At 74.5% G+C, this 56,787-nt stretch carries 48 protein-coding genes and 2 pseudogenes (2 of these 50 running past the window's edge); 20 read left to right on the forward strand and 30 right to left on the reverse strand.

What is annotated here, in order from left to right:
- Positions 1-351, reverse strand: the start of a protein-coding gene (locus tag ACZ7LB_RS16140; protein WP_471468686.1) for an SAM-dependent methyltransferase. 462 nt of this gene lie to the left of the window's left edge; only the first 351 of its 813 coding nucleotides appear in the window; the start codon lies at positions 349-351; its stop codon lies off the left edge, out of view.
- Between the two features lie 1,326 nt (positions 352-1,677).
- Between ACZ7LB_RS16140 and ACZ7LB_RS16145 the strand changes: the two genes are divergently transcribed.
- The 3 genes from ACZ7LB_RS16145 (at position 1,678) to ACZ7LB_RS16155 (ending at position 3,446) form a co-directional block, all read left to right on the forward strand.
- Complete coding sequence (locus ACZ7LB_RS16145; RefSeq protein ID WP_471468688.1) at positions 1,678-1,812, forward strand: hypothetical protein; 135 nt, start codon at positions 1,678-1,680, stop codon at positions 1,810-1,812.
- Between the two features lie 16 nt (positions 1,813-1,828).
- Entirely contained in the window at positions 1,829-2,593 is a 765-nt protein-coding gene (locus tag ACZ7LB_RS16150) for a bestrophin-like domain (RefSeq protein WP_471468690.1), read from the forward strand.
- A 331-nt stretch (positions 2,594-2,924) separates the two neighbouring features.
- On the forward strand, positions 2,925-3,446 hold the full coding sequence (locus ACZ7LB_RS16155) for a hypothetical protein (protein WP_471468691.1): 522 nt from the start codon (positions 2,925-2,927) through the stop codon (positions 3,444-3,446).
- A 378-nt stretch (positions 3,447-3,824) separates the two neighbouring features.
- Here ACZ7LB_RS16155 and ACZ7LB_RS16160 read toward each other — a convergent pair whose 3' ends face one another.
- A complete protein-coding gene (locus tag ACZ7LB_RS16160) occupies positions 3,825-4,319 on the reverse strand; it encodes a hypothetical protein (protein WP_471468693.1) in 495 nt (164 codons plus the stop codon).
- Positions 4,320-4,654: 335 nt separating this feature from the next.
- Here ACZ7LB_RS16160 and ACZ7LB_RS16165 point away from each other — a divergent pair, with 335 nt between their 5' ends.
- Positions 4,655-5,320, forward strand: a complete 666-nt coding sequence (locus ACZ7LB_RS16165; RefSeq protein ID WP_471468695.1) for a class F sortase — start codon at positions 4,655-4,657, stop codon at positions 5,318-5,320.
- Between the two features lie 33 nt (positions 5,321-5,353).
- Here the strand turns inward: ACZ7LB_RS16165 and ACZ7LB_RS16170 are convergent, their stop codons facing one another.
- On the reverse strand, positions 5,354-6,190 hold the full coding sequence (locus ACZ7LB_RS16170; protein WP_471468696.1) for a polysaccharide deacetylase family protein: 837 nt from the start codon (positions 6,188-6,190) through the stop codon (positions 5,354-5,356).
- 363 nt (positions 6,191-6,553) lie between these two features.
- Here ACZ7LB_RS16170 and ACZ7LB_RS16175 point away from each other — a divergent pair, with 363 nt between their 5' ends.
- Positions 6,554-7,966: an amino acid permease gene (locus ACZ7LB_RS16175; protein ID WP_471468698.1), complete on the forward strand. Its 1,413-nt coding sequence runs from the start codon at positions 6,554-6,556 to the stop codon at positions 7,964-7,966.
- An 82-nt stretch (positions 7,967-8,048) separates the two neighbouring features.
- Here the strand turns inward: ACZ7LB_RS16175 and ACZ7LB_RS16180 are convergent, their stop codons facing one another.
- Positions 8,049-8,864 carry an alpha/beta fold hydrolase gene (locus ACZ7LB_RS16180; protein ID WP_471468700.1) on the reverse strand — a complete coding sequence of 272 codons (816 nt, stop codon included), beginning with the start codon at positions 8,862-8,864 and terminating at the stop codon, positions 8,049-8,051.
- Positions 8,865-8,922: 58 nt separating this feature from the next.
- On the opposite strand from ACZ7LB_RS16180, the gene ACZ7LB_RS16185 reads away from it, so the two are divergent.
- A complete protein-coding gene (locus tag ACZ7LB_RS16185; RefSeq protein ID WP_471468702.1) occupies positions 8,923-9,396 on the forward strand; it encodes a MarR family winged helix-turn-helix transcriptional regulator in 474 nt (157 codons plus the stop codon).
- A gap of 244 nt (positions 9,397-9,640) precedes the next feature.
- Here the strand turns inward: ACZ7LB_RS16185 and ACZ7LB_RS16190 are convergent, their stop codons facing one another.
- Positions 9,641-10,789, reverse strand: coding sequence for a CapA family protein (locus ACZ7LB_RS16190; RefSeq protein ID WP_471468704.1), 1,149 nt, complete (start codon positions 10,787-10,789; stop codon positions 9,641-9,643).
- A 568-nt stretch (positions 10,790-11,357) separates the two neighbouring features.
- Between ACZ7LB_RS16190 and ACZ7LB_RS16195 the strand changes: the two genes are divergently transcribed.
- Together ACZ7LB_RS16195 and ACZ7LB_RS16200 are read left to right on the forward strand one after the other, a co-directional pair.
- On the forward strand, positions 11,358-11,906 hold the full coding sequence (locus ACZ7LB_RS16195; protein WP_161228947.1) for a sigma-70 family RNA polymerase sigma factor: 549 nt from the start codon (positions 11,358-11,360) through the stop codon (positions 11,904-11,906).
- Positions 11,907-12,043: 137 nt separating this feature from the next.
- Complete coding sequence (locus tag ACZ7LB_RS16200) at positions 12,044-12,553, forward strand: hypothetical protein (protein WP_471468706.1); 510 nt, start codon at positions 12,044-12,046, stop codon at positions 12,551-12,553.
- 7 nt (positions 12,554-12,560) lie between these two features.
- Here ACZ7LB_RS16200 and ACZ7LB_RS16205 read toward each other — a convergent pair whose 3' ends face one another.
- Together ACZ7LB_RS16205 and ACZ7LB_RS16210 are read right to left on the reverse strand one after the other, a co-directional pair.
- Complete coding sequence (locus ACZ7LB_RS16205) at positions 12,561-13,424, reverse strand: Fpg/Nei family DNA glycosylase (RefSeq protein ID WP_471468707.1); 864 nt, start codon at positions 13,422-13,424, stop codon at positions 12,561-12,563.
- Between the two features lie 34 nt (positions 13,425-13,458).
- Positions 13,459-15,618 carry a SpoIIE family protein phosphatase gene (locus ACZ7LB_RS16210; RefSeq protein WP_471468708.1) on the reverse strand — a complete coding sequence of 720 codons (2,160 nt, stop codon included), beginning with the start codon at positions 15,616-15,618 and terminating at the stop codon, positions 13,459-13,461.
- A 131-nt stretch (positions 15,619-15,749) separates the two neighbouring features.
- Between ACZ7LB_RS16210 and ACZ7LB_RS16215 the strand changes: the two are divergent.
- Positions 15,750-17,169, forward strand: a pseudogene (locus ACZ7LB_RS16215) (lipase maturation factor family protein).
- A gap of 328 nt (positions 17,170-17,497) precedes the next feature.
- Positions 17,498-18,841: an amidase gene (locus ACZ7LB_RS16220; protein WP_471468709.1), complete on the forward strand. Its 1,344-nt coding sequence runs from the start codon at positions 17,498-17,500 to the stop codon at positions 18,839-18,841.
- A 24-nt stretch (positions 18,842-18,865) separates the two neighbouring features.
- On the opposite strand, the pseudogene ACZ7LB_RS16225 reads toward ACZ7LB_RS16220, so the two are convergent.
- Positions 18,866-19,353 (reverse strand): annotated as a pseudogene (locus ACZ7LB_RS16225) (GNAT family N-acetyltransferase).
- 60 nt (positions 19,354-19,413) lie between these two features.
- Positions 19,414-19,590, reverse strand: a complete 177-nt coding sequence (locus ACZ7LB_RS16230) for a hypothetical protein (RefSeq protein ID WP_202551848.1) — start codon at positions 19,588-19,590, stop codon at positions 19,414-19,416.
- A 476-nt stretch (positions 19,591-20,066) separates the two neighbouring features.
- On the opposite strand from ACZ7LB_RS16230, the gene ACZ7LB_RS16235 reads away from it, so the two are divergent.
- Positions 20,067-20,516, forward strand: a complete 450-nt coding sequence (locus ACZ7LB_RS16235) for a hypothetical protein (RefSeq protein WP_471468710.1) — start codon at positions 20,067-20,069, stop codon at positions 20,514-20,516.
- Positions 20,517-20,614: 98 nt separating this feature from the next.
- Here the strand turns inward: ACZ7LB_RS16235 and ACZ7LB_RS16240 are convergent, their stop codons facing one another.
- The 3 genes from ACZ7LB_RS16240 to ACZ7LB_RS16250 form a co-directional block, all read right to left on the reverse strand.
- Entirely contained in the window at positions 20,615-22,117 is a 1,503-nt protein-coding gene (locus ACZ7LB_RS16240) for an SDR family NAD(P)-dependent oxidoreductase (protein ID WP_471468711.1), read from the reverse strand.
- A 103-nt stretch (positions 22,118-22,220) separates the two neighbouring features.
- Positions 22,221-23,579 (reverse strand): wax ester/triacylglycerol synthase family O-acyltransferase, encoded by a 1,359-nt coding sequence (locus ACZ7LB_RS16245; protein ID WP_471468712.1) that lies wholly within the window; start codon positions 23,577-23,579, stop codon positions 22,221-22,223.
- Between the two features lie 382 nt (positions 23,580-23,961).
- Positions 23,962-24,765 carry a (2Fe-2S)-binding protein gene (locus tag ACZ7LB_RS16250; RefSeq protein WP_471468713.1) on the reverse strand — a complete coding sequence of 268 codons (804 nt, stop codon included), beginning with the start codon at positions 24,763-24,765 and terminating at the stop codon, positions 23,962-23,964.
- Positions 24,766-25,004: 239 nt separating this feature from the next.
- Between ACZ7LB_RS16250 and ACZ7LB_RS16255 the strand changes: the two genes are divergently transcribed.
- A complete protein-coding gene (locus ACZ7LB_RS16255) occupies positions 25,005-26,321 on the forward strand; it encodes a DMT family transporter (protein ID WP_471468715.1) in 1,317 nt (438 codons plus the stop codon).
- Here the strand turns inward: ACZ7LB_RS16255 and ACZ7LB_RS16260 are convergent.
- On the reverse strand, positions 26,311-27,516 hold the full coding sequence (locus ACZ7LB_RS16260; RefSeq protein WP_471468717.1) for a transglycosylase family protein: 1,206 nt from the start codon (positions 27,514-27,516) through the stop codon (positions 26,311-26,313). The two genes, ACZ7LB_RS16255 and ACZ7LB_RS16260, sit on opposite strands and share 11 nt — an antisense overlap.
- 296 nt (positions 27,517-27,812) lie before the next feature.
- Between ACZ7LB_RS16260 and gndA the strand changes: the two genes are divergently transcribed.
- A complete protein-coding gene (gene gndA, locus ACZ7LB_RS16265) occupies positions 27,813-29,252 on the forward strand; it encodes an NADP-dependent phosphogluconate dehydrogenase (RefSeq protein ID WP_471468718.1) in 1,440 nt (479 codons plus the stop codon).
- 1,019 nt (positions 29,253-30,271) lie between these two features.
- Here gndA and ACZ7LB_RS16270 read toward each other — a convergent pair.
- The 16 genes from ACZ7LB_RS16270 to ACZ7LB_RS16345 all read right to left on the reverse strand — a co-directional run bounded on the left by ACZ7LB_RS16270 (position 30,272) and on the right by ACZ7LB_RS16345 (position 48,621).
- Positions 30,272-30,616: a GNAT family N-acetyltransferase gene (locus ACZ7LB_RS16270; RefSeq protein ID WP_471468720.1), complete on the reverse strand. Its 345-nt coding sequence runs from the start codon at positions 30,614-30,616 to the stop codon at positions 30,272-30,274.
- A gap of 32 nt (positions 30,617-30,648) precedes the next feature.
- Positions 30,649-31,068 (reverse strand): aspartate 1-decarboxylase, encoded by a 420-nt coding sequence (gene panD / locus ACZ7LB_RS16275; protein ID WP_265292378.1) that lies wholly within the window; start codon positions 31,066-31,068, stop codon positions 30,649-30,651.
- 707 nt (positions 31,069-31,775) lie between these two features.
- Entirely contained in the window at positions 31,776-32,735 is a 960-nt protein-coding gene (locus ACZ7LB_RS16280; protein ID WP_471468722.1) for a PDR/VanB family oxidoreductase, read from the reverse strand.
- Positions 32,732-33,007 carry a hypothetical protein gene (locus ACZ7LB_RS16285; RefSeq protein WP_471468723.1) on the reverse strand — a complete coding sequence of 92 codons (276 nt, stop codon included), beginning with the start codon at positions 33,005-33,007 and terminating at the stop codon, positions 32,732-32,734. The genes ACZ7LB_RS16280 and ACZ7LB_RS16285 overlap by 4 nt, the downstream gene beginning before the upstream one ends.
- On the reverse strand, positions 33,004-34,071 hold the full coding sequence (locus ACZ7LB_RS16290) for a Rieske 2Fe-2S domain-containing protein (protein ID WP_471468725.1): 1,068 nt from the start codon (positions 34,069-34,071) through the stop codon (positions 33,004-33,006). Before ACZ7LB_RS16290 ends, ACZ7LB_RS16285 begins: the two co-directional genes overlap by 4 nt.
- A gap of 326 nt (positions 34,072-34,397) precedes the next feature.
- Positions 34,398-35,210 (reverse strand): IclR family transcriptional regulator, encoded by an 813-nt coding sequence (locus ACZ7LB_RS16295; protein ID WP_471468727.1) that lies wholly within the window; start codon positions 35,208-35,210, stop codon positions 34,398-34,400.
- 298 nt (positions 35,211-35,508) lie between these two features.
- Positions 35,509-35,976 (reverse strand): aconitase X swivel domain-containing protein, encoded by a 468-nt coding sequence (locus tag ACZ7LB_RS16300; RefSeq protein WP_471468729.1) that lies wholly within the window; start codon positions 35,974-35,976, stop codon positions 35,509-35,511.
- A complete protein-coding gene (locus ACZ7LB_RS16305) occupies positions 35,973-37,274 on the reverse strand; it encodes an aconitase X (RefSeq protein WP_471468731.1) in 1,302 nt (433 codons plus the stop codon). The genes ACZ7LB_RS16300 and ACZ7LB_RS16305 overlap by 4 nt, the downstream gene beginning before the upstream one ends.
- Before the next feature lie 34 nt (positions 37,275-37,308).
- Positions 37,309-38,598: an FAD-dependent oxidoreductase gene (locus tag ACZ7LB_RS16310; protein ID WP_471468732.1), complete on the reverse strand. Its 1,290-nt coding sequence runs from the start codon at positions 38,596-38,598 to the stop codon at positions 37,309-37,311.
- A gap of 29 nt (positions 38,599-38,627) precedes the next feature.
- A complete protein-coding gene (locus ACZ7LB_RS16315; RefSeq protein WP_471468733.1) occupies positions 38,628-40,322 on the reverse strand; it encodes a dihydroxy-acid dehydratase domain-containing protein in 1,695 nt (564 codons plus the stop codon).
- An 80-nt stretch (positions 40,323-40,402) separates the two neighbouring features.
- A complete protein-coding gene (locus ACZ7LB_RS16320; protein WP_471468735.1) occupies positions 40,403-41,410 on the reverse strand; it encodes a LysR family transcriptional regulator in 1,008 nt (335 codons plus the stop codon).
- A 109-nt stretch (positions 41,411-41,519) separates the two neighbouring features.
- On the reverse strand, positions 41,520-42,995 hold the full coding sequence (locus ACZ7LB_RS16325) for an aldehyde dehydrogenase family protein (protein WP_471468736.1): 1,476 nt from the start codon (positions 42,993-42,995) through the stop codon (positions 41,520-41,522).
- Between the two features lie 33 nt (positions 42,996-43,028).
- Positions 43,029-44,579: an ABC transporter substrate-binding protein gene (locus ACZ7LB_RS16330; protein WP_471468737.1), complete on the reverse strand. Its 1,551-nt coding sequence runs from the start codon at positions 44,577-44,579 to the stop codon at positions 43,029-43,031.
- A gap of 108 nt (positions 44,580-44,687) precedes the next feature.
- Positions 44,688-45,635 (reverse strand): ABC transporter permease, encoded by a 948-nt coding sequence (locus ACZ7LB_RS16335; protein WP_471468739.1) that lies wholly within the window; start codon positions 45,633-45,635, stop codon positions 44,688-44,690.
- A complete protein-coding gene (locus tag ACZ7LB_RS16340; RefSeq protein ID WP_471468740.1) occupies positions 45,632-46,567 on the reverse strand; it encodes an ABC transporter permease in 936 nt (311 codons plus the stop codon). The genes ACZ7LB_RS16335 and ACZ7LB_RS16340 overlap by 4 nt, the downstream gene beginning before the upstream one ends.
- Positions 46,564-48,621 carry a dipeptide ABC transporter ATP-binding protein gene (locus ACZ7LB_RS16345; protein WP_471468742.1) on the reverse strand — a complete coding sequence of 686 codons (2,058 nt, stop codon included), beginning with the start codon at positions 48,619-48,621 and terminating at the stop codon, positions 46,564-46,566. Before ACZ7LB_RS16345 ends, ACZ7LB_RS16340 begins: the two co-directional genes overlap by 4 nt.
- A gap of 324 nt (positions 48,622-48,945) precedes the next feature.
- Here ACZ7LB_RS16345 and ACZ7LB_RS16350 point away from each other — a divergent pair, with 324 nt between their 5' ends.
- The 5 genes from ACZ7LB_RS16350 (at position 48,946) to ACZ7LB_RS16370 (ending at position 54,104) form a co-directional block, all read left to right on the forward strand.
- Positions 48,946-49,740: an HpcH/HpaI aldolase family protein gene (locus ACZ7LB_RS16350; protein WP_471468744.1), complete on the forward strand. Its 795-nt coding sequence runs from the start codon at positions 48,946-48,948 to the stop codon at positions 49,738-49,740.
- Between the two features lie 84 nt (positions 49,741-49,824).
- Complete coding sequence (locus tag ACZ7LB_RS16355) at positions 49,825-51,126, forward strand: 3-isopropylmalate dehydratase large subunit (RefSeq protein ID WP_471468746.1); 1,302 nt, start codon at positions 49,825-49,827, stop codon at positions 51,124-51,126.
- The gene (locus ACZ7LB_RS16360; protein WP_471468748.1) at positions 51,119-51,679 is read left to right on the forward strand and encodes a LeuD/DmdB family oxidoreductase small subunit; all 561 of its coding nucleotides are present in this window, start codon (positions 51,119-51,121) and stop codon (positions 51,677-51,679) included. Before ACZ7LB_RS16355 ends, ACZ7LB_RS16360 begins: the two co-directional genes overlap by 8 nt.
- A gap of 197 nt (positions 51,680-51,876) precedes the next feature.
- Complete coding sequence (locus tag ACZ7LB_RS16365; protein ID WP_471468750.1) at positions 51,877-52,242, forward strand: peptidoglycan-binding domain-containing protein; 366 nt, start codon at positions 51,877-51,879, stop codon at positions 52,240-52,242.
- Positions 52,243-52,523: 281 nt separating this feature from the next.
- A complete protein-coding gene (locus ACZ7LB_RS16370) occupies positions 52,524-54,104 on the forward strand; it encodes a multicopper oxidase family protein (protein ID WP_471468752.1) in 1,581 nt (526 codons plus the stop codon).
- A 251-nt stretch (positions 54,105-54,355) separates the two neighbouring features.
- Here ACZ7LB_RS16370 and ACZ7LB_RS16375 read toward each other — a convergent pair whose 3' ends face one another.
- Positions 54,356-55,144, reverse strand: coding sequence for an IclR family transcriptional regulator domain-containing protein (locus tag ACZ7LB_RS16375; RefSeq protein ID WP_471468754.1), 789 nt, complete (start codon positions 55,142-55,144; stop codon positions 54,356-54,358).
- Between the two features lie 211 nt (positions 55,145-55,355).
- Between ACZ7LB_RS16375 and ACZ7LB_RS16380 the strand changes: the two genes are divergently transcribed.
- Both ACZ7LB_RS16380 and ACZ7LB_RS16385 read left to right on the forward strand, forming a co-directional pair.
- Entirely contained in the window at positions 55,356-56,342 is a 987-nt protein-coding gene (locus ACZ7LB_RS16380; protein WP_471468756.1) for an ABC transporter substrate-binding protein, read from the forward strand.
- Position 56,343: 1 nt separating this feature from the next.
- Positions 56,344-56,787: the beginning of a dihydroxy-acid dehydratase domain-containing protein gene (locus tag ACZ7LB_RS16385; protein ID WP_471468757.1), read on the forward strand. Its footprint extends 1,404 nt past the window's final position; only the first 444 of its 1,848 coding nucleotides appear in the window; it begins with the start codon at positions 56,344-56,346; its stop codon lies off the right edge, out of view.

A 56,787-nucleotide genomic window follows, 5' to 3' on the forward strand; every position in this document is an offset into this window, starting at 1 on the left:
CACCGCCTGGCTGTGCGCGACCGCCACCGGGTCGTGGTCGACGTACAGCACGCGCGCCCCGGGCCGGACGCCCTGGGCCACCTCGTGGACGTTGCCGAAGGTCGGGATGCCCGACCCGATGTCGATGAACTGGTCGATGCCCTCGTCCATCGCGTGGCGCACGGCGCGCCGCATGAACGCCCGGTTCGCCTGCATGATCTTCGGCAGCCCCGGTATGTACTCCATGGCGCTGCGCGCGGCCTCCCTGTCGACCTCGAAGTTGTGCGATCCGCCCAGGTAGAAGTCGTAGATGCGGGACACGCTCGGCACCGAGATGTCGATGTTCCGTGGTGCCCAGGCGGGACGCTCCATCTATCTCTCCATGGCTGGGGGCGATCCGGTGTTCGAGCGAAGGCTACTGACCGGCCGCCAAAGGAGCGAGCCCAAACGGAAATTGACCATCCGTTCCCGGTCACTGCCCGGGGCACGTGCCAATTCACAGGGCACGCCAAAGCACGAGAAATGGGACCGCTCCCGCTCCGGGAAAACGGGGCGCGGAGGGACGCTTTCCGGCCACCCCGGAGCGGAGGGACCGCGGGCGGGGGCCGGAGGGCGCCGCGCGGACCGGAACGGCGGCGCGGGGAGCGGCGGTACGGCGCGGCGGAGGGCGGAGGACCGGCCGGGACCGCTGACGCGGCGGGGGCGGCGGGGGCGGCGGGCACGGAACGGGGAGCGGCACGGGGCGGCGGGGAGCGGCACGGCAGGGGCCCGGAGCAGCGGTACGGGAGGGACGGCGTGCGGTTGACGCTCCCGCGGCGTCGGGTACCGCGGTGCCGGGCCCGCCGCCGACCGGCTCGCGATCGGCATGGACATGGGGAGCGGACCGGGGTGTTCGGCCCCATTCGTGAACAACTCGCCCATAGGTGTTCATCGATGACGGACCGCCGGTCCGCCGTGCCTGGGCGCGCGGCGGACCGCGTCCATGGCGGGCGGCGCGACGGACGCGCACTGACCGGCCAGAGCCAGATCACCGCCCACATGTCAACTCGCCATTCCGTCATGTACTTCGTTCGAGGCAATTCTCGGGCGCCCGGACGTGACCTGTGCGCAGGACACTTCATGATCTGCGTCGTGCATGCACCCGAACCGACCCGATCCGCTTGTGCCGGAAGGGTGTTGGCCCTTCTGACACTGACGTTCGCGCTCGCCGCGGCTCCCTCGGCCCCCGCGCGGGCCGACTCCTGCGCACACGCGTCGACGGGGCCGGGCGGCATCGAAGCCGTGGCGGTCGCGGGCCACCACCCGCCGCCCCACCACCACTGCCCGACCCCGACCCCCACGCCGACTCCGACTCCGACCCCCACGCCCACGCCCACGCCCACGCCCACGCCGACCCCGACGCCCACACCGCCCACGCCCACACCGACTCCGACTCCGACGCCCACACCACCCACGCCGACCCCGACGCCCGCACCCTCCCCCACGCCCACGCCCGCACCCACGACGCCGCCCCCGCCCTCGCCGGAACCCCCGGCACCGCCGCCCGGCACCCCGTCCGCGCCCGCGGCGCCCGTGCCGCCGCCCGCGACCGGCCCGGCCCCGGCACCGCCACCCGGCACCGCCGCGCCGGCACCGGCGGCACCCCCGCCGCCCGCTCCTCCGGCGGCCACGCCCCTGCCGCAGGTCTCGCCGTCGCCGGTGCGCTACCCGCGCTATCGCACCGCGGCCCGGCCCTCCACGGGGTCCCGCGGCGGGGCCACGTCGCCCATCGTCTTCGTCCTGCTCATCACGGTGCCCGCGGTGGTCGCCGTCGCCGCGCTGCGCGCGCGCTGATCCCTGGAGGCTCCCCTTGCCGGAATGGCTTGTTCTCACCCTCGCGGTGGCGGCCGCCTGCGCCGTCGTGCTCGCGATCACCCTCATCCGGGACCGCACGGCGTCCAAGGACGAGGACATCACCGAGACACCGGACGTCATCGAGTACATGACGATGTGGATCGGTGTGGTGTACGCCATCGTGCTGGGCCTGGCCATCGCGGGCGTCTGGGAGGCCCGCAGCGCCGCCGAGGACCACGTCCAGGCCGAGGCCGTCGCGCTGCACGAGATCTCCGAGCGGGTCCGCGTCTACCCGCCCGAGGTCCGCGACCGCATCCGGAACGATGTCAACGCCTATGTCGGACACGTGGTGACCACCGAGTGGAAGTCCATGGCCGACGAGGAGCAGGTCACCGAGCGCGGCACCGAACTCTTCGCGCGCGTGCGCGCCGACGTCACCGACTACGAGCCGAGGACGGACTTCGAGGCCCAGGCCTATCAGCCGCTCCTGGACCAGGTGGCCGCCGCCGACCAGGCCCGGGCCTCCCGCGCCGACTCGACCGGACCGACCATGCCGGGGATCGTCTGGGTGGGGCTGATCGCCGGGGCCGCCATCACCATCGGCATGGTCTTCGCCCTCCAGATCCGGCGCACCACCCGGGAGATGGTCCTCGCCGGGCTGTTCTCGGCGCTGATCGCCTTCCTGCTCTTCCTGATCTGGGACTTCGACGCGCCCTACAGCCGGGGGCTGGCGGCCTCGACCGAGCCGTTCCTCACCTTCTTCCCGGACGCCGGGCGCTGACGGGGGCGGGCGACCGGCGGGCCCGCCCACGACGGCGGGCCCACACGGCGGGCCCGCCCGGGGCACAGCTCCCGGCCATGCGGGCCGCACGTGCGGGCCGCATGGCCGGCCCGTGCGCGAGCGGCACCCGCCGGTAGTCCGTGACGGCCCGCCCGGGCGGCGGCGGCCGGGCCCCGCCCGCCGTCGCCCGTGCGGCGCACCCGTCTGCCCCGTTCGGGCGACAGCGATCGCGCCGCGCCGCGCGCCTTCCTAGCGTTTCGGTCATCGGGGTGCATTCCAGGCGCGAGCGGAACAGGTCCGCCGCCGCACCCCGGGTCCCGGAGGATTCACCATGCGCGCGATACCCGTCGCTTCGGCCGCACTGCTGGGTGCCGGCGTCCTCACCGCCTGCGCCCCCGCCGGAGCGGTCGTCGGCGGCATCACGCCGTTCGGCTTCAGCGTCCAGCCCTCCACCGTCGCCCCGGGCGGCACGGTCACCCTGCGGGTCGACCGCGAGGACGGCCGCTGCGAGAGCCGGGTCACCGTCTCCTCGCCGGTCTTCGACACGGTCACCATCCCCCGCCGGCAGTCCACGGCGACGGCGGTGGTGGACCGCGAGGCCGAGCCCGGCGCGGTCTACCAGGTCGCGTTCACCTGCGACGGGCGCACCGGCACCACGCGCCTGACCATCGCGGGCGGCGGCCACCACACCCGTCACCCCGGCCCGGTGCACGCGGGCGAGGGCGGCAGCGTCGGCGGCTTCGACCTCCAGCGGATCGGGATCGGCGCGGCGCTGATCGCGGGGGCGGTCGGCACGGCGTACCACTTCGCCCGCCGCCGCTCCGCCGACGACGGGGGCGGACGGCACGGCTGACGCCCTCACGCGCGGCCGCCCGGCAGACGTCCCCCGCGCTCCCGCGACGCCTCGACCCGCCCCGCCCCGCCCCACCCCAGCAGCGGACCCGCCCCGGGGCCTTCCAGCCCAAGTCCCCCCTTCCCCGCGCGCCCGCGCCCGGCGGTCCCCCGCCCCATCGCCCTCCGCCCCGGAGCCCTCGGCCGGTTCCGGGGCGGAGCCCTGTCCGTGTCCGGCCGCCCGCGCGCCGCGGCGAACGGGGACCGGGGAACGGGCGGGCGGGCCCGGGAGCGGGGAAGGACGGGACGCGGGGGCGGGGTGCCGGAGTCGGGCGGGAGGCGGGCACGACGACGGGCCCGCCTCACCGGAGGCGGGCCCCGCGCACCGGCGGCGGCCGGGTCAGATCCGCCGCTCGGCCCGGCGGCGCATCCAGAACAGACCGCCCCCGGCCAGGGCCGCGGCCACGAGCCCGCCGCCGATGGCCATGTCGGTCGGCGTCGCCCCGGTGCTGCTGCCGCCGCCGAGGCCGCCGCGCACCCCGCCGATGACGGTGAAGGCGGCCGGCCGGGTCAGGGTGCGGCCCGAGCAGTTGACCGTGATGTCGTACGACCCCGGCCGGGCGTCGTCGTCGATGGTCGCGGTGCCCTTGGACGTCTCGTTGGCGCCCCGGACCGGGGTCAGATGGGTCGTCCGGAAGGCGTCCGAGGTCATCGTGCCGCCCTGGGGGCAGCCGTCGACCGTGACGGTCATCTGGCCGCCGCGGGCGATCACGCTGGGCATGGCGACGATGTTGCTCGGCGCGTTGTGGTCGCCGCCGGCGGTGGCCGCCGGGGCCCCCAGTCCGAGTACGGCGACGGCGGCTCCGGCCGCCGCCAGGGCACGAGACTTTCGCATGTCATCCTCCGCGGAAGACGCCCCGGGGCCCGTTTCCCCGGTCGATCGGCGAGAAAGCGCCTCCCGGAAAGACCCTCAGTTGCCGCGCGCCGGGACGCATTTCGGCGCTGGTCCGTCCTGGTGAGCGGCATTCCGGGAACCGCACCGCGGCGCCGTATATCACCGCAGGTCACGGAGTGTCAGGCATTTCCCGTCCGGGAATTCCGCAGGACGCGCCGCAGGGTGATCGCGCCACCCGTTCGCCGCCGCCCCGTCGCCGGTGGACCGCACCGCCCTTAGCGTTCTCGTATGCGCGGAAACGACCGGGCGACGGCCGGGTCGAGAGGGGAAGGCGAATGTCTGCGTCCGAATGGGCCGAAGCGGAGGAGCGGCGGCGGAAGCGCGCTCCCTGGGGCGTGATAGCGCTGGTCCTGCTGACCGGACTCGCGCTCATCCGCAACGGTTCGGGGGAGTTCGACGTGGGCCCGCCGCAGCCCGCCTCGGCCGCCGCCGCGGACACCCGCGCCACTCCGGGCGACCCCGCGGCCAAGGGGCCCGCGCCGCTGCCCTACGCGGTGCCGAACCAGGTCAGGATCCCCGCGATCCAGGTCGACGCCCCCGTCATGCCGGTGGGTCTGGACGCGGACGGCTGGGTCGGCGCGCCGCCCCCCGAGGACCCCAATCTGGCGGGCTGGTTCACCGGCGCGGTGGCTCCCGGGGAGAAGGGCACGGCGGTCGTCGTCGGCCATGTCGACAACCAGCGGGGGCCGGCCGTCTTCTACGGTCTGGGCGCGCTCAAGAAGGGGAACCGGGTCGAGATCGGCCGGCAGGACGGGAAGACCGCGGTGTTCGAGATCTACGGCATCGAGGTGTTCGAGAAGGACGACTTCCCCGGCGACCGGGTCTACGCCTCCAAGGGCGCGCCCGAACTGCGGGTGATCACCTGCGGTGGCGGTTTCACCAAGCAGAACGGCTACGAGGGGAACGTCGTCGCCTTCGCCCGCCTGGCCGAGGTCCGCTGAACCGGCCCCGGCCGGGCGGACGCCCGGTTCCGGTCAGACCCACTGCCGCCGGGGGACGGTGAGCTGGTAGCCGGAGTCCAGCAGTGCGGGCAGATAGGTGCGCAGGGCGTGGACGCTCTGCGAGCGGTCGCCCCCGGCGTCGTGCGAGAGCACCACGACGCCGGGGGCGGCGCCGTCCGCGACGCGGCCGACGATGGTGCCGGTGCCGGGGGCGGTCCAGTCCAGGGTGTCGACGGTCCAGGCGAGCGGTTCCATGCCGAGGTCGGCGCCGATCCGGAAGACGGTGCGGTTCCAGGCCCCGTAGGGGGCGCGGAACCAGCGGGGCGGTTCGCCGTAGGCCTTCTCCACGATCTCGCTGGTGCGCTCCATCTCGCTCTGGACGCGGCGCCGGGTGAGGCCGGTGAGCAGGGGATGGGACCAGGTGTGGTTGCCCACCACATGGCCCTCGTCGGCCATCCGGGCCAGCAGGTCCCGGTTCCACTCGGCCATCTCCCCGCACACGAAGAAGGTGGCCCGCACCCGGTGCTCGGCCAGGGTGTCGAGGATCTCGGGGGTGTAGCGGGGGTCGGGGCCGTCGTCGAAGGTGAGCATCATGGTGCGCCCCCGGCCCGTGACCCGAAGGATCGGCTCGCTGCGCACGGCGGTCCGCCCGGGCTCCGCGCGGGGGGCGCCGTAGCCGGTGGAGGGCGCCAGGCGGAAGGCGGAGGGGTTGAGCGGGCGGGTGGCCGGGGCCCCGGGCGCGGCGACGGGCGGCGGGGGCGGGGCGTCCCCGAGTCCGGCCGCGAGGGCCGCGACGGTGCCCGCCGCGGTGGCCGACGCGGCACCGGCGAGCAGGACGCGGCGCCGGGTGAACAACTGATCCTTCGTCATGACTCATCAGTCGCCCGGCCGTGCGCCGCGGCAGCCCCGCACCACCGGACCGGCGGCGCACAACCACCCGCCCGGCCCATCCCGCCGGACGCGCGCCGGCGACCGGCGGGTCCGGAGGAGCCGGAACACCGGGCCGGGCACCTGCGGGCGGCAGGGCTCCCAGGGAGGTCCCGGAGTCGCGGCCGGCAGCGGATGCGGTGGGGAATCCGGGGCAGCCGCAGGGGGGTGGCCGGACCGCCGACAGCGGAGGCGGGGCACCGGTGATCCCCGGTGGGGAGTGTGCGTCGCGCCGTCCCTCCGGGGCACGCGTAGGTCATCATGATCCACCGTCAGCCGTTTGCCGATCACGAAGAGGTGGGGCGCATGGCCCGATTCCGCATGGGGGAGGGCGTTCTCCGCCGCAAACCCATCGAGCACATCGAGGACACGGAGGCCGGTGCGGGCGCCGGTCTGCAACGGTCCCTCGGGTTGTGGCAGCTCACCGCGATCGGCGTCGGCGGCATCATCGGCGCCGGCATCTTCACCCTGGCCGGGACGGTCGCCAACGGCACCGCGGGGCCGGCGGTGCTCGTCTCCTTCCTCATCGCGGGACTGGCCAGCGCGGCGGCGGCGCTGTCGTACGCCGAGTTCGCGGGGCTGATCCCCAAGGCGGGCTCGGCCTACACCTACGGGTACGCGGTGCTCGGCGAGATCACGGGCTGGTTCATCGGCTGGGACCTGCTGCTGGAGTACACCGCGATCGTGGCGGTGGTCGCCATCGGCATCTCCGGCTACTTCAGCTTCCTGGTCGGGGAGATGGGGGCGGACCTGCCCCGCTGGATGCTGGGCGCCCCGGGGACCGGGGACGGGCACCGGGTCGACCTGTTCGCGGCCGTGCTGTGCCTGCTCATCGCGTATCTGCTGACGCTCGGCATCAGGAACGCGGCCCGCTTCGAGATGGTCGTGGTGGTGCTGAAGGTGCTGGTGGTCCTGATGGTGATCGGGGTCGGCTTCTTCCACATCACCACGTCGAACTACCATCCGTTCTTCCCCTACGGGGTGGGCGGGGCGTTCACCGGCGCGGCGACGGTGTTCTTCGCGGTCTTCGGCTACGACGCGATGTCGACGGCGGCCGAGGAGTCCAAGGACGCGCAGCGGCACATGCCGAAGGCCATCATCTACTCGCTGGTCATCTCGATGGTGCTGTACGTGCTGGCCTGCCTGGTGCTGACGGGCATGCAGGACTACAAGGACATCGACCGGGAGAGCGGCTTCTCGACGGCGTTCAAGTCGGTGGGGCTGAGCGGGCTGGCGGACGTCATCGCGGTGGGCGCCATCATCGGCATCCTCACGGTGATGTTCACCTTCATGCTGGGCGTCACCCGCGTCTGGTTCAGCATGAGCCGGGACGGGCTGCTGCCCAAGTGGTTCGCGAAGACCCATCCGACCCGGCACGTGCCGACGCGGGTCACCTGGATCGTCGGCGCCGCGTCGGCGGTGATCGCCGGTTTCCTGCCGATCGGCGAGGCCGCCGAGCTGACCAACATCGGGATCCTGCTGGCGTTCGTGGTGGTGTGCACGGCGGTGATCGTGCTGCGCTACCGGCAGCCCGATCTGCCGCGCACCTTCCGGACGCCGTTCATGCCGTTCGTCCCGGCGCTGGGCATCGCCTTCTCCCTCTGGCTGATCACCTTCCTGCAGTGGCAGACCTGGGTGCGGTTCGCGGTCTGGTTCGTGGTGGGCCTCGGGGTCTACTTCGGGTACTCCTACCGGCGTTCGGAGCTGGCCCGGCGCTGACCGGGAACGCCCCGGTCCGCCCCGGCGGCGGGCGTGGGACGCCGGGGCGGACCGGGGCGCCGGGGCGCGGCGCGGGGGCGGGTCAGAGGGCGCGCAGAAAGTCGAGGACGATCCCGTTGAAGACCTCGGGGCGCTCCATGTTCGGGTAGTGCGCGGCGCCGTCGACGCGCGCGGAGCGGCCGCCGGGGACCGTACGGGCGAGCCGCTCCGCCTCCGCGATCAGGTCGGGGGCGTCGAGGGCACCGTGGACGGCGAGGAACGGGACGGCGATCCCGGGCACGCGCTCCCAGGTGCCGGTGAGCGGGACGTGGTGGTTCTCCTCGTCCGGGGAGTGCTTGGCGAGGGTGCCGAGGGCCATGGCGCGCAGCCGGTCCGTGATCGCCGGGTCGAGGTCCCCGGGGGCGCGGTGCTCGCCGGGCACGAACCGCAGGAAGGCGTCCAGCCAGCCGGCCACGTCACCGGCGCCCAGGGCCCGGGCCTGCCGGGCCTGGATCCCCCGGACCCAGGGGTCGGTGTACCGGAACTCACTGGTCGCCGAGGAGCAGGCGACCACCGCGCGGACCAGTCCCGGGTGTTCGAGCACCGTGTCGACGGCGATGCCCCCGCCCATCGAGACGCCGACCAGGACGGCGGGTCCGGCGTCGAGGTGGCGCAGCAGCGCGGCCAGGTCGTCGGCCCAGCGGAACGGGCGGGTGGCGTTGGCCGAGGCGCCGTGGCCCCGGACGTCGGGGGCGATCACCCGGTGCCGGGCGGCCAGGGCCGGTATCTGGTCCTCGAAGACCCGGTGGTCGGCGAAGCCGGAGTGCAGCAGGACGACCGGGTCGCCGCTGCCGGTGTCGCGATAGGCGAGGTCGCCGTCGGCGGTGGGGAGGAGACGGAGATCGGTGGCGGTCTTCATGACAACCAGGGTGTCATTCATCACCTCGATATGGCAACCGAGGTGTCATGATGGCGGGGTGAACCCCATCGACGCCCCTCTCCCTCCCGACGAACTGGCCCACCGCCTCACCGAGGTGTACGACCTGGTCGGCCCCCTCTACCGGCGGGCGCAGCGCAGCGTCGAACAGGGCCTCGCCGGTGACGACCTCGCCGTCGGGGTCCGCGCCGTGCTGACCCTGCTGCACCGCAACGGCCCGATGACCGTGCCGCAGATGGGCCGGGCGCAGGCGATCAGCCGCCAGTTCGTGCAGCGCATGGTCAACGAGGCCGCCGGGCGGGGGCTGACGGAGAGCATCCCGAACCCCGCCCACCGGCGCTCGTCGCTGATCCGGCTGACCCCGGCGGGCGGCGGGCTGATCACCGCCGTGCTGGAGCGGGAGCACCGGCTGCTGCGCGAGGTCGGCGGCGGACTGACCGACGCCGAGGTGAGCGCGTGCCTGCGGGTGCTGGGGCGGATGCTCTCCGCCCTGGACCACGTCGACGACAACTAGCGCGCCCCGGCTCCCCGTCCGCGCGCGGGGGACGGCCTACGCCGTGCCCGTGGCGAACGGGCTCGGCGTCGCTCCCCGTCCGCGCGCGGGGGACGGCCGGCGCGGAGAACGGCGGGCGTTCCGGAGCGGGCGGATACGGGACGACGGACGCGAGGGGCGGCGGACGCGAGGGGCGGCGGGCAGGCGGGCCGGGGCGGCGCCGGGTGGAGGGCCTCGGACGCGGGGAGGTCCGCGCCCGGCGGGATCACTCGCCCATCACCAGGCCGTCGCGCGCCGCGCCCCGGCTGAGCACCACGTCGCGGACGCGGTCCCGCACCGGGCGCAGCTCGGCGCCCCCGTCCAGCGCCCGGTTGAGGTTGACCACCCGTCCGGCGTCCAGGTCGTAGAACTGCGGGACGAACTCGGCCCGGGTGACCCGCCAGCGCCCGCCGGGCCGGGCGGGCGGGGCGAAGGTGAAGCGGCCGAGGGTGGACTCGTTGCCGCGCGCATCGCGCCGCCCCCGGTCGTCGACCGTCTCCCCCGCGATCTGGTCGCCCATCCCGTAGACCACCCAGGTGCCGTTCACCTTCTCGTACGCCTGCGGGACATGGGCGTGGGTGCCGAGGATCAGGTCGATGTCGGGGCGGTCGCCGCTGCGGGAGGCGGTGAGCCGCCGGGCGAGGCCGAGTTGCCGCTCGTCCGGGGTGTCCTGCCATGCGGTGCCCCAGTGCACGGACACCACGACGACGTCCGCGCCCGCCTCCCGCGCGGTCCGCGCGTCGGCCACGATCCGCCCCTCGTCGATCAGGGCGACGGCCCAGGGCCCGTCCGGCGGCGGCTGGCCGTGGGTGCCGTAGGTGTAGGAGAGGTGGGCGACCCGGGCGGAGGTGCCCGCGCGCAGGAGGATGACGGCACGGGCCTCGTCCTCGGTGCGCGCCGTCCCGGCGTGGCGGACACCGGCGCGGTCCAGGGCGTCCAGGGTGCGGCGGATGCCGTCGGCGCCGCCGTCCAGGCTGTGGTCGGAGGCGGTGGAGCAGCCGTCGTAGCCGGTGGCGGCCAGGCCCGCGGCCAGCTCGGGCGGGGAGGCGGCGCCGGGATGGCCCGGGGCGTCGCCGTCCGCGCCGGAGCCGGTCTCCAGCTGGCACAGGGCGAGGTCCGCGCCCGAGACGACGGGGGCGATCCCGGCCAGCATGGGGCGGAAGTCGTAGCCGGTACCGCCCGAGTCGAAGCGGGCCCGCTCGATGACCGGGTCGTGCGGCAGGACGTCGCCGGAGGCGACCAGGGTGAAGGCCCCGGTGTCGGCGGGGGCGGGGGCCGGGCGGCCCGGCGGTTCGTGGCCGCGGGCCTGGCAGGCCGCTCCGGCGGCGAGCAGGGCGGTCAGGCACAGCGCCACCTGCCGGCTGCGTGTGATCATCCGGGTCATCCGTTCACCCCGCTGCGGTCCCGCGCGCGGACCGTCCGGGATTCGGCCACCGGAGTCCGCTCGCATGCATGTCACATGTACGTACGAACAGGTAAGAAGGTGGGCGGTGGGCCGGGCGGCTCCGACACGCCCATTAGCCCGACCGGCGGGCACGACCCGCGGGCGACCGGCCACGGCGGGCGGAACGCCGGGAGCCGCACGGCGGTGCGGCGGCGGCCGGGGGAACGGGGCGCGCGGCGGTGACGGGACGGCCGGTTCGGCCCCGCGACGGCGGCCTCACCGGCGTGGCCGGGCGGAACCGCACCGCCCGCCACCACGGCCTCCCGTCCGGCCCGGCCGCCGTCCCGGGCGAGGCCACCGCTCCCGGACGGCGGCCTCGTCCGGACCGCCCCGAACCCTCTGAGCCGCACCCCGGCCGGCTCGCCGTCGACCGTTCACCGACCGCCCGCGGACGCCCACCGACCGTTCGTCGTACCGTTCGTCGACGCGATCGACCGTCCGCCGCACACCGCCGCGCGCGCCCTGTCCCCCCGGCGGCCCCCTGGGATGCCATACGCGCATGACGGCCGGAATCGCTCTTCCCGACACGACCACCACCGCCGAACATGAGCTCGCCGCGCTCCAACGGGACCACGGCGGACCGCTGTTCGCGCTGCTCCTGCGGCTCAGCGACGGCGACCGGCAGCGCGCCGAGGACCTTGTGCAGGAGACCCTCGTCCGCGCCTGGCAGCACCCCGAGGCGCTGCGCACCGACGCCTTCGAATCGGTGCGGCCCTGGCTGCTCACCGTGGCCCGCAGGCTCGCCATCGACGCGCGCCGGGCACGGCAGGCACGGCCCGCCGAGGTCGGCGACACCGATCTGGAGAACGCGCCCGCCTGCGCCGACCACGCCGACCGGGCCGCCGCCGCGCTCGACGTGCGCGAGGCCGTGAAGACGCTCTCCCCGGAGCACCGCGAGGTGCTGGTGCTGGTGTACTTCAGGGGGGCGAGCGTGGCGGAGGCCGCGGCGGCACTGGGCATCCCGGCCGGGACGGTGAAGTCCCGCGCGTACTACGCGCTGCGCGCCCTGCGCCGGGTGCTGCCCGGTTACGCCGCCGACCTGCGGTGAAACCCACCGGACGGTCACGTCTTGGCAAAGTGCCTTGCGTGCGCCCCGGTTGAGTAATCGGCTGTCCTCATCCGTGTTCCGGACCGGAGGCGACGCCCCGGGTCGGGCGAGGCGCGCGCACCGGAGGGGGCGGAAGGATGCCGCAGACAGGGCACGAGAGCGCGGAGGGCACCGGCGGGGACGAACTCACCGTCCCCATGGCCTGGTTGTACGCCGAGTACATCGCGGACGAGTTGCTGCGCACCGGCGATCTGATGCCGCCCACGTCCTTCGAGTTCCGCGCCGGGCGGGACGCGCTGGCGCTGACGGTGTTCCTGTCCGACACCGGGGGCGAGCTGTGCGGCATCCGGGTCGTCACCCGGCTGCAGACCTGGCTGTCGCTGACCGCCTACGACCAGCCGTGGCACGAGTGGGTCCGCGAACGGCTGGCCGAGACGGCGGCCGACGCCGACGGCGGCACCTCGCCCGACCTGGAGCTGGCCCGGGCGGCCTGGCGCTGGCTGCGCGAGACGGAGCTGCTCGCCCCCGACCTCAACGCGGTGCCCGGCGGCACGGCGGGCGGCGGCGAGGAGGAGGGCCCCAAGGTGTGGACACCGGCCTGGCGCCTGGGCCTGCCCCTGGGCCACCTCGCCATCCATCTCTTCTGAGGGTCCGCTACTTCAGCAGCCGGGACATCCTGCGGTCCGCCAGGGGCCTGCCGCCGGTCTGGCAGGTCGGGCAGTACTGGAGCGAGGAGTCGCTGAAGGAGACCTCGCGGATGGTGTCGCCGCAGACCGGGCAGGGCTCGCCGGTCCGGCCGTGGACCCGCAGGCCGCTCTTCTTCTCGGCCTTCAGCCGCCCCGCGGCCAGGCCCCGGGACCGCTCCACGGCCCCGGTCAGCGTGGTGCGCAGCGCCCCGTACAGCCGTGCCGTCTCCTCCGGGGTGAGGGAGGCGGCGAGTTTGAAGGGCGACATCCGCGCGGCGTGCAGGATCTCGTCGCTGTAGGCGTTGCCCACGCCCGCGATCAGGCCCTGGTCCCGCAGCGCGCCCTTGAGCCGCCGCCGTTCGCCCGCGAGCAGGCCGGCGAGGCGGGCCTCGTCGAAGTCGTGGGCGAGCGGATCGGGGCCGAGCCGGGCGACGCCGGGCACCAGTTCGGGGTCGGTGACGACGTACACCGCGAGCCGCTTCTGCGTGCCGGCCTCCGTCAGGTCGAACCCCGCGCCGGTGTCCAGGGCGACGCGCAGGGCGAGCGGTCCCCTGCCCGGGCGGGGCGGACCGGCGGGCAGCGTGTCCTGCCAGCGCAGCCAGCCCGCGCGGGCGAGGTGGGTCACCAGGTACGGGCCGCCGTCGGTCCCGATGGAGAGGAACTTGCCGTAGCGGCGAACGCCGGTCACCCGGCGGCCCTCCAGGGCGGTGAGCGGGGGGTCGTAGGTCTTGAGGACGCTGATCGCCACGGGCAGGGCCCGGACGATCTCGCGGCCGTCGAGGTGCTCGGTCAGGAAGTCCCTGAGCGCCTCGACCTCGGGCAGTTCGGGCATGGGTCCAGGGTGCCACCGCCGCGGCCGGACGGCCTCAGGGCTCCCGGCCGGGCGGGGCCGCGGGCCGGACGGCGGGGGCGGGCGCCTCGGCGGGGGCGACGGCCGGGCCGGGCAGGGCGAACTCGGCCCAGACGCACTTGCCGCCGCCGCGCGCCTCCACCCCCCAGCCGTCGGCCAGGGTCTCGACCAGGAGCAGGCCCCGCCCCGTCATCCCGTTCTCCGCCGCCTCCCGGCGGCGCGGCAGGGTGCTGGAGGAGTCCTCGACCTCGACCCGCAGCCTGCGGCCGGTGTCCGACAGGAGCCGCAGGGTGACGACGGCGAAGCCCTCGGTGTGCAGCAGGACGTTGGTGATCAGCTCGTCCGCGACGAGGGCGATGTCGTCGGCGTGCCGCCCGACGCCCCACCCGCGGGCGGCCGTCCGGATCGCGCGCCGCGCCCCGCCGAGGGCCTCCGGGTCGCCGGGGGCCACGTGCCGCCGCAGCCGGCGGCCGGTCTCCCGGCTCTCCCGCTCCCGGCGGCGCAGCAGGAGCAGGGCCGCGTCGTCGTCGCCCCGGCGCCGCGCGGCGAGCTCGATCAGCCGGTCGGCCAGCGCCCGCACCTCCTCGGGGCCGGAGGCGACCAGGGCGGCCAGCGCCCGCACCCCGTCGTCGAGGTCGGCGCCGGGCCGTTCGACGAGGCCGTCGGTGCACAGGACCAGGGTGTCGCCGGGGTCCAGCTCGATGGTGCCGACGGGGTAGGAGAGCCGGCCGAACTCGGCGGACAGGCCGAGCGGCAGCCCGCCCGGGACGGGCACCCGGCGGCAGGCACCTCCGCCGCGCCGCAGCAGGGGGTCGATGTGCCCGGCGCGCACCGCCCGGACCACGCCGGTGGCCAGGTCGGCCTCGGCGTACAGGCAGGTCGCGAAGCGGTCCGTGTCGAGTTCGTGGAGGAAGACGGAGGCCCGCGCCATGACGGTGGCGGGCGGGTGGCCCTCGGCGGCGTAGGCGCGCAGCACGATGCGGAGCTGGCCCATGACCGCGGCGGCGTGGGTGTCGTGGCCCTGGACGTCCCCGATGACGGCGCCGACCCTGCCGCCGGGCAGCGGGATGAGGTCGTACCAGTCGCCGCCGATGTCGCGGCCGAGGGTCCCGGCGGCGCTGGCGGCGCGGTAGCGGACGGCGATGTCGCAGCCGGGCACGCTGGGGATGGTGCGCGGCAGCATGGCCTGCTGGAGCCCCTCGGCGAGGTCCGTCTCCTGCTCGTAGAGCATGGCCCGCTGGAGGCTCTGGGCGATGCTGCTGCCGACCGCGACGAGGACGTTGCGGTCCTCGGGGGTGAAGCCGGAGCGGTCGCTGTAGAGGAGGCCGACCGCGCCGATGGGGCGGGCCTGGGCGATGAGGGGGAGGTAGGCGGCGGCGGTGATCCGCAGGCCGGTCAGGTGCGGCCAGAGGGCGGGGTAGCGCTCCGCGAACTCGCGCGGCGACTCGATGAAGCAGGGGCTGAGGGTGCGCACCGCCTCGCTCATCGGGTACGCCTCGTCGACCCGGGTGACCCGGGTTCCCTCCATGAAGCCGTCGTCCGGGCCCTCGGCCACCACCAGGATGCGGTCGCCCTCCACCAGGCCCATGACGATGCCGGTGGCGCCCAGGTGGGGAAGGCCGGCGGTGTCCTTGAGGGCGTCGATGACGTCGTCGACGGTGCGGGCGTGGGCGAGGGCGGCCGTGGCGGACTGCACGACGCCGGTCCGCCGCCGACGGGCCTCGTCCAGGGCTGCCCGGTCCCGGCGGGCGTCGCTCTCCTCCAGCTCCAGGGTGGCGTCGCGCAGGATGCCGACGATCCGGCGGGGGCGGCCGGCACCGTCCCGCCGGATGCGGCCCTGGGTGTGGGCCCAGCGCAGCGTGCCGTCGCGCAGCCGGACGCGGAAGTAGGCGCCGTAGTGCTCGCTGCCGTTCCTCATCGCCTGCGCGACCAGGGTGTCCAGCCGCAGTCCCTCGGCCCGGGGGACGCGTCCGGCCAGCGCCTCGGGGCGGCCGTCGAACTCCTCGGGCAGCAGGTCGAACACCTCGTGCGCCCGGGCGTCCAGATGGATCAGACCGGTGTCCAGGTCCCAGTCGAAGCTGCCCATGCGGTTGAGCGCCAGGACGGGCGAGGGTCGGGCCGGCCAGTCGGGCCACTCGTCCGGGAGGGACAACGCGCTCGCTCCCGGATCGGCCATGGAGCCCACATTGCCAGGATTCGCCCGATACTTCGACTCAGGCCCGCCTGCCCGGGGCACGACCGCGAGAACGCCGTCCCGCCGGGTACCCAAAGCCCCCGGCGGACGGCGCGGACGGGAGGTGCGCGGCGGTGCAGTGGTTCACCACACCCGACCAGTGGCTGGGCCGGCTGGTGTTCCAGCGCGCCCTGGCCGTGGTGTATCTGGTGGCGTTCCTGTCGGCGCTGCGGCAGTTCCGGGCGCTGATCGGGGAGCGCGGGCTGCTGCCGGTGCCGCGCCACGTGGCCCGGGTGCCGGCGCGGCGGGCACCGAGCCTGTTCCGGTGGCGGTACTCGGACCGTTTCTTCGCGGGCTGCTGCTGGACGGGCTGCGCGGTGTCGGCGGCGCTGGCGGCGGGCGCGGACGGGGCGCTGCCGCTGTGGGGGGGCGATGGCGCTGTGGCTGGTGCCGTGGCTGCTGTACCTGTCGGTGGTGAACGTGGGGCAGACCTGGTACGCGTTCGGCTGGGAGTCGCTGCTGCTGGAGACCGGGTTCCTCGCGGTGTTCCTGGGCAACGACGAGGTGGCGCCGCCGGTGGTGGTGCTGTTCCTGCTGCGGTGGCTGCTGTTCCGGGTCGAGTTCGGGGCGGGGCTGATCAAGATGCGGGGCGATCCGTGCTGGCGGAACCTGACCTGTCTGGACCACCACCACGAGACGCAGCCGATGCCGGGCCCGCTCAGCTGGTTCTTCCACCGGCTGCCCCGGCCGCTGCACCGGGTGGAGGTGGCCGCCAACCACGTCACCCAGCTCGTGGTGCCGTTCCTGCTGTTCACCCCGCAGCCGGTGGCGACGGCCGCCGCGGCCGTGATGATCGCCACCCAGCTCTGGCTGGTGCTGTCGGGCAACTTCGCCTGGCTGAACTGGCTGACCATCGTGCTCGCGCTCCCGGTGATGCGGTTCCCGGGCACTCCCCCGCCCCTGCCGCAGGCTCCGCCCTGGTACGCGGCGGTGGTCCTGGCGGTGGCGGCGGCGCTGCTGTTCCTGAGCCGGGGGCCGGTGCGGAACATGCTCTCCCGGCGCCAGGTCATGAACCGCGCCTTCGACCCGTTCCACCTGGTCAACACCTACGGCGCCTTCGGCAGCGTCAGCCGTGTCCGGCACGAGGTGGTGATCGAGGGGACGGCCGACGCGGTGCCCCGCCCGGACGGGGACTGGCGGGAGTACGAGTTCCGGGGCAAGCCCGGCGACCCCCGGCGCTGGCCGCGCCAGTACGCGCCCTGGCACCTGCGGCTGGACTGGCTGATGTGGTTCGCCGCGCTGTCCCCCGCGTACGCCGCGCCGTGGTTCGGCACCCTGGTGGAGCGGCTGCTGGAGAACGACCCGGCCACGCTGCGGCTGCTGCGCCGCTCGCCGTTCCCGCCGGACGCGCCGCCCCGCTTCGTGCGCGCCCGGCTGTTCCGGTACCGCTACACGACCTGGCGCGAGCTGCGCGCGACGGGGGCGTGCTGGGAGCGGACGTACGTGCGGGAGTACCTGCCGCCGACCCGGCTGGGGGACGCGGACCGGGGGTGAGGCGGACGGCGGGGGCGAGCGCCCGCGAGTGCCACCGGGCCCCGGGAGGGGCGCACCGTGAGCGTCCCGGGCGGGGCCCGGAGCACGCCGTGAACGTCCCGGGCGCGGCTCCGGAGAGCACCCCGCGAACGTCCCGGGCGCTTCCCGGGGGCCGCCCTGCCTCCTCCCGGCGGCCGGGCGGGCGGTACGGTACGGGACCGTGGTCCCGGCGGGAGGTGTCCGGGCGGGCGGGCCCTCCGGGCACGGGTGTCCGGCGGGCGGGCCGTCCGCGCGGCTCCGCCGCCCGGGGCGCGGGCGACCCGCCCCACCGCACCCCGAGGAGCCCCCCGTGACCGACTGGGCCGGCCGGACCGCCGCAGAGATCGCCGCCGCCGTTCGCGAGGGGCGGGCCGCGCCCCGGGAGGTGGTGGCCGCGCACCTCGCCCGGATCGAGCGGCTGGACGCCCGGATCGGCGCCTTCCGCGCCGTGCGGTCCCGGGCCGCGCTCGCCGAGGCCGACGAGGTGGCCGCCCGGGGCGATCTGGGCACGCTGCCGCTGGCCGGCGTTCCGGTGGCGGTGAAGGACAACCTGGCGGTGCGCGGGGAGGCGCTGCGCAACGGCTCGGCCGCCACCCCGGACACGCCCGCCGGGGCCGACCACGCCACCGTGGCCCGGCTGCGGGCGGCGGGCGCGGTGGTCGTGGGGCTGACCAACGTGCCCGAGCTGTGCGTGTTCGGCACCACCGACGGCGTCCACGGCACCGCCCGCAACCCCTGGGACCGGACGCGGTCGGCGGGCGGTTCCTCGGGCGGGAGCGCCGCGGCCGTCGCCGCCGGGATGGTCCCGCTGGCGCTGGGCAACGACGGGATGGGGTCGCTGCGCATACCCGCGGCCAACTGCGGTCTGGTCACGATCAAACCGGGACACGGCGTGGTGCCGGCCGGCATCGGCGACGGAGACTGGTTCGGGCTGTCGGAGAACGGCCCGCTGGCGACCACCGTCGAGGACCTGCGCCTGGCGCTGGCGGTCCTCGCGGACACGGTGCCGCCGCCCCGCCGGGAGCCCGGCGGTCTGCGGGTCGCCGTCTCGACGCGCAGCCCCCTGGCCGGGGTCACCGTCGCGCGTCCGTACGGGGACGCGGTCCGGGCCGTCGCCGCGCTGCTGATGCGCGAGGGGCACGTGGTGCGCCGCGCCGACCCGCCCTACCCGGCGTCGCTGGGGACGACCGCGCTCACCCACTGGTCCGCGGGCACGGCGGTGGACGCGCGGGGCCTGGACCCCCGGCTGCTGACGCGGCGCACCCGGGTGCACGCGGCCATCGGGCGGCGCTTCGCCCCCTCGGTGGAAACCAGCCGTGCCCGGGAGCGGCTGCGGGCCCGGCTGGCGCCGTTCTTCGCGGAGTACGACGTGCTGCTGACCCCGGCGCTGGCCCGCCGCTCGCCCCTGGCCGGGCCCTGGCACGAGCGGGGCTGGCTGCGCAACGTGGCGGCGAACTCGGGGTACTCGCCGTTCACCCCGCCGTGGAACCTGACCGGATGGCCCGCGATGGCCCTCCCGTCCGGCACCCTGCCGTCGGGTGCCCCCGCCGCCGTGCAGCTGGTGGGGCGGCCGGGCTCGGAGGGGGTGCTGCTGGAGGTGGCGGAGCGGATCGAGGCGCTGCGCCCCTGGCGGCGGACGGCGCCGCTGGACTGACGCCCCGCTCGGGCGCCCCGCCCGCTACGGGGCGCGGTACAGGATGAGCGGCCCGGCCCGGCCCGGCCCGGCCGTGCCGGGGGGGGCGAAGGCGTCCGGCACAGTGCCGAGGACCCCGAACCCCAGGGAGGTCCGGCGCCGCACGGCGGGGCTGGTCCCGACGACGGCGTTGAACACATGGCCCGGTAGCCCTGTGCGGCGGCCTCGGCCAGGACGTGCTCCGCGAGGGCCCGCCCGGTGCCCCGCCCGGTGCGGCCGGGGTCGGCCATGAACCCGGCGTTGGCGATCCCGGCGGCCGGACCCCCGTAGTAGGGGGGCAGGTACGCGGACGCGACGACCGCGCCGTCGTCGTCGGTGACGCGGACGCGCTCGGCGGGCCCCGACCACGGGGACCCGACCTCCTCCTCGGAGGTGTCCGGGTCCCAGGTGCGGGTGTCCCCCGCGGCGACGACGCGGTGCCAGACGGGCCGGATCCGCGGCCAGTCGCCGGGGGTCGCTTCCCCGATCGGCATGGGCGCGAGTCCGGTACGCCCGCCGCCGGGGCCCGGAGCGACCGGCCCGCGCTCGGCGGGTCAGTCCACGCTGGGCAGGATGTGGGGCTCCGCGAGGTCCTCCTCGTACCCGGCGAGGCGGATGGGCGCGGAGCGGGCCCACACGTCGAGGCTGCCGATCTCCCCGGGGCGGCGGCGCCTGCGCCCGCCGTACTCCTCGGGGGTCAGATCCGGGTCGGTCATCGTCTCCGGTGTCACCGCGCACTCCTTATGTGTCGGGTCACCCGCGGGCCCGGCGGCCGGGCCGCTGTCCGGTCACCGACGCCCGCGCGGGGTTCTGGTCGCCTGCAGTTCGGACGCGGTGGCGCCGGTACTCGGGCGGGACCGGGCCGCGGTCGGCCCGCCCGTCCCTGACGGACCGTGGGTGCGGAATGGGTGGAATCCCGGATCGCCGCCCGTCCGGCTCAGATTAACCAAATGAGCGGGGCCGCGCTCTATGGGGCTCGAAATCCGGGCGATTCCTTCACCGGGGCACCGCACCCGGTCGGGACGTTGCGCACGCTTTCATCACTTTCGCCCGTCCACCCGGCTCACCCGATCGGCGTAGGGAAGGGGGACGGGTTCGCCGGAACGGAGGAGCGCGGGGCGTCCCGTTCAGCCGCCGTTGGTCGGGGCGCCAACCGGGCATGGTGCGCTGCCGGTACGGACCGGCTGTCTGGCGGGAGGACCGAGGCGTGGAACTGCGCAGCGTCGAGGAGCTGATGGACCTGCTGTACGCCTGCCGGGGCGTGCGTCCCGGCACCGGCGGGGGCACCGGACCCGGCGGGGCGGGCGACGCCCACGGGCACGCGCTGCGGACCGCCGCGCTGCTGCGCCGGCGGCGCCCGGCCGACAAGGAGCTTCAGGTGGCCGGACTGGTCTGCCCGGTGGGCCGCGCGCTGTGGCCGGGCGATCCGGGCGGCCGCACCGCCGGGGCGGTGGAGCCGCTGCTGGGGCGCCGGGTGGGGCGGCTGCTGCGCCGCCACGCGGGTGCGGACGGGATGCCCGACGACGACGTCGACCGCCTCGGGCAGGCGGACGAGGAGGCCCGGACGGCGGTGTTCGACGCCGGGGTCCTGGAGGACTGGCGGACGGTGCTGGAACTGGTGGCCGCGCGCAGCGCCCGGCTGGGGGCGGCGGACTGACCCGGCGCCGGCGGTGCCGCCGCGCCCCGGCCGGCGCGGCAGCGGGCGGGGTCACCGCCCGCCGGGCGCCGCACCGGGGTGCCGCGGTGCGGCGGGGCTCACCACTTGCCGGGGGCGTAGTCCTTCATGAAGACGCCGAACAGGTCCTCGCCCGCCTCGCCGCGCACGATCGGGTCGTAGACGCGGGCGGCGCCGTCGATCAGGTCGAGCGGGGCATGGAAGCCCTCCTCGGCCAGCCGCAGCTTGTCGTAGTGCGGGCGCTCGTCGGTGATCCAGCCGGTGTCGACGGAGGTCATCAGGATGCGGTCGGCGTCGAACATCTCCTGGGCGCTGGTCCGCGTCACCATGTTCATGGCGGCCTTGGCCGCGTTGGTGTTGGGGTGGCCCGCGCCCTTGTAGCCGCGGGCGAACACGCCCTCCATGGCGGAGACGTTGACGACGTAGGCGCGTCCCGCGGCCGACCGGCGCGCGGCCTCGGCCATCGCCGGGCGCAACTTGCTGATCAGGATGAACGGCGACGTGTAGTTGCAGAGCTGGGTCTCCAGCAGTTCCACCGGGGAGATCTGCTCGATGGTCTGCACCCAGGTATTGGTGTCGACCACGTCCGGCACCAGTCCGCCCGCGTCGATGGCGGTGCCCTCGCGGTGCCGGACCACGCTGGCGTTGCCCGCCACCAGGGCGAGGTCGGCGACCTTCTGCGCGTCGAGCCCGGAGGTGCCGACGGGCAGCGCGGTCAGCCCGTCCACCGCGCCGGAGTTGAAGGCGCCGATGACGTGGTGGCCCGGCAGTTCCCCGGCCGGCAGCGGCGCGCCCTCGCCGTCGACGAGGGCGGCGTAGGCGCTGGGCAGGCGGCGTACGGTCTGGGTGGCGTTGTTGATCAGGATGTCGAGCGGGCCCTGCCCGGCGATCCGGTCGGCGAGCGCCACGGTCTGCCCCGGGTCGCGCAGGTCGATGCCGACGACCTCCAGGCGGTGCAGCCACTCCCCCGAGTCGTCCATGGCCGTGAAGCGGCGGATGGCGTCCTTGGGGAAGCGGGTGGTGACGGTGGTGTGGGCGCCGTCGCGCAGCAGCCGGAGCGCGATGTACATGCCGATCTTGGCCCGGCCGCCGGTGAGCAGGGCGCGCTTGCCGCCGAGGTCGGCGCGGGCGTCGCGCCGGGTCCGGTTCTCGGCGGCGCACTCCGGGCAGAGCTGGTGGTAGAAGTAGTCGACCTCGACGTAGCGCTGCTTGCAGATGTAGCAGGAGCGCGGGCGCTGGAGTATGCCGGCGACCGTGCCCTCCTCGGTGCGGGAGGAGGGCAGGAGGCCCTCGGTCTCGTCGTCGATGCGCTGGGCGGAGCCGGTGGCGGTGGCCTCGGTGACGGCCTTGTCGTGGGCGGTCTTGGCGGCCCGGCGCTCCTGGCGGCGGCGCTGCTTGACCGTGCGGTAGATGTGCGAGGTGGCCCGGCGGACGCGGATGGCGTCGGGGTGGTCGACCTCCAGCCCGTCAAGTTCCTCCAGCACGCTCAGGCAGACGGCGAGCCGTTCGGGGTCGATGCCGGGGCCGTACTCGGCCGCGGGCACCTCGTCCGTGGTCGCCGCACCGTCCTGTGTCACCGTCATCGCCGCTGCCGTCCCTGGTCACCGTCGCGGCGCTTCGAGACGCGTCCGCTGTCGAACGGGGGATTTTAGGCGGCGCCGGCCCACGGAGCCAAACCCGCGGGGGTCAGGAACCGCAGGCAGTGAGCAAGGTCTCGGCCTCCTCGGTCAGGGCGCGGGCGAGCAGGTCGAGGTCCGGGACCGCCCCGGCGTCCGCGACCAGCCCGTAGTGGACCCGGCCCCGGTAGGTGGAGACGGCCACCGCGAGGGCGTGGCCCCGGGCCAGCGGGGCGTACGGGTACACCTCGGTGAGCGGGTGGCCGCCGAGCCGCAGGCCGAGGCTCGGCAGCGGCACGCTGGTGACCAGGATGTCGAACCAGAGCCGGGCCACCTGGCCGACCAGGGGGCCGCCGAGGCGGTGGCCGAGCGCGGGGACGTGGTCCGCGAGCAGGGCGACGGCCCCGGCGCCCCGGGCGGGTCCGGCGTCCTTGTTGCGGTCCATGGCGGCGCGGACGGTGCCGAGCCGGGAGAGCGGGTCGGGATCGCCGACCGGGAGCCGTATCAGATAGCCGGAGAGCCGGTTGCCCTGCGGGTGGGCGGTGCGCGGGCGGCGCCGGGAGACGGGGATCAGGGCGCGGGGGGCCACGCCCTCGCTGCCGTCGCCGCGCTCGTCCAGCCAGCGGCGCAGGGCCCCGGCGACGACGGCGATAAGGACGTCGTTGACGGTGCCGCCGACGGTCTTGCGGACGCGGTGCACGTCGTCGAGGTCGAGGGAGACCCCGGCGGTGCGGCGGGTGCCGGAGGCCCCCGCGGCGAGGGCGGGCGAGGAGCGGACGTCGAGGGTGGACAGGGCCGCGGCGGCACCGATGTCCAGGGCGCGTCCGGCGTCGGAGAGGGCGCCGCGCAGCAGGCCGGGCAGGTCCCGCACCGCGGGGAGCGGGCCGCGCCGGGGCGGCTCGGGGCGGGGGCGCGGCTCGGGCAGGTCCACGGGGTCGAGGATCCCGGCGGCCAGGGTGAGCGCGCGCAGCCCGTCGGCCAGGGCGTGGTGGAACTTGAACAGCACGGCGAACGACGCGCCGTCGGCGGCCGGCAGCACATGAGCCTCCCAGGGCGGCCGGTCGCGGTCGAGAGGGCGTTCCATCAGCCGCCCGGCGGCGGTCTGGAAGTCGGCGGCCGGCGGGTGCAGCCGGACGTGGTCGAGGGGGTCGAAGTCGGGGTCGGGCTCGCGGGCGGCGCCGCCCAGGGAGGCGAGGGAGCCGAGGGAGAGGGGCCGGCCGGGGGCGAGCGGGGGGCGCCAGCGGTCGCGGATGCGCATCCGCAGCCCCGGCACCGCGGGCGCGCGGGCCGCGAGCAGGTCGGCGGCGTGGGCACCGGCGGTGGGCGAGTCGGCGGGGAAGACGCCCAGCGCTCCCAGGTGCATGGGGTGCTCGGCGGACTCGATGCTCCAGAACGCCAGGTCGAGGGGGGCGAGCGGATGGGACGTCACGGGTGCCTCGCGGGGACGTGGGTGGAGCAGCAGTCAATCGCCCTCCGCCGATTACGGTCAAGTACGATCACGTTACGCACAGTTAACGACAAGGAGAAGTCCTGTGCCCGGGAGCGGGGCGGGGCGCCGGGACCTGCGCGGGTACCGCGGTCCCGCGCCCCGCGGGCCCCGGCCGGGGGCGGAGCGTTCACCCGTACGGCTGCGGGCCGACCGTGGCGGGGCCGGGCCCGGGCCGCGCCCACCCCTTCCCCGGCACCTCCCCGGCGCACGCGTCCACGCCCTTGACCGCTCCCGCGCCCCTCTTCCGCGTCCGCCGCGCCCGCGCCCGTGCCCGCGTCCATGCCGGTGTCCGTGCCCGTGCCCGTGTCCGTCGTCCGTCGGCTCACCCGGCGGGGAGGTCCCCCGCGGGGCCCGGGGGCCGGGCGCTCCGGGGCGCGCGGGGGAAGCAGCAGTCGCCGCAGACTCCGCCGCCGGGGACCCGGTAGTACAGGCAGCAGCTCAGCCGCCGGAAGACGGTGTCCGGCGGGGTGCCGGGACGGGCCGGGAGCGCGGTGAGGACGCCGGTGCCCGTCAGCAGGGGGTGCGCGAACAGGGCGGCGGTCAGCGTCCGGGCGCGTTCCGCCGCGTCCGGACGCCCCTGGGCGCGGGCCAGCCGGCCGAACTCCCGGGCGGCGCCGGCCAGGGCGGAGGCGACGTTGCCCCGCAGGAGTCCGGTGGCGACCCGGTAGCGGGCGTGCACGGCGGCCGTCAGCGGCACGAGCTGGGCGTCCAGCACGGTCCCCGCCAGGGTGGCCGCGTCCCCGGGCAGGGGCTCGACCCCGGTCAGCCACAGGTCGTCGGGGGCGGCGGCGCCGGGGTCCCAGCGCAGCAGCGGGGAGCGCGGATCGGGGACGGCGCCGTAGAGGGCGGCGCAGCCCAGCGCCACCGACCAGAGCCGGGCCGCGAGCCCCTGGTGCGCGACGGAGGCGGCGACCCGGATCTCGGGGGCGCGCAGCAGGGCGGCGACCCTGCGGACCCGGAAGCCCAGCGGGTCCCGCTGCGGGGAGGGCGGCTCCGCGGGCTCCCCGGCGGACACCGGCGACCAGGCCCGCGCGAGGGCGGGCAGTACGGACGGGGGCGTCGCGGTCCGCAGGGCGAAGTAGCCGCCGAACGGCCGGAGGGCGTCGAGGCCGGGGTCGAGGTCCACCCGCCAGTCCTATCAACACCCCCAGGGGTGTCGGGAGTCGGGGGCGACGGGGCCGGGCCCGGGGGACGGGGCCCACCCTGGGGAGGACCGGGGGCCCGGTGTACTCCATCGGTAGTAGGACGCAATGAGTGCTCAGGGACGACGACGGGAAGCTCCTGGCACGGCATCGTGTTGTGCATGGAAGACGCCCCTTCGCCACGCGGGGCCCTCGGGTCCCGCCTCCCGCAGAGGAACTGCCGATGAGCGCCCTCGCGCTGTCCGTTCTGCTCTCGCTCGTGTCCGCGGTGGCGTACGCGGGCGGGGCGATCGTGCAGGAGCGCGTGGCGGTCTCCTCCCCCTCCGCCCAGTACGCGCCGCTGCGCCGTCCGGGCTGGTGGGCCGCGGTGGGGCTGAACGGTCTCGGGGCCCTGCTGCACGTGGTGGCGCTCGCCTACGGTCCGCTGAGCCTGGTGCAGCCCTCGGGGGCGCTGACCATCGTCTTCGCGCTGCCCATGGCGGCGCTGTTCGTGGGCCGCAGGGCGGGGGCGACCGCCTGGCGGGGCGCGATCATGGCGACGGTGGGCCTGGCGGGCCTGCTGGCGCTGGTCGCCGCGTCGGACGCGCGGTCCCTGGACACGGCCCAGCGGCTGGCTGCGGCCGTCGTCACGGCCGGGGCGCTCGTGGCGCTGATGGCCGCGGCCCGCGCCGCGCACCGGCACCCCGCGGTGCGCAGCATCCTGCTCGCGACGGCGGCCGGTATCGCCTTCGGCATGGCGTCGGTGTTCACCAAGACCGTGGCCGTGGACTGGACCGGCGGTGCGCCGGTGGCCGGGCTCGCGAGCCTGGCCGTCATCGGGGTGCTGGCCACGGCCGGGATGCTGCTGTCGCAGGCGTCCTACCGGGGCGCGGGCCTGGCCGCGCCGCTGGCCACGCTGACGGTCGTCAACCCGGTGGTGGCCGCGGTGGTCGGCCTGACGATGTTCGGGGAGACCTTCCGCTACGGCTCGACGGGCACCGCGCTGGCCCTGAGCTGCGGTGTGGTCGCGGCGGGCGGGCTGATCCTGCTGACCACGGAGCGGATCGCGCGGGAGACGACGGAGGGCGCGGAGCCCCGGGACGAGGACGGCGGCCCGGGGCCGGACGCGGCGGTCACGACGGTGTCGCCGGCTCCGCGCACGGTGCCTGCCGGTCCGGCGGCCCGGTGGGCACCGGTCGTCCCGGCGGCCGGAAGGCGGGCGGCGGTCCCCGCCGGTCCGCTCTCCCCGGCGGCCTCACCGGTCCCCCCGGCGGGCGCGGTGCTCCTCGCGGGAGCTCCCGGGGAGCCGTCGGCGCCGAAGGTCTTCCTCCCCTCCCCGGCACCGGCCGCCGCGCGGGTGGTGCTGTCGCACCCCGCTCAGGCGCGCGCCACCGGCACCGGCCCCGGGCCGGTGCCCGAGGGCGGCTGGGGCGGGGCCGGGGAGACCGACACGGGTGGCTGGGCGGCCGGTCCCGGGGACATCCCCTTCGGCCCGCTCACCGGCGGGCCCCGGGTGCCGCTGCGGGGCCTCGACCGGCACCGGGTGCGGATCAGAGCGTGACCCCGCCCGCCCGGAGATAGGCCACCGGGTCGACGTCGGAACCGAAACCGGGCCCCGTCCGCACCTCGAAGTGCAGATGCGGGCCCGTGCTGTTGCCCGTGGTCCCCGAACGGCCGATCCGCTGGCCGGCGCCGACCGACTGGCCGCCGCGGACGGAGATCGCGGAGAGATGGGCGTACTGGGAGTAGCGGCCGTCGGCGTGGCGGACCACCACCTCGTAGCCGAAGGAACCGCCCCAGCCCGCGCTGACCACCTGCCCCGCCCCGATGGACTTCACGGAGGTGCCGGTGGGCACGGGGAAGTCGATGCCCGTGTGGTAGCCCTTCGACCAGGAGCCGCCCGTGCGGTGGTACGGCGTGCCGGTCGGGGCGTCGACGGGCCGGACCAGGCCGCGGTGCGCCGGTGCCTGCTTCCCGGGCGCGGCCGGGCGGGCCGCCCTGGGCTGGGGCGCGGCGGCCTTCCCGGGCGCCTTCGCGGCGGGCCGGGAGGGGGCGGGCGCCCCCTGGCCGCGCAGCGCCAGCCGCTGTCCCGGCACTATCAGGTCGGGGTCCGATCCGATCGTCGCCCGGTTGGCCTGGTAGAGCCGGTGCCAGCCGCCCCGGACCTTCGCGTCGTCCGCGATGCCGGACAGGGTGTCGCCGGTGACGACGGTGTACATCCTGGCGGTGCCGGCCCGGGACTGCGGTGTGGTCTGCGGCTGGACGTCCGGCGCGGAGCGCCGGCCCGCCGGGGCGGCCAGGGGTTTCGCGGAGCGCCCGGCCTCGGCGGGCCGGACCGACTCGGCGGCGCGGGCGGGGGCGGCGGCCGGGGCGGGGCCGCCCCGGGTCAGCCCGGCCCGGGTGGAGCAGGTCGGCCAGGCGCCGGGGCCCTGGCCGTCGAGGACCTTCTCGGCGACGGCGATCTGCTGGTCCCGGGTGGCCAGGTCCGCGCGCGGGGCGTAGGCGCCGCCGCCGTACGCCTCCCAGGTGGACTGGGTGAACTGCAGCCCGCCGAAGTAGCCGTTGCCGGTGTTGATGTCCCAGTTGCCGGTGGACTCGCAGGCGGCCACCTTCTCCCAGGTGGCCACGTCGGCCGCCTGGGCGGCTCCGGCGCCGATGAACGGCAGCGCGATGCCCGCGCCGCTCGCGGTGACGGTCAGCGAGGCACGGTTGATCCTGTTCGGCTGGTACCGGCGGTGCCGGCCGCGTACGGCCATGACGAACCCCTTCGACAATGCGTCAGGAGTCGCAAAAGTAAGCGCTGCGAACAGGCACGGACAAGACGGCAATCGGCCGGTTGGTCCGGGGAAGTGGCGCGGAATCGCCGCACGTTGGCCGAATGGGACGGTCCCCCGGCGGGGCGCGCGGACCCGGATGCCGTACCGGCACGTGAGACGCGGGGTGCGGGTGCCGCCACAACACGTGAGGATGGCCGGGCAGCCGTACCGGCGGCCGGCCCGTGGCACGGCCGTCGTCGGCGCCACGTACGACAAGGCCATTAGGAGTACATCCCATGAGCACTACAGCGCAGATCGGCGTCACCGGGCTCGCGGTCATGGGCCGCAACCTCGCCCGCAATTTCGCCCGCAACGGCTACACGGTGGCGGTGCACAACCGCACCGTGGCGCGCACGCACGCGCTGGTGGAGGAGTTCGGCGACGAGGGCGGGTTCATCGCCGCGGAGACCGCGAAGGACTTCGTGGCGGCGCTGGAGCGCCCCCGACGCCTGGTGATCATGGTGAAGGCCGGTGGTCCCACGGACGCGGTGATCGAGGAGTTCGCCCCGCTGCTGGAGCCGGGCGACATGATCATCGACGGCGGCAACGCCCACTTCGCGGACACCCGGCGCCGCGAGCAGGCGCTGCGCGAGCAGGGCATCCACTTCGTCGGCACCGGCATCTCGGGCGGCGAGGAGGGCGCGCTGAACGGCCCGAGCATCATGCCCGGCGGCTCCACCGAGTCGTACGGCTCGCTCGGCCCGATGCTGGAGCGGATCTCGGCCAAGGCGGAGGACGGGGCGCCCTGTGTGACGCACGTCGGTCCGGACGGCGCCGGTCACTTCGTGAAGATGGTCCACAACGGCATCGAGTACGCCGACATGCAGCTCATCGGCGAGGCGTACCAGCTCCTGCGGGACGTGGCCGGGTACTCCCCCGCCCGGATCGCGGAGATCTTCCGCACCTGGAACACCGGCCGGCTGGACTCGTACCTGATCGAGATCACCGCGGAGGTGCTGTCCCACGTCGACGCGGCGACCGGCAGGCCGTTCGTGGACGTGGTGGTGGACCAGGCGGAGCAGAAGGGCACCGGCCGCTGGACGGTGCAGATCGCGCTGGACCTGGGGGTCCCGGTGTCCGGCATCGCCGAGGCGGTGTTCGCCCGGTCCCTGTCCGGGCACGCGGCGCTGCGGGAGGCCTCGCGGGGCCTCGCGGGGCCGTCGGCCGCGCCGCTGGGCGAGGAGGAGGCCGCGGCCTTCGCCGACCGGGTCGAGCAGGCGCTGTACGCGTCGAAGATCGTCTCGTACACCCAGGGCTTCCACGAGATCGCCGCGGGCAGCGAGGAGTACGGCTGGGACATCGACCTGGGCGCGGTCTCCGCGATCTGGCGCGGCGGCTGCATCATCCGGGCGGCGTTCCTGGACCGCATCCGCGCCGCCTACGACGCCCGCCCCGACCTGCCCAGCCTGCTGTCGGACGGGACGTTCGCGCGGGAGATCGCGGACGCGCAGGACGACTGGCGCGAGGTGCTGGTCGCGGCGACCCGGCAGGGCGTGCCGACGCCGGGCTTCGCGGCGGCCCTCGCGTACTACGACGCCCTGCGGGCCGAGCGGCTCCCGGCGGCGCTGACGCAGGGGCAGCGGGACTACTTCGGCGCGCACACCTACCGGCGGACGGACCGGGAGGGCTCGTTCCACACGCTGTGGGGCGGGGACCGGTCGGAGGTCTCCGCGTAGGGGTGACGAGGGCCCCGCTCCGGGTTCCGGGGCGGGGCCTCCGGCTGGTCCCTCGGGGGCCGTGAGCGCCCGGCCCGGGGCGGGCCGTGGGGCCGCGGGCCGGTGCCCGGTGTCGCTGCCGGGCGGGGCCTTCTCCCGGGCCGCGGGACGGGGCCTCGGGGTCCGCGGGCGCCGGTTCGCCGCGGTGCCGGGGATTCGCCGCGGTGCCGGGGATTCGCCGCGGTGCCGGGGAGCCGGGCGGGGCGCCGGAGCCCGCGGCCGGAGCTTGGGGCCGGTGCGCCGGGGCTCCCGGCCGGGTGCCGGAGCCCGGGGACACCGGGTCGAGGAGCTCGTGTCCCGTGTCCCGGGCCCTGCGTCCTGGCAGGGCCCGGATCACCGCCGCGCGGTCCGGGTGAGCGGCGGGCCCGGCTCGGGGTTCGGCACGGGTTCGGGTCCCGGCGGGATCGGGGACGGCGAGGGCTCCGGCGGACCCGGGGGCGGAGGCTGCGGACCCGGCGGCGGCGTGGGCCCCGGACCCGGCCCCGGTCCCGGGGGCTGCGGGGGCACGGGCCCCGGCGGCTCGGGAGGCGGGCCCGGGGCCGGTCGGGGCTCCGGCTCCGGGCCGGGGGCGGGTCCCGGTGTGGGGCCCGGCGGTACGGGGGCGGGGTAGGGGTCGGTCATGGCGCTGTCCTCCGGCCTGTCGGTCGACTCGGGCTCTGGACCTGTCCCCCGCCTACCCGGCCCCCGGCACACCACTCACGCCCCCGGGTGAACGCCCCGGACCCGGTCGGCGCAGGGGGCGTACGCCGTCGCGCGGAGCCGGGCGGGAAGAGCGGGCACGCGGGGTCCAACCCGGTGTCCTCCGCTTCCTTCCGCCCGGGCGTGCGCGGGCGCGGGCAGGTGTGCGGGGCCCGCGTGCGCCCGCGCGGAAGCCGCCGGGCCGTGGGCGGGGCGGGACGACGCCGATCGCGCGGCGTGCCGCGGCCGGTCCGCGGGGGACCTGCCGGTGCCGGGTCGCAGAAGGTCCGGCCGGAGCCGGGTCAGAAGCGGTCCGGGTGGGCCTTGAGCCAGTCCTTGGCCGCGCGCAGGAGGTCCGGATCGGGTGTGGGCGCCTCGTCCGGGTGGCGTTCGGCCCACTTCACGACGTAGGGACAGAGCGGGGCGACGACGGTCCCCTCGCGGCGGGCCGTGGCGTACAGCTCGCGGGCCAGCGAGCCCGCGATCCCCCGGCCCTCGTGGGCGGGCTCGACGATCGTGTGCACGGGGACGAGGGCGCCGGCGGGGGAATCGAGGACGAAGTACTCGACCCGGCCGACCACCTGGCCGCCCTCCAGCGCCTCCAGGCGTCCGGCGGCCCGGTCGTCGCGGATCTCGATGTCGCTCATGGTCTCGCTCCTCCTCGCTGCGGTGCCGTGCGTCAGGCGGACACGGCGTGGGGGCTGCGCTCCTGGTCCGATCCGGGCACCGGCGCGGACGGATCGGCCCCGAGGGCGACGATACGGTTGCCGGCGTCGACGTGCACGATCCGGGGCCGCAGCTCCCGCGCCTCGGCGTCGGTGACCTGGGCGTAGCTGATGAGGATCACCAGGTCGCCGGGGTGCACGAGATGGGCGGCGGCGCCGTTGATCCCGATGACCCCGGACCCGCGCTCACCCTCGATGACGTACGTCTCCAGACGGGCGCCGTTGGTGATGTCCACGATGTGCACCAGCTCGCCGGGGAGCAGATCGGCCGCGTCGAGCAGGTCGGCGTCGATGGTGACCGATCCCACGTAGTGCAGGTCGGCCTGGGTGACGGTGGCGCGGTGGATCTTGGACTTGAACATGGTACGCAGCATCGGTGCACTCCAACGGGTAGGCTCCCTGCCTGCGTTCTTGCAGGTCAAGGGCTCTTTTCACACTGTACAACGACTGGCCTGTCCGGGCGGCCGTCCTCGGTTCCTCCAGGACTCGTGCTGACCACGTGGTGACTTCCCCGACGCCCCGCCGGGCGGCGGAGGGGGCCTCCCCCACTCTCGCGGACCCCGCCGGGACGACGGTCCAAGCCTACGCAGCACCCCCGGAAGGACGTCCGTGATCACCGTCACGCGGACGGTCCGGACGGCGGGGAGCGGGCCCCTCGCGAGTCGGTCCCGGCCGGCTGCCCACCTCGGCTCCCCGTGTCGGCGCGACCCTTCGGCCACAGCGGTGGACCCGCTTCTCCTGAGGGGCAATTCCTGTGTGAGATAAGGCCGTTGATGTCCTTTCTGGCCACTTCCGTCGCCTCCGTTGACCGCTCCCGCCACCCGCGGCTCGGCTGTCCCCCGCGCCCGCCGCCGGGGAGAGGATGACGGCGGGCCTCCACGAGGGGGAGGAATGACTTGTCATGCAACCGATCACCCGCGCCGGCAGGAGCGGTGGCGGCCGTCGGCTGTCGGGGCGTCCGCATACACCCGGTACGCGGACGCCCCCCGCCTCGCGACGCTCCCACCCCGGCCCCGCGACGGGTCCTGAGAAGCCGTCCGTGGCGGCTGCCGCGGACGACCCGTTCCCCGCGGGGGCGCGCTCAGCGGTCGAGGACCAGCCTCGGACAACCGGGCGCGGCCCGTGAGACGCAGACGAACATCACGTCGCCGGCCTCCCGCTCCTCGCGCGTCAGCAGGACGTCGCGGTGGTCGACCGTGCCCGACAGGACGCCCGTCTCGCAGGTGCCGCAGGTTCCCTCCCGGCAGGAGGAGAGGACCTCGACGCCCGCCGTCTCCATCGCTTCGAGGACCGACGTCCCGGACGGCACCCGCAGCACCCGCCCGGACTCGGCCAGCTCGACCTCGAACGCCTCGGAGGCGGTGTCCGGGCCGGCGTCGAGCGGCGCGAAGCGCTCGGTCCGCAGCGTTCCGGACGGCAGGGACGCGCACAGTGCCTCCAGGGCGTCCAGGAGCGGTGCCGGTCCGCAGCAGTGGACCGGCGCACCGGCCGGACGGCCCTCGACGATCTCCTCCAGGTCGAGGAGTCCGGTCTCGTCCTGGGGGCGGACGACGACGCGGTCGCCGTAGCGCTCCACCAGCTCGTCCACGAAGGCCATCGAGCCCCGGGTGCGGCCCCCGTAGTGGAGCCGCCACTCGGCGCCCGCGGCGTCGGCCGCGGCGAGCATCGGGAGGATCGGGGTGATCCCGATGCCGCCCGCCACGAACACGTGTGCCTCCGCCGCCTCCAGCTCGAAGTGGTTGCGTGGACCGCGTGCCCTGACCGGGGCGCCCGCGCCGAGCCTGTCGTGGACGTACGCCGACCCGCCGCGGCCCCGCGGCTCACGCAGCACGGCGATCCGCCAGCGGCCGCCGTCGGCGGGATCGCCGCACAGCGAGTACTGCCGCACCAGCCCGTCGGCGAGCAGCAGGTCGACATGGGCCCCGGGCGACCAGGCGGGCAGCTCGGCCCCGTCGGATCTGCGCAGCTCCAGCAGCCGGACGCCCTCGGCGGCCTCCGTCGCCGCGGCCACGACCAGTTCCAGCTCCGTCTCCGTGTTCACGCGTCCGCCCGCTCGGGCACGGGAGCGGGGGCGGGGGCGGCGGCTTCCGCCCGGTCGCCGCCGTGGCCGCCGGGATGCGCCAGCAGCCACTCCCACAGGGTGATCGGGTCGACGTCCTCGTGTTCGGCACCGCACCAGCAGTGGCCGACGAGCACGTCGGTGTTCGGCCGCCACACCACCCGGAGGACGTTGCGGCCCTTGAGCATCCTGGTCGGCGGCGGCAGGTCCGCGCGGACGGGGGCGCCAGGAGCGTTCCGGTCCGGGCCGCTCACGGTGCGGTCACCGCCCCCGTCCCGGCCGTCTTCCCCTCGCCCCGGGCGACCAGTTTGGCGAGGATCCGGCGGGCGGCCAGGGCACCGGTGTCGATGTTGACCGACAGCTCCTGGTAGTTCTCCCTCTCGCCCTCGACGACCTTCTCGAGCAGGTCGAGGGCGACGACGTCCTGCATGACCACCGTGTGGTTGCTGGTCGCGAGGAACTCGGTGACGTTCTCGTCGTCGAGCGCGAAGTCACGCGCGACCATCCAGAAGTCCAGCGTCTCGTGCTCCGTCGAGGGCGTGATGCCGTACGTCACCTCGACGTGGAAGGCCCGGTCGTCGGGGCCCTCCTCGGGCGGCAGGACCCCGACCGGTGCGACGCGGCTGTGCAGCAGGTAGAGGCACGGGGCGTGGTACTCGACGTCCTGCCAGCGCGTGATCCGGCCCTCGATGCCCGTGGCCCCGGAGTAGAACGGCGGGCACTCGGCGTCGTCCATGTGGCGGCTCACGTGGACGATGTCGGCGTCCTCGTCGACCTCGGTCGTGATCGGCGTCTCGGCGACCTCCGGTGTGCCGATGTGGCCACCGTGCAGATAGGTCTCGTGGGAGAGGTCCAGCAGGTTGTCGACCAGCAGGCCGTAGCGGGCCCTGAGCGGTTCCATCCCGCGGACCACCGTGTAGTCGGGCGAGTCCAGCCAGGGCGCGCGCGGGATGCGCGTCTCGTCGGCCAGTTCCTGGTCGCCGATCCAGACCCACACCAGCGAGTCCAGCTCACGGACCGTCCAGGCGGGAACGCGGGCCGTCCGCGGGATGCGCTTCTGGGCGGGCGCGGCGACGCAGGTGCCGGACTTGTCGTAGGTGAAGCCGTGGTAGCCGCAGATGATCCTGTCGTCCTTCAGCCGGCTGAGCGACAGCGGGTACCGGCGGTGCACGCACCGGTCGGCCAGCGCGACGGCCTCCCCCGCGGCGGTCCGGTAGAAGACGAGCGGCTCCCCGCAGATCGTGCGGCCCAGCAGGCCGTCACCGACCTCCTCGCTGTACGCGGCGATGTACCACTGGTTCAGGGGCCAACTGGGCATGGGTGTCTCCTCATGTCTCTCGCCTGCGCGTCCGGTGTCCGGCCGCACACCGGATCCGGGGCCTTCGGCGACCGGGTCGCCCCACCATGGCGGACGCCGTCCTCGGCGGACCAGACGACTTCCGATGTGCGGAAGGAAGCCGTCCGGTGTCCGGCCGGATCCCCGACGGAAGCCCCGGCCGCTCACGGGTGACCGCGCCGTACCGCCCGCGCGCCGGCCCCGGCCCGCCCGTCCCGGACAGTGGTCTCCGGGACCGGGCCGCCGTCGGCCACGGGCCTCCTCGTCCCGCGGTCGGGTTCCGGGCCGCGACGGCCCGGGCCCCGGACTCAGCCTCCGCCCGGCATCCACGGGCCACGAGCCGTCCGGGCCGGTTCCCGGCCCAGGGCCCGGGAGATGCTGCGGCCCGCCGCCCGCACCGCGGGGGTCAGGGCGGTCGGGGTCAGGGGACCGCCGTGGCGGACCACGACGGAGAGCGCCGCCACCACCTCACCGTCGGCGCCGTGCACGGGGCAGGCGACGGAGAACGCGTCCTCCGTCACCTGGCGGTCGCTGAGCGCCGTCCCGGTACGCCGCGCCTCGGCGAGCATCCTCCGCAGCACCCGCGGGTCGGTCACGGTGTACGGCGTCCAGCGCCGGGACGGCTCGGCCAGCACGCGCTCCTGGACCTCCGGGGGCGCGTGCGCCAGCAGCACCAGTCCGACGCCGGTGGCCGGAAGGGCGAAGCGCCCGCCGACCCTGGTGAGGACCGGGACCGCGCCACGGCCGGTGATGCGCTCCACGTAGACGACGTCGAGCCCCTCGCGCACCGCCAGTTGCACGTTCTCGTGGGTCGCCTCGTAGAGGTCCTCCATCGCGGGCAGCGCGGTCTCCCGCAGGGCCGGCCCGCGGGGCGCCGCGCACGCCGCCTCCCAGAGCCGGAGCCCGATCCGGTAGCCGCCGTCGGCCTCCTCCAGCGCGCCCCACCCGACGAGGTCGGTGACGATGCGGTGAGTGGTCGTGAGCGAGAGACCACTCGCCCGCGACAGCTCCGAGAGGGTGAGCCTCGGCCGGAAGGCGCCGAAGGCCCCGAGCACGTCGAGCGTGCGGACGCTGAGGGAGCGGCTGTCGCGGCCCCCGGTCGCGGCGTTCTTGCCCGGCATCAACGGCTCCCGGGGGCCAGGGTTACCGACGGGACGCCGCCGGGGGCGGCGCCCGCCCGGCCATCGGGCGCCGGGGCCGGCCGCCGTCCCGCCCGGACGCCCGCCCCGCCGTGCGCGGACAGGGCCGCGCGGCCGTGCGTGCGCCGGCCCGCGCGGGGCTGCGCGTACCGGCCCGCGCGGGTCTCCTCCGCAGCGGGCGGGACGGCGGGACCGGGGCCGGGCCGACCGCCCCCGGCGGGAGCGACCGCACCGGCGGGGCGGACGTCCACCGGGCGGGCGGCGCGGGGCCCGTCCGTCCTCACCCCGCACGCCCCGGCCGCGGACCGTGCACGGCCACCGTGCCCTCGTCGGCGTCGACCACCACCCAGTCACCGGTCGCGATCCCGGCGACCGGGTCGCCGTCGAGACCGGTCACGGCGGGGACGCGGGTGACGATCGCGCCGAGGGCGGCCTTCGTGGTCAGGTGGGTGAAGACCATGGCCAGCGGCGCGGTGCCCATGAGGCGGGTCGCCTGGAAGAAGCCGGACCAGCCCGAGGAGCCCTTCGCGCCCGGGAACACCAGGACCTTCCCGGTGAAGCGGACGCCGTACAGCTCGTGCCTGCGTTCGATGACGGTGCCGGTGGCGGGGTCGATCCCGCCCCAGCCGGACAGGGTCTCGTGGGAGACCAGGGCCTCTCCCCCGACGCGCCCCGGCACGATGCCGCGCCCGCGGAGCACGAGCCTCGGGGTGTCCGCGGCGCCGCCCGCCCCGTCCGTGCCGCTCATCGGACCACCGCCGCGGGAGCCAGCGCGCCGCGCCAGCGACCGGTCACGGCGGCGTCGACGCACTCCTCGGTGGTGCCGAACCACGCCTCGATACCGAGGATGGCCGGCAGGTAGTGCGCCTGCTTGGCCGAGTCCGTGGCGAACACCCGGGTGCCCTCCGGCGCCACGCGTGACATGGCCGGGCAGGAGTCGGTCAGGATCCGTCCGCCCGCGCGTTCGATGACCGCCGTCCACCCGTTGCGGTCCGAGACGGTGCGCAGCGCGCGCGGCGTCATGACCCACAGCTCGGTCCCGGATGACAGCGTGCGCCCGTCGAGCGCCCGCACGACCCGGCCGATCTGTTCGAGCGAGGCGTGCGGGCAGCCGATCAGCACGAAGTCGACGTCCTCGCCGCTCCCGATGGAGTTGAGCGACTCGTACACCGCGCGGCGCTCCGCCTCGCCGTAGCGCAGCGGCCCGGGCGGGGCGGCGCCGCCGAAGGCGGCCTCCAGGGTCGGCGCGTCGGGGGTGCGCCCCGGGATGTGGTACATCTCGACGCCGCCCGAGGAGGCCGCCGCCGCCCCGAAGTGCTTCAGGTCCGCCAGGTCGGCCCGGCCGAGGCGGCCGGTCATGACCGGCCGCGCCTCCTGGACCGCGTCGCCGACGAAGTAGCCGAACAGGCCCCAGTCCTGGTTGCCCGTCATCTCCAGCCCGGACTCGATCAGATGGGTGCCGTAGCGGTTCTCCACCCGGTGGTTGCCCCAGCACGGGATCCGGCCGGTGATGCTCGCCGAACCGGTCGAGGCGCCTCCCTCGCAGTTGGTGCGCGCGCCGAGTACCGCGTTGGCGTACACCACCGCCGAGGACTCCATCCAGGCGATGTGCTCACCGTAGGTCGGCAGGTTGCCCACCTGGTACGGGGTGCAGGTGGCCAGCACGTTGACGCCCTTGGAGCTGTAGAACGACTCGGCGTCGGCCTGCAGTTCGATGCTGCGCCCGGGGTACGGCATGATCCCGCGCGCCTCCTCGCCGAAGCCGTGCTGGAGCTGGCAGGTCGGCACCCTCATCCGCGGCACCTCGATGTCGTCGTCGCAGTCGAGGCTGAGCACCGCGAACGCCCTGGACCAGCCGCCCTCCTCGTACAGCCGCGTCTTGGCGGGCGACGGCTGGGTGTTGGTCCCCGCCACGTTGCGGGTCTCGCACAGGTGCTCGGCGCCCAGCGCGTCGGCGTACCTGATGAGCAGGTCCATCGCCGCCGCCACGGCATCGCCGTCGCGGCCGTCGCGCATGGCCCTCTCCTCGTCGGTCAGAGCGACCATCGGCCTTCTCCTCCTTCCCGTCTCCCCGGCATCCTCAGTCCTCGACGTTCTCGCGGACGCGGTCGCGCAGTGCCGCCGGGTCGACCCGGTGGACGTCCCCGCCCAGGGTCAGGTCGAGGGCGTGGGCGGCGGCCAGTCCCATCGCCGAGCACGGCCCCATGACCCGGACGCTGGAGAGGGCGGCAGCGTCCCCGTCGACGCAGCGGCCGGCCGCCACGAGGTTGCGCGCCTGCGGCGAGAGCATGCTGCGCAGCGGGACGTAGTGCACGTGGTCGGGGCCGAAGGTCTCCCAGACGTAGCCCTCGACCCGGTCGTGCAGCTCGACCGGCCAGGCGGTGCGGGCGACGGCGTCGTCGAACCGCGTCCCCTGCCGCACCTCGTCGAGGGTCAGCTGGTGTGCGGCGGCGAGCCAGCGGGCCTGCCGGCGACCCGGGAACCCGTAGGCGCGGACCTTGGCGTCCTTGAACGCCGCCGGGAACTCCCGCCGCAGGAACTCCACGACGCGGTCCGCCTGCGCCCGGCCGCGCAACTGCGCCTCGGACGCCTCGACGGCGCCCAGCGGGGACTCGACGTGGGTCATGTTCATCACCGCGGTGTTGCGGCCGGGGAAGAAGAAGGCGAGCCCGTCGCGGCGGACCAGACCGTACTCGGCGGCCTTCTCGTCGACCCGGGCCACCAGCTCGGAGGGGTCGGGGTTCGAGGACTCGTCGAGTCCCTCCAGACGGATCTGCTGGGATCCCCAGACCGTGCGGTCGGGGACCTGGCAGGGCAGTCCGGCCTCCCAGGCGAGCGCCGCGTCCCCGGTCGCGTCCACGACACCGCGGGCGGTGACGCTCAGGGGACCGAAGCGGGTGGCGAGGTCGACCCGTTCGACGACTCCGTCCGTGATCCCGACGGCGCTGACGGAGGCGCCGAGGACCACCCGGATACCGAGTTCCTGGACGGTGTTCTCGAACCAGCGGCCGAGGGCCACCTCGTCGTAGACGACCGTGCGGGTGTGCGTGCGGCGGTGGTGGATGTCGTTCGTCTTCTCCAGCGCTTCGAAGAGCTCGCCGAAGATCCCGTGGGTGAGCTGCCGGTAGTCGGGCGCGTTGCCGTAGATCCCGCAGAAGAGGCCGATCATCGAGTTGACGCACTGGCCGCCTAGGACCGGGAGCGCGTCGACGAGGACGACGTCGCGGCCGAGGCGTCGCGCCTGTATGGCGGCCGAGAGCCCGGCGATGCCGGCGCCGACGACGAGGATGTCGGCGTCGAGGTGTTCGGCCGGGTGGCCGGCCGGCTTGGTGACCGAGTGGACGACGAGATCGGACAGGGCGTGGGGCATGGTGTCGGGTTCTCCAGGTGTTCGTTCGGTCAGTTGGCGGCGGTCCGGCGCAGTGTGGCGCCCCGGTCGAGGGGCTCCACGGCGCCGGCGTAGACGCCGAGCCAGGAGCCGGGCCGCGCGGGCCAGGTCCGGGGCGCGCGGGTCCCGGCGTACGCCTCGATCCGGCGGTTCAGCTCCTCGTCGTCGACCAGCAGGTCGACGGTGCGGTTCGGGACGTCGATCGCGATCGCGTCACCGGTGCGGACGACCCCCAGCGGGCCGGGCACTCCGCCCTCGGGCGAGATCTCCCCGACGACGATGCCCTTGTTGACGAGGCCGGAGAGTTGTCCGTCGGTCACGAAGGCCACCCGCTCGCTCAGGCCGGCGCCGTTCAGCGCGAAGACCACGCCGGAGGCCATGCCCATGCCCGGTGTGCCGGTGACGCCGAGGCCCCGCAGTACGAGGACCTCGCCCGGCAGCACCTCGCCGCGTTCGATCGCCCCGGTGGCCTCGGGGGCGGACTCGAAGACGCGGGCCGGGCCGCGGAAGGCGCGGGCGCGGTTCTCCGTCACCGACAGCTTCACGATGCCGGTGTCGGCGCACAGGTTGCCGCGCATCAGGACGATGGTGGAGTCGGGGCGCATCGGCTCGGCGTGGATCACCCGGGTGTCGACGATCGCCCCGGCGACGGCCTCGGCCATGGTCCGGCCCGTCACCGTGAGGGCGGAGCCGTCGATCCTCCCGCCGAGCTGCCGGAGCACGCCGCGGGCGCCGCCCGCGGCGTCGAAGGCGTCGATGGTGGTGGGCCCGTTGGGCTGGACCGCGGTGATCGGCCCGACCTCCCGTCCGATCTCCTCGAAGAGCCGGTGGACATCGATGTCGTGCGGCAGCTCCGCCGCGATCGCCTCCAGGTGCTTGACCGCGTTGATCGATCCGCTCACCGCGATGACCGTCGTCACCGCGTTGCGGAACGCGGCCGGCGTCATCACCGTGCTGGGGCGGCGGTCCGCCTCGACCGCGGCGAGGACGGCCGGGCCCGCGGCCCTCGCCGCCTCCCACATCGTCTCGCCGTTGGCCCGGGTGGGGGTCGAGCCGGGCAGGGCCATCCCGAGCGCCTCGGCGACGATGTGCATGGTGTTGGCGGTGCCCATGCCCTGGCACACGCCGGGGCCGGTGATGGCGCGGTCGGACATCCGGCACAGGTCGTCGAAGCCGATGGCACCGGCGGCGAGCTTGCCGGCGTCGGCGAAGACCTCCTCGATGTCGACGCGGCGGCCGTCGTCGAGGACACCGCAGCTCTGGTAGCCGCAGGCGACGATCACGGTGGGGACGTCGGTCCGGGCGGCCGCCATCAGCTGTCCTGGCGTCGTCTTGTCGCAGGACGCGAGGCAGATCATCCCGTCGAGCATGCCGCCCTCGACCACCGACTCGATGTCGAACGACACCAGGTCGCGGCCCGGGAGCACATGGCCGCCGCCCCGGCCGGCGGCCATGACGAAGTCGGTCGGCGCGACGGTGCGGATCTCGAAGCCCAGCCCGCCGGCGTCGTACACCGACCGGCGGACCACTTCCGCGATCTCGTCCAGATGGGCGAAGCACGGCGCGAGTCCGGAGGAGGAGTTGACGATGGCGATCTTGGGCCGCCGGATCTCCTCGTCGTCGTAGCCCAGTGCCTTCCACTGTGTGCGGGTCGTCGCCCAGCGGGGGGACCCGATCGGATGGTTGCTGCGCAGCTCGGTGGACATCTCATCGTTCCTTCGTTGGTGACCGCGTCCGGTGGCCGGGGATGCCCGGCCGGGTCGGAAGCGGGGGCGTACGGGGGTGATCAGCCGGTGCCGGGCCCGGCTGCCGGGCCGGTGGCCTCGGCGGCCGCCGAGACGAGTGCCTCGCGGAACCACTGGTGCGCCGGGTCGTCGTCGAACCTCTCGTGCCACCACAGGCGTTCCTCGATGGCGCGCGGCTCGCCGGGCACCGGGAGGATCCGCACGGCCAGGCCCTGGGCCACGTGGTGCTCGGCCAGCCTGCGCTGGACGAGCGCGACCCGGTTGGTGCCCGGGACCAGCAGCGGGACCAGCATGTAGCTCTCCACCCGCACCGCGACCTGGGGGCGGATGCCGATCCGGTCCAGGACCCGAGTCGTCGGCGCGTCCGAGACCGAGGCGCCGCCCCGGTGGTAGGGCAGGACCCACGCCCGCGCCGCCAGTTCCTCGCGCGTGGGCCGGTCGCAGAGGTCGGTCTCCGCGGCGGCCAGGCACACCCACTCGTCGACGAACAGCAGCCTGGAGCGGACCTCGGAGACCTGAAGCTGCCGCACCGGTGGTGCGATGACGCCGTCCATCACCTTGACGGAGCGGCTGACATGGGTGGTCATCGTCTCCCGCACCGTGGTCAGGTGCAGCCGGGCCCGGGGCGTCTCCGCCGCGAGCCGTCGGGCCAGCGCGTTGCCGATCACGAAGGTGGCGTAGTCGGCGACCAGGAGGCTGAACTCCCGTTCCGTGGAGAGCGGCGCGAAGCCGCTCATCGTGGCGAACAGTTCCTCGAGCGCCACGTGGATGGGCTCCACCTGAGCGGCCAGCTGTGTGCCGAGCAGGGTCAGTTCGTAGCCGTCGAGGGTGCGGGTGAGGAGTTCGTCGCCGAAGTGCTTGCGCAGCCGTTTGAGCGCCGCGCTCGCGGCCGGCTGGGTCACCCCGATCCGTTGCGCCGCCCGCGTCACGTTGCGTTCGGCAAGCAGCTCGCGGAGGAAGACGACGAGGTTGAGATCGAGATCGGCCAGCGGCGACATGGCGATACGTACTCCCAGGGGCGGCCCGGCGGCCGTGCGCGGGTGCGTCATGCCCGCGGTCAGTCAGCCGCAGCGGGCCCGGCCGGCCCACTTCGGCGGATGCTATCCCCGGCGTGACCGCCCCTCCCGGCGTCGTGTCGGCCACCGTCCCGGGCCGTCATCACAGGCTCCCGTCGAAGGAGATGGTCTTGGTCTGGGTGTACTCCTCGACCGCTCCGACGCCGAGCGTGCGGCCGAAGCCGGAGGACTTGTAGCCGCCGAACGGGGCGCCGATGATGCCCGAGGAGCCCACGGTGTTGACGTGGACGTGACCCGCCTCGATCGCCCGGCTCACCCGCACGGCGCGGCCGAGGTCGCGGGTCCACACGGAGGAGGCGAGTCCGAACTCGGTGCCGTTGGCGACCTCGATCGCCTCGGCCTCGCCGTCGACCGGGATGACCGCGAGCACCGGGCCGAAGATCTCCTCCTGCGCGATGCGCATGCCCGGGTCGACGTCGTCGAAGAGGGTCGGCCGGACGAAGTGGCCGGTCGCCGGGAAGCCCTCGGGTGTCTCCGGGCCGCCGGTGACGAGCCGGGCGCCTTCACCGACGCCGGCCTCGATGTACTCCCGTACGCGGCCGAGCTGCCGTGCGCTGATGAGGGGGCCCATGTCGGCGGGCTCGTCCCAGGTGCCGATCCGGATCCGGTCGAACGCCTCCGCCAGCCGCTCGACCAGTTCGTCGCGGACCGCGCGCTCGGCGACGACGCGGGAGCCCGCGACGCAGATCTGGCCGGTGTTGAAGGTGATGCTGCGCACCAGGTGCGGCAGCGCGGCGTCGAGGTCGGCGTCCGCGAAGACCACCTGCGGGGTCTTGCCGCCCAGTTCGAGGTGGAGCGGGGTGATGTTGCGTGCGCAGGCCGCCATCACCGCCCGCCCGGTCCGCGGGGACCCGGTGAAGCTCATCCGCCCGATGCCCGGGTGACCCGCGAGCGCGGCCCCGGCCTCGGAGCCGTATCCGGTCACGACGTTGACGACTCCGGCGGGGATCCCCGCGTCGAGCGCGAGCTGCGCCAGCAGCAGCGGCGCCAGGGGCGCTTCCTCGGACGGCTTCACGACGATGGTGTTGCCGGCGCCGATCGCGGGCGCCACGTCGTTGACGAACTCCGAGGCGGGGGCGTTCCACGGGATGATCGAGCCCACCACGCCGTACGGCTCGCGCACGGTCAGCGCGAGCGTCGACGTCGACCGGGTCGGCAGCGAGCGCCCGTGGATCTTGTCGGCCAGGCCCGCGAAGTACCTGATCGCGTTGCCGAGCACGGGCGGCGCGGCGAGGGGCCGGCCGACGTCGAGCCGCTCGATCCCGTCCACATCGGACGCCCGGGCGTCGACGAGATCCCCCCAGGCCCGCAGGAGGTCGGCCCGTACGGCGGGGCTCTCGGCGCGCCAGGCGGGGAGCGCCGCCCGCGCGGCCCCGACCGCGGCGTCGACGTCGGCGGACCGTCCCCGGTCGACCGCGGCGAGCGGCCCGCCGGAGGCGGGGTCGCCGACCTCGATGGTGTCCCGGTCGGCCGACCTGGTCCAGGTGCCGCCGATCAGGAGGGTGCCCTCGGCCAGGATGCCGGTCAGCGTGTCACCGGCGGTGACGCGGTGCAGCATGTCGTCTCGCTCCTCTCCGAACTCCGGTCGGGATCAGTTGGTGGTGATGTCGTTCAGGATCAGGTGGTTGACCGGGTTGACCCGGAACCCCTTGACGTTCTCGGCCATCGCGAAGCGGGTCACCTGGGTGTAGATGCCGGTGGTCCAGGAGTTGTCGAGCAGCGCCCGGTTGAACTGCGCGTCGGCCGCCCTCCGCTGCTCGGGGGTGATGGCCTCCTGCTCCGCGGACAGCGCCCTGCGGTAGTCGGCCGGGACGGTCCCGCCCTTCCACCAGTAGTTCCCCTCGCCGCCGCTGAAGCCGCGGTTGGTCGCCAGGCTGGCCGGGCTGCGGAACGGGTTGACGGTGATGAACATGGCCGACTGGACCTTGCCGTCCCGGAGTTGGGTGGCGAAGTTGGCGCTGTCCACGTTCTGCAGCTTGAGGTCGAATCCGGCCGCGGCGAGGTCGGCCTGCACGATGGTGAGGCCCTGGGAGACGCCCGGTGAGGGCTGCACGACCGCGGTCGCGGTCCTGCCGGAGCAGGAGGTGGCGATGCCCGACCTGGCCGCGGCCGGATCGAAGCCGACCTCGTCCATCAGCGCGGCGTCGTAGGCCGGGGACGAGGGCGGGAAGGGGCCGGGGACGGAGGTGCCGGAGTCGTTCTGGACGGTCTTGCGGATCTTGTCGCGGTCGACGGCCCGCATGACCGCGCGGCGGCAGTCGGCGTCGTCGAACGGCGCCGTGGTCGGGTTCAGGTAGAAGAGCATCGTGCCGGCCGACTCCGAGCCGTCGACCAGTTGGTACCGCTCCTTGAGCTGCGCGTCGTAGCGCAGTTCCTGGAAGGCGGTGCCGTCCACGTCCCCGGACTGCAGGGCCGCCACGAGGCTGTCCTGGTCGTTGAAGAACCGGTAGACGACCTTCTCGGTCCTCACCCCCGCGGCGTCGTAGTAGTCCGGGTTCGCCTTCAGCACCATCTGGTCGCCGGGCTGGTAGGAGTCCAGGAGGTAGGGGCCGGAGCCGGCCGGCCGGGTCTTGAGCTTCTCCGGGTCGTTTCCGGCCTTCTGCACGACGGGGAAGTAGAACATCCAGTCCAGGACGCGGTCCTCACCGGTCGGGGCCTTGAAGTTCACCTTCACCGAGTGCTCGTCGACGGCCTCGGAGGAGGCGATGAACGACGAGACTCCCCCGACGGTCAGGGCCGTTTCGGGGTCGGTCGCGCGCTCGATGCCGGCGATGACGTCCGCCGAGGTCAGTGGCGTGCCGTCGCTGAAGCTGGTCTCGCGCAGGGTGATGGTGACCGACTTGTGGTCCGGCGCGATCGTCCACTTGGTGGCGGCGTCGGGTGCGGGCTCGAGGTGTTCGTCGTACTCGATCAGATTCGAGTAGAGGGTTCTCGCCATGATGTTGTTCGCCGGCGCCCCGTTGTAGGGGTCGAAGTCCGCGAACGGCTGCCCGACACCGAGGGTGAGGGTGCCGTCCGCGCCGTCGGCGGAACCGCCGCAGGCCGTGAGGCACACACCGAGCGCGACGGCGATCGGGAGCGCGGTCCGGGCGCGGGCGGGACCACGTCTGCCCCGGGTGTGGCGGCTGGTGGTGTTGACCATGGTGCTGTGACTCCGATCATTCCGAACTCGAACGCGTCGACCGCGCTTCGAGGAAGAGGGCGTGCGGGAGCACACGGGCGGACCCGTCGCCGGGGGGAGGACGGACGGCTAGCGAAGCCGGATGCGCGGGTCGAGAACCGCGTAGAGGAGGTCCACCAGGAGGCTGAGGAGGAGGAAGACCACGACGACGAACACGATCGACGCCTGGAGCGAGGCGTAGTCACGCCCGTTGACCGCGGTGAACATCAGCTTGCCCACACCTGGGTAGTTGAAGAGCACCTCCATGACGACGGCCCCGCCGATCAGGAAGCCGAGTTGCAGCGCCCCGACGGTCAGCGCCGGCAGCATCGAGTTGCGCATCGCGTGCCGCACGACCACCCGGGCCTCGGAGGCGCCCTTGGAACGAGCGGTCCGCACGTAGTCGCTCCGCATGGCCTCCGCCAGCGACGACGCCACGAACCTCGCGAGCACGCCGCCGGAGTAGAGCCCGAGCGCGAGCGCCGGAAGCAGGCTGTTCCGCAGCGCCCCGGAGGGGTCCTCGAAGAAGGGAACGTACCGGGACACGGCCGGGAGCATCCTCAGCTGGACGCTGACCACCAGGATGAGCAGGAGTCCCAGCCAGAACGGCGGGGTCGCCAGGCCCAGCGAGAGAAGGCCCTTGACGATGCGCCCGACCGGGCTCCGGGGAGCGAGTGCGACGACGGTGCCGAGCGGTACGGCGACGACGACCACGACCACCATGGCGAGCACGGCGAGTTGCAGGGTGGCCGGAATGGCGGTCCCCAGGAGGGAGGTGACGGAGTGGCCCGAGGTGATCGAGGTGCCGAGGTCACCGGTCACGACGTGCCGGCACCAGGTGAGGAACTGCTGCCAGATCGGCTGGTCGAGCCCGAGCCGCTGCCGGATCGACTCGATCTCCTCGTCGCTGGCGTTGACGCCGCCCAGGACCGCCGCGGGATCGCCGGGGAGGGCGTAGACCAGGGCCCAGACCGCCAGAGCGGCCAGGAGCAGCACCGGGGCGAGTTGCGCCAGTCGGCGCAGGACGAAGCCGATCATCGACGATCATTCCTTCCGGCTCCGTCGCTCTCCGCGCCGAGGGCGACGCGTACCCGCGCTCCGAGCTGTTCCAGGCAGAGGACGGTGGTGACCAGGGCCAGTCCGGGAGCGATGCCGTACCAGGGGTTCTGGTGGAGGTAGGACTTCGCGGTCTGCATCATTCCGCCCCAGGAGGGCGTGGGGGCCGCCGGGCCGAGACCCAGGAAGCCGAGGGCGGCCGAGACGACGACGGCGACCGCCGCGGTGATCACGAACTGCACGACGACCGGGCCGAGGACGTTCGGCAGGATCGTGCGCGTCATCGTGTCGTGGTGGCGTGCCCCCATCGCCCGGGACGCGACGACGAACTCCCGCTCGCGGATGCCCAGCACGCCGGCCCGGGTCACGCGGGCGAAGATCGGGACGAACGCGACCCCGATGCCGATCACCAGGTTGAGGGTGGAGTTGCCGAGCACCGCGATGATCACCAGTGCGAGGACGACCTCGGGGAGCGCGAGCAGCACGTCGAGGGCGCGCATCGAGACGGCGTCGACGGGACCTCGGTAGTAGCCGGCCGCCAGACCGAGCGCGACTCCGATCACCATGGCGAACAGCGCCGCGCCGAAGGCCACCGTGAGGCTGGAGCGCGCGCCGACGAGTACGCGGACCGCGTTGTCCCGGCCGAACTCGTCGGTCCCGAACCAGTGCCCGGCGCTCGGGCCCTGGAGCACCCGGGCGCTCTGCTCGGCGTGGTCCAGGCCGAGCGCGAACGGGAGCAGGGAGGAGCCGAGGGCCAGCAGGACCAGCAGGCCGAGGGCGAGGTGGACCCGGCGGTCGTGCGCCAGGGTGGCGAGGACGCCCCGAGCGGGCGGCTCGGGAGCGGCGGTCGGCGGCGGAGCCTCCGTGTCGACGTCCCGGGCGGGCGGGTCCAGGGTCTCCTTCCGGGCGGTCATGAGCGCGCTCCGGCCCCGAGGACGGCCGCGTCGCCGGCACCCACCAGATGGCAGGCGACCCGGTTGGGCAGGTGGTTGCGGATCCGCAGCGACGGGACCTCGGTACCGCACACGTCCTCGGCGAGCGGGCAGCGGCTCCGGAAGGAGCATCCCGGCGGAGGGTCGACCGGACTCGGCGGGTCGCCCTGGAGCGGCACCCGGTGAGCGCCGCGGGCCGTCCCGACGTCGGGGCTCGGCACCGAGCGGAGGAGCGCCTCGGTGTAGGGGTGCTGGGGGTGCTCGAAGAGGTCGTCGCGGTCGGCCACCTCCACGATGCGGCCCAGGTACATCACGGCGACCCGGTCGCTGACGTGGCGGACCACGCTCAGGTCGTGGCTGACGAAGAGGTAGGCCAGGCCGAGTTCCCGCTTCAGGTCGGCGAGCAGGTTCAGCACCTGCGCCTGCACCGACACGTCCAGCGCCGAGACCGGCTCGTCCATGATCACGAGCTTGGGACGCAGGGCCAGCGCCCGTGCTATCGCGACGCGCTGACGCTGGCCGCCCGAGAGCTCCGCGGGTTTGCGGCCGAGGTGGTGGCGGGCCAGTCCGACCTGGTCGAAGAGTTCGGCCACGCGGGTGTGCCTCGCCTCGCGGCTCATGCCTCCCGCCAGGCGCAGCGGCTCCGCGACGTTGGCTCCGACCGACAGCTGCGGGTTCAGGGAGGCCTTCGGGTCCTGGAACACCATTGCCATCCGGCGCCGCAGGTCCCGCAGCCCGCCGGCGGACGCGGTCGTGACGTCCTCGCCGTCGAAGACGACCGAACCGGCGGTCGGTTCCTCGAGTCGCATCAGCAGACGGGACGTCGTCGACTTCCCGCAGCCCGACTCACCGACGAGTCCGAGGGTCTCGCCGGGGTCGATCGTGAGGTCGAGCCCGCGGACCGCGCGGACCGTCCCGGTCCTCCGGCCCAGCGGCCCCGAGCGCATCGGGTACTCCTTCGTCAGGCCGCGGACCTCGAGGAGCGGTGCCGGGGCGTCCCTGGGCCGGGGCGCCGCGGCGCTCACCACCGCAGTGCCGCGCACGGCCGGCTCGGCGCGCTCGTCCAGGAAGTGGCACGCGGCGGTGACGGCGCCGCGGCCGCCGCCCTCCACGACGACGAGTCCGGGCCGGGAGGTGAGGCACCGGGTGCGCCCGGCGCGGTGCGCGCACCGCTCCGCGAAGGCGCAGCCGGCACCGAGTTGACGGGGCGTGGGCGGCCGCCCGGGTATCGGGGTCAGTCTGGCGGCCGGATCGGTGAGCCGCGGTATGCACGCCAGGAGCCCCTCGGAGTAGGGGTGCCGCGGGTGCTCGAACACCCGGTCCACCGGACCGGTCTCCACCACCCGTCCCCCGTACATCACGCACACCCGGTCGGCCATCTCGGCGATGACCCCCATGTCGTGGGAGATCAGTACGGTCGCGGCGCCGGTCTCCCGGGCCGCCGTCCGCAGGACGTCGAGCAACTGCGCCTGGACGCTGACGTCGACGGCGGTGGTCGGCTCGTCGGCGATGAGCACCTTCGGCCCGTTGGCGATGGCCAGGGCGATGACCGCGCGCTGGCACATGCCGCCGGAGAACTCGTGCGGGTACTGCCGGGCGCGCACCTCGGGATGCGGGACGCCCACCAGGTCGAGGAGTTCGACGGCGCGGCGCCGCGCGTCCCGCCGGGACACCCCGCGGTCGTGGAGCCGGATCATCTCCGCGATCTGGTCGCCCGTCCGCTGCACCGGGTTGAGCGCGGAGACCGGGTCCTGGAAGACCATGGCGACATCGCGTCCGAGCACCGCACGGCGCTCCCGCGCGGACATCGCCAACAGGTCGCGCCCGTCGAGCAGTACGCGCCCGGAGACCCTGGCCGGCGCGGCGGACCCGAGCAGTCCGAGCGCGGCCATCACGGTGACGGACTTGCCGGAGCCGCTCTCGCCGACCACTCCGAGCGTCTCGCCCGGGTGGACCGCGTAGGTCACGCCCTGAACCGCGGTGACGGCCTGATCGCCGGCACCGAACACGATGTGCAGGTCCTCGATCGAGAGCACGGGCGTACTCCGCGCGGCGCCGTCACGAGGGTCCGATGTGCCGCCCGGATCGGGCGCCGTCGAACGGAGGGACATGGATCACTTCCTCGGACTCGTGGAATTGACCCTCACCCTGCGGCTTCCCGGCATGACAGACAAGGCATGTATTCAAACTATGGTCCGATATAAATCGCATTGATGCCTTGGCTAAATTCGAGCCCGAGGTGATGCTGGTGCCCGGCCGTCTTCACTCGAAGACGCTGCCCAGGGTGGGCCGAGAGACGGATCTCCGTATCCGGTGACCATCATTCATATTTATGATATGGCCCGGCGGAAAGGGTAGACGTGGTTGACGAGGATTTCACGGTCCGCAATCCGGTGGCGGAGCGGATCGCTCGCGGAGGAGTTTCCTACGGCATCAACGTTCGCGCGGTCCGGTCCGGCGAGATCGCCCAACTGGCCCGCGCCACGGAGCACGACTTCCTCTACATCGACGCGCAGCACGCCCTGCTCGACCTCCAGTCGATCGGCGCCATCACACAGGTCGCCCTCGGCTGCGGCGTCGCTCCGTTCGTGCGGGTCCGCTCGGTGCGCGACCCCGACATCTCCGTGCTCCTCGACGCCGGTGTGCTCGGGATCGTGGCCCCGGACGTCGTCTCGGCGGCCGAGGCCCGCGAGCTGGTGCGGGTGACGAAGTACCCGCCGGTCGGCCGCCGGTCGCTCGCCGGATTCACCATCCACTCCAGCTACCGGCACGTCCCGACGACGGCGCAGATGGCGGCGGAGAACACCGGGGTCCTGGTCTTCTGCATGGTCGAGTCCCGGGAGGGGCTCGAAGCGGCGGAGGAGATCGCCGCGGTCCCCGGTGTCGACGGTCTCTACCTCGGCATCAACGACCTGCTCGCCGATCTCGGGCTGCCCGGCCAGTACGACCATCCGGTCGTCGCCGAGGCCCTCGAACGGGTCGTCGGGGCCGCCGACCGCAACGGCCTGATCCCGGGCGCGGGCGGCGTCCCGCGCCCGCCCTACCAGGTGGCGGCGATCAGGGCCGGGGTCCGCTTCCTGACCACGGCCAGCGACCTCGGTCTCCTGCGCGGCGGCCTCGTCCAGGCGCGCCGGGCCATCGAGGACGGCCTCTGACACCGCCGCCCGGCGACCCGGCGGCCCGCCCCACCGGCGGCCCGCCCCCTCCGACAGCCACACGTCCCCCAGAGAAGGACGGACATGCCAGACGCTTTCCCCCAGACGATCGCCGAGAAGGTGCTCAGCCGTCACAGCCGCTCGGGCAGGGCCCTGCGCGCGGGCGACGTCGTCGACGCCGACATCGACGGTCTCCTCGTCGTGATGTACCAGTTCTTCCGCAACGCCTACAGGAAGATCGGATTTCCCGACGGGCCGCCGACCGTGTGGGACCCCGACCGGGTCTTCGTGATGAGCGAGCACGTCCAGCCACCGACCGATGTCACCGGCGCCTACACCAACCTCGCCGCCCGACGCGACGCGGAGCGGCTCGGGCTGACGCACTTCATCGACTCGGAGCCCGGCGTGTGCCACCAGATGATGCTCGACCACGGCCTCGTGCGCCCCGGTGAGCTGGTCGTGGGCTGCGACTCCCACACGATCTCCTACGGCGGCATCAACGTCGTCTCGACCGGGATCGGGACGGACGAGGCGGCATACGTCTGGGCCTTCGGTTCGCTGCCCTTCACCGTTCCGGAGACGATCAGGATCGTCCTCAACGGCAGCACCGTGCCGACCGGGAAGGACGTCATCCTCCATCTGGCCGGGCGGTACGGCGAGACGTTCGCGCAGGGCCGGGCGCTGGAGTTCACCGGCCCGCTCATCGAGCGGATGGACATCGCGACCCGGCTCACGATCGCGGACCACGCGGTCGAGGTCGGGGCGAAGTTCGGCGTGTTCCCCGCCGACGACCGGACGCTGGAGTTCGTCCGGTCCGTCACCGACAAGCCCTTCGAGCCGGTCGCGCCCGACGAGGGGGCCGAGTACACGCGGGTCATCGAGATCGACTGCGACACCATCGGCTACCAGGTCGCCAAACCCTTCCGCTTCGACAACGTGGTCCCGGTCGACGAGGTCGCCGGCATCAGGATCGACCAGGCCCGGGTCGGTTCCTGCGCGAACGGCCGCATCGAGGACATCGCCGCCGTCGCCGAGGTGATGAAGGACCGCCAGGTGGCTCCCGGCGTGCGCTTCTACGTCTCGCCCGCGTCCATGACCGTGTACCGCCGGAGCGTCGAGGCCGGATACATCGGCACCCTTCTCGCCGCCGGCGTGCAGGTGGTCGACCCCGGCTGCTCGATCTGCCAGTCGCCAGGGATCGTGCTCAACGAGGAGACCTGCATCAGCTCCACGACCCGCAACTACCGCGGCCGGTTCGGCGGCTCGCAGACCGCCGACGCACAGATCTACCTGGCCACCCCCGCCGTCGTGGCCGCCTCGGCGATCGAGGGCCGGATCGCCGACCCGACGCCCTATCTCGCCCGGAAGGAAGCCACCCGTGCCTGAGTCCGTCTCCCCCGCACCCGCCGGCGAGCACACCCCCCACATCGGACGCGTCTGGCGGATCGGCGATTCGGTCGACACCAACCAGCTCGCCGGCGGCGGTCTCGTCGGGAAGGACCGCCGGGACACCCTCCGGATCAACTGTCTGCGCGGCCTGCGCCCCGACTTCACCGAGGGCGTCCGACCGGGCGACGTCCTCGTCGCCGGGGAGAACTTCGGCTGCGGCTCGGCCCGCCAGAGCGCCGTCGAGGCACTGCAGTTGTGCGGGATCTCCTTCGTCCTCGCCGAGTCGGTCGCCCGGATCCACCGACGCAACAGCATCGCCCTCGCGCTCCCGACCGTGCTCGTTCCCGGCATCACCGATCTGGTCTCCGACGGCGACCGGATCGAGATCGACGAGACGGCCCACCTCGTCCGCAACATCACCAGGGGCGGCGAACTCCCGCTCCCGGAGACTCCGGAGAGCGTCAAGGAGATCTACCGGGCCGGCGGCATGCTGAAGGTGATCGCCCAGCGCCTGGCCGCCCGGGGAATCCACCCGCCGGCCGCCTCGTAGGCGGGGCCGGGCGCGCAGAGCCCGGGGCAGCGCCGTCGGGAAGCCCGGATGCGGGGGTCGGCCCTCTTCCGGCCAACCACGCCCCGCGCGCCGCTCGATGCGCCCCGTGCGCCCTGCCCCGGGAGGAGCACGGCCCCTAGGGTTCCGTCCACGTCCACGACAGGGTTGTCGTGGCCCGCCGACGAGAGGACTCCCCCGTGAGGCGTCGAACCGCCGCCGCCACCCTGGCCGCCACCCTCGCGCTGGGCCTGGCCGGCTTCGTCGCACCCCAGGGTGCCGCCGCGGCCGTCCCGGGCGGCTGCTCCCACACCCCCTCCAGCAACAGGCCGGTGCTGAGGAGCGGCTCCACCGGTGCCGCCGTCAAGCAGGCCCAGTGCCTGACCAACGTCTGGGGCGGCGTCCCCAAGCTCACCGTGGACGGCGTCTTCGGCGCGAACACCCTCAAGAAGATCAAGTGGATCCAGGGCTGTCACGGGCTCACCAAGGACGGTGTCATCGGCGCCAAGACCTGGAACGCCCTCTACTACCCCGCCCAGGACTGCTACGACCCCTATCCGGGCTGAGGGTTCGCGCCCTCTCCGGGTGGCGGGCGCCGGCCGGCCTGGCGCCGCGTGGCGGGGACAGCGCGCCGAACGCACCGCGCGGACCTCGCCACCCCACCCCAGGCGCGCGGAGCGGCCTCCCGGCCCTTCCCGGCGGCCGGGCGTCCGCGCCCCGGAGCACTCCACCGCCGCCCGGACCGGCCTTCCGACGGGCCGCCCGCTCCCCCGGCGGTCCTGGCGTGCCGTCGGGATCCCCGATACGCCGTGACGTAGATTGTCCCGTTATGGGAGATATTCATGGAGTGGGGCGCCGATCCGTGCTCAAGGCCCTCCCCCTCGCGGGCCTCGCGGCGGCGGCCTGGGCGCCCCCGTCCGGGCGGCGCACGCGGACCACGACCCCGTTTCCGCAGCCGGCCGTCTCGCTCCCGCTGCCGGCGGCCGGCCCGGCGGTGACCGAGCAGGTCCTCGACGTCCGGTTCGCCGAGGTGACGGTACCGGGCCACGGCCGCATCACGACCCGCGCGTACAACGGCGCGATCCCGGGGCCGACCCTGCGCACGCGGTGCGGGGGCGTCCTGCGGCTGACCCAGGTGAACGGGCTGCCGCCCAATCCGCCCCACACGGGCGGCCACAACGTCCCGCACCACCCCAACAGCTTCAACCTGCACACGCACGGCCTGCACGTCTCCCCGTCCGGGCAGGCCGACAACGTGCTGCGCGAGTTCGCCCCCCGCACCGCCCAGGAGGCCGCCGCCGACGGGCCGGAACCGCGTTACACGACCACCATCCACATCCCGGCCGACCACCCCGCCGGCACCTTCTGGTACCACCCGCACCTGCACGGATCCACCGCCGAGCAGATCGTCGGCGGCATGGCCGGGGTGATCGTCGTCGAGGGCGACGTGGACGAGGTCCCCGAGATCAGGGCCGCCGCCGACATCGTCGTCTGCGTCGGCGAACTCAAGCTCAAGGACGGCAGGGTCCCCGCCTTCACCTCCGGCGACTGGGTGAACGGCGTCCCGTCCGTCTTCACCGTCAACGGCGCCGTCAACCCCACCCTCCGACTGCGCCCGGGCGAGGTCCAGCGGTGGCGACTGGTGGCCGCGACCGCGTTCACCGCCCTGCGCCTCGGCCTCACCGGGGACCAGGGGCGCCTGCCGCTGCACCAGATCGCCCAGGACGGCATCACCTTCCCCCGTACCGTCACGCTCGACGGGCTGGAGCTGGCCATGGGCAACCGGGCCGACGTCCTGGTCCGCGGCGCGACGCCCGGACGGTACGAGCTGCGCGCCGAGGGGCTGCCCGCACCGCTCATGACGGTCGAGGTCACGGGAGAGCCCGTCGAGCCGCCGATGCCGCTGCCGACCGCGCTGCCGCAGGGCAGGCCCTTCCTCGACGAGGCGGACCTCACCGACCCGGACGCGAGCCGCGACGTGGTCTTCCACACCGACGCGCGCGTCTTCCCCGGAGCCTTCCCCAACGCCTTCCGCATCCTGGGGTCGGGCGCGACCCCCGCGGCCCACCCGGACACCGACCCCACCCGCGACCCCGCCCACGGCCTCTTCGACCCCGAGTACGTCAACCACACCCTGCGCCTGGGCACCGTCGAGCGGTGGACCGTCCGCACCGACGAGAGCCTGCACGGCCGCAACCACCCCTTCCACCTGCACACCAACCCGGTCCTCCTCACCCACCGCAACGGCCGCCTGCTCGACCCGCCCGTCTGGCACGACACCATCGGCCTGACCGGCGGCACCCCCGGAGACTCCGTCACCTTCCTCGTCGGGTACGAGGACTTCACCGGCCGCGCCATCGCCCACTGCCACCAGCTCCAGCACGAGGACCTCGGCATGATGCAGACCGTCGAGTACGTGGACCCGTAGGCCCGTAGGCCCTGACGCCCTGACGGCCGAGGAGGGTCCGGGGCGCCGCGCGGCCCGCCCGCCTTCGCCGGGGCGATGCGTCACCTCCACCCGTCGGGACGGTCAACGACAGCTACTCGTCGCAGAGTTGTCCCTTGGGGACCGTTTGTCGGGCATACGTCCGCCGCCCCGGTCGGCCCCGCCGACGAGCACGCCCCCGCCGCGCGGCGTCGCGCGGCGGGGGCGGTGGGCGGCAGGCGGCTGAAGCGGCGTCAGGGGCCGGAGACCAGCCGGAGGTCCGTCTCGATGCCGGTGGCGCACTCCCGGAGGCGGGGCACCATGGCGCGCAGCTCGTCGAGGGTCCGGGTGCCCGTGCTGGCGGCGATGTTGGCGGCGGCGATGGGGACACCGGAGCGGTCGTGCACCGGGACGGCGACCGCGCGCAGGCTCTGGTTCAGCTCCTGGTCGGCGACGCAGCAACCCTCCTCCCGGACCGCGGCGATGATCGCCCGGAACTGCTCGATGTCGCGGACGGTGCGGTCGGTGAGGGGCTGGAGGTCGACGCGCTCCAGATAGGCGCGGAAGGCGTCCTCGTCCAGGCCCGAGAGCAGGACCCGGCCCATGGCCGTGGCGTAGGCGGGGAAGCGGGAGCCGACGGGGATGGACACGGTGATCATCCCCCGCACCGGTACGCGGGCGACGTGCACCACGTCGTCGCCGTCGAGCACCGAGAGCGCGGTCGTCTCGCGCACGTCGCGCATCAGGTCCGTCAGATGGGGCTCCGCGATCTGCGGGGTGGACAGGGCCCGCAGATAGGCGTGGCCCAGTTCGAGGGTCTTCGGCGTGAGGCCGAAGCGGGTGCCCTCGACGCGTACGTATCCGAGCCGGTGCAGGGTCAGCAGGGAACGCCGGGCCGCCGCACGGGACAGATCGGCGGCCTTGGCCACATCGCTCAGCGAGCGGTAGGGGTGCTCGGCGTCGAAGACCTTGATCACCTCGAGTCCGCGCGCCAGCGACTGGACGAAGTCCGCGTCACCTGGACCGTCCTGGGGCTGTGTCATGCCGCATCTCCTGTTCCAGCGGTGTTGCGCTGCATCACTTTCCCATACCGCGGGACCGGTCGGGGCCTGCGGACATGGAGAGTGTACGCATAGCGCACAGGTGTGCGTTCACCTGGCGCACGAGTGTTCAGATGTGTATGGTCCTCCCAACGCACGTCGGGCCCGTCGCCACGGGCCCCCCTTCCCTGGAGGAACGGTGAAGTCTCCGATCATGCGAAGAAGAACAGCACTCGCCGGAGCGGCGGGGCTGGCGTTCTCCCTCGGCGCCTGCGGCAGCGGCGGCTCCTCGGACTCCGGGGGCTCGGCCTCGTCGAAGAAGCCGATGACCGTGCAGGCCGGGTTCATCCCGGTCATCGACGTCGCCGCGCTCTACCTGGGACAGCAGCAGGGCCTCTTCTCCGACCGCGGTCTCAAGCTGGACATCAAGACCGGCCAGGGCGGGGCCGCGCTGGTGCCGCCGGTGGTCAGCGGGCAGTACCGGTTCGCGTTCAGCAACGTCGTCTCGGTGCTCGCCGCCCGCAGCAAGGGCCTGCCCCTGAAGATCATCGCCGCCGGCTCCAACTCGACCGGCGTGGACGGCAAGGACGTCACGATGATCCGCGTCCGCGAGGACAGCCCCATCCGGACCGCCGCCGACCTCGAGGGCAAGAAGGTCAGCGTCAACACCCTGAACAACCTGCTCCAGATGCTCGGCGAGGTCGCCGTCACCGCGGCCCGCGGCAACCCCGACAAGGTCAGGTTCGTCGAACTCCCCTTCCCCGACGCGGTCACCGCGCTGAAGAAGGGTGACATCGATGCCATGGTCACCGCCGAGCCGTTCGACACCATCGCCGCCCAGACCGGCACCCGGGTCATCGCCTCGCCCTACCTGGAGATGTCCGACAGCAGCCTGACCACCTCGGTCTACTTCACCTCCGAGGACCAGCTCAAGAAGAACCCCGAGCTGTTCACCCAGCTCAAGGCCGCCATCGACGCCTCACTGACCTATGCGAACGCCCACCCCGACGAGACCCGGGCGCAGCTCGCGTCCTTCATGACGATCGACCCGGCCGTCGCCAGGAAGGTCACCCTGCCGACGTTCTCGCCCGAGATCCCGCAGGCGTCCGTCGACGCGTTCGTGAAGGCCGCCGGCAAGTACGGCATCATCGACCGCCCCCTCTCCTACCGCGACCTCGTCTGGTCGGGGACGGCCGGCTGACATGACGAACAGGCTCCGCAGCGATCTGGAGGCAGGCACCTCCCGCTGGGCCGTCCGCAGGGCCGAGTGGCGCTCCCTGGGCATCACCGACGAGGAGATGGCCCGGCCGAAGATCGCCATCGTCAACTCCTCGTCCGACCTGGCGGCCTGCTTCGCCCATCTCGACGGCATCGTGCCGGTGCTCAAGCAGGCCGTCCGCGACGCGGGCGGACTGCCCTTCGAGATACGCACCGTCGCCCCGTCCGACTTCGTCACCAGCGCCGGCGCGGGCGGCCGGTACGTGCTGCCCACCCGCGACCTCATCGTCAACGACATCGAGGTGGTCGTCGAGGGCGCCCTGCTCGACGGCATGGTCTGCCTCAGCTCCTGCGACAAGACCGGCCCCGCCCACGTCATGGCGGGCGGCCGGCTCGACGTGCCCACCCTCCTCGTCGCCTGCGGCTAC

The sequence above is a fragment of the Streptomyces sp. NPDC107521 genome, assembly GCF_055598485.1.

Bases quoted from the DNA above. Each gene is read 5' to 3' on its own strand.
- ACZ7LB_RS16155 (WP_471468691.1), top strand. From the start codon at position 2,925: ATGCGCGCGATACCCGTCGCTTCGGCCGCACTGCTGGGTGCCGGCGTC.
- ACZ7LB_RS16160 (WP_471468693.1), bottom strand. From the start codon at position 4,319: ATGCGAAAGTCTCGTGCCCTGGCGGCGGCCGGAGCCGCCGTCGCCGTA.
- ACZ7LB_RS16165 (WP_471468695.1), top strand. From the start codon at position 4,655: ATGTCTGCGTCCGAATGGGCCGAAGCGGAGGAGCGGCGGCGGAAGCGC.
- ACZ7LB_RS16170 (WP_471468696.1), bottom strand. From the start codon at position 6,190: ATGACGAAGGATCAGTTGTTCACCCGGCGCCGCGTCCTGCTCGCCGGT.
- ACZ7LB_RS16175 (WP_471468698.1), top strand. From the start codon at position 6,554: ATGGCCCGATTCCGCATGGGGGAGGGCGTTCTCCGCCGCAAACCCATC.
- ACZ7LB_RS16180 (WP_471468700.1), bottom strand. From the start codon at position 8,864: ATGAAGACCGCCACCGATCTCCGTCTCCTCCCCACCGCCGACGGCGAC.
- ACZ7LB_RS16190 (WP_471468704.1), bottom strand. From the start codon at position 10,789: ATGATCACACGCAGCCGGCAGGTGGCGCTGTGCCTGACCGCCCTGCTC.
- ACZ7LB_RS16195 (WP_161228947.1), top strand. From the start codon at position 11,358: ATGACGGCCGGAATCGCTCTTCCCGACACGACCACCACCGCCGAACAT.
- ACZ7LB_RS16200 (WP_471468706.1), top strand. From the start codon at position 12,044: ATGCCGCAGACAGGGCACGAGAGCGCGGAGGGCACCGGCGGGGACGAA.
- ACZ7LB_RS16205 (WP_471468707.1), bottom strand. From the start codon at position 13,424: ATGCCCGAACTGCCCGAGGTCGAGGCGCTCAGGGACTTCCTGACCGAG.
- ACZ7LB_RS16210 (WP_471468708.1), bottom strand. From the start codon at position 15,618: ATGGCCGATCCGGGAGCGAGCGCGTTGTCCCTCCCGGACGAGTGGCCC.
- ACZ7LB_RS16240 (WP_471468711.1), bottom strand. From the start codon at position 22,117: ATGACGGTGACACAGGACGGTGCGGCGACCACGGACGAGGTGCCCGCG.
- ACZ7LB_RS16255 (WP_471468715.1), top strand. From the start codon at position 25,005: ATGAGCGCCCTCGCGCTGTCCGTTCTGCTCTCGCTCGTGTCCGCGGTG.
- ACZ7LB_RS16260 (WP_471468717.1), bottom strand. From the start codon at position 27,516: ATGGCCGTACGCGGCCGGCACCGCCGGTACCAGCCGAACAGGATCAAC.
- gndA (WP_471468718.1), top strand. From the start codon at position 27,813: ATGAGCACTACAGCGCAGATCGGCGTCACCGGGCTCGCGGTCATGGGC.
- ACZ7LB_RS16270 (WP_471468720.1), bottom strand. From the start codon at position 30,616: ATGAGCGACATCGAGATCCGCGACGACCGGGCCGCCGGACGCCTGGAG.
- panD (WP_265292378.1), bottom strand. From the start codon at position 31,068: ATGCTGCGTACCATGTTCAAGTCCAAGATCCACCGCGCCACCGTCACC.
- ACZ7LB_RS16290 (WP_471468725.1), bottom strand. From the start codon at position 34,071: ATGCCCAGTTGGCCCCTGAACCAGTGGTACATCGCCGCGTACAGCGAG.
- ACZ7LB_RS16295 (WP_471468727.1), bottom strand. From the start codon at position 35,210: ATGCCGGGCAAGAACGCCGCGACCGGGGGCCGCGACAGCCGCTCCCTC.
- ACZ7LB_RS16300 (WP_471468729.1), bottom strand. From the start codon at position 35,976: ATGAGCGGCACGGACGGGGCGGGCGGCGCCGCGGACACCCCGAGGCTC.
- ACZ7LB_RS16305 (WP_471468731.1), bottom strand. From the start codon at position 37,274: ATGGTCGCTCTGACCGACGAGGAGAGGGCCATGCGCGACGGCCGCGAC.
- ACZ7LB_RS16310 (WP_471468732.1), bottom strand. From the start codon at position 38,598: ATGCCCCACGCCCTGTCCGATCTCGTCGTCCACTCGGTCACCAAGCCG.
- ACZ7LB_RS16315 (WP_471468733.1), bottom strand. From the start codon at position 40,322: ATGTCCACCGAGCTGCGCAGCAACCATCCGATCGGGTCCCCCCGCTGG.
- ACZ7LB_RS16320 (WP_471468735.1), bottom strand. From the start codon at position 41,410: ATGACGCACCCGCGCACGGCCGCCGGGCCGCCCCTGGGAGTACGTATC.
- ACZ7LB_RS16325 (WP_471468736.1), bottom strand. From the start codon at position 42,995: ATGCTGCACCGCGTCACCGCCGGTGACACGCTGACCGGCATCCTGGCC.
- ACZ7LB_RS16330 (WP_471468737.1), bottom strand. From the start codon at position 44,579: ATGGTCAACACCACCAGCCGCCACACCCGGGGCAGACGTGGTCCCGCC.
- ACZ7LB_RS16335 (WP_471468739.1), bottom strand. From the start codon at position 45,635: ATGATCGGCTTCGTCCTGCGCCGACTGGCGCAACTCGCCCCGGTGCTG.
- ACZ7LB_RS16340 (WP_471468740.1), bottom strand. From the start codon at position 46,567: ATGACCGCCCGGAAGGAGACCCTGGACCCGCCCGCCCGGGACGTCGAC.
- ACZ7LB_RS16355 (WP_471468746.1), top strand. From the start codon at position 49,825: ATGCCAGACGCTTTCCCCCAGACGATCGCCGAGAAGGTGCTCAGCCGT.
- ACZ7LB_RS16375 (WP_471468754.1), bottom strand. From the start codon at position 55,144: ATGACACAGCCCCAGGACGGTCCAGGTGACGCGGACTTCGTCCAGTCG.
- ACZ7LB_RS16380 (WP_471468756.1), top strand. From the start codon at position 55,356: ATGCGAAGAAGAACAGCACTCGCCGGAGCGGCGGGGCTGGCGTTCTCC.